This is a genomic window from Enterobacter sp. Tr-810 (assembly GCF_011752765.1).
GTDB classification, from domain to species: domain Bacteria; phylum Pseudomonadota; class Gammaproteobacteria; order Enterobacterales; family Enterobacteriaceae; genus Enterobacter; species Enterobacter soli.
Map to the genome: position 1 here is coordinate 1 of NZ_VWWW01000006.1, position 57,671 is coordinate 57,671.

Below are 57,671 nucleotides of genomic sequence, written 5' to 3' on the forward strand. Positions count from 1 at the left end.
GGTTTTGGTGAACTGATACTGGCCCGGTACGACAGAAGAAATCATCGTATAATCCGGGCCGATTAAGTCAAAAAGTGTTACCTATGTGACCGGTCAGATCTGTAACCCATGTGACCGGTTCATACACGGCGGCTCCCTTATCCCGTTCACGTGTTCTGAACGAATTATTTTCTGCGGCTATTAAGGTGAACGGAACACTCCACCGTGCTTAACTGACAAGCATTAGGCTTTCGCCAGCTCTCTTTTATTTGACGGCGGCTTTTTCTTCGCCGACCAGACCAATCTTCAGGTAACCCGCCTGATGCAGCGTGTCCATTACCCTCATCATGGTTTCGTAATCAACCGTTTTGTCCGCACGGAAGAAGACGGTGGTGTCTTTCTTCCCGCCGGTAAGCTGCTCCAGTGCCGGGATAACTGATTCATCCGTCACCGGGTCATTGCCCAGGAACATGGATTTATCGGCCTTCACCGACAGATAAATAGGCTTTTCCGGGCGCGGCTGCGGCTGGCTGGAAGAGGCTGGCAGATTCACCTTCACGTCAACCGTCGCCAGAGGCGCCGCCACCATGAAGATAATCAACAGAACCAGCATGACGTCGATAAACGGCGTCACGTTGATTTCATGCATTTCGCCGTTATCGTCCAGATTTTCATTAAGACGCATTGCCATAGCTAATCAACCTGCACGCAGTTTCGACGCCGCGTGTACCGGTTTTACGGAGCTGGCGTTAAGGTCAAGATCACGGCTTTGCAGCAGCAGAACCTGCGCTGCCACGTCGCCCAGAGTAGCTTTGTAGCTGCCAATCATACGCGCGAAGACGTTATAGATAACCACCGCAGGAATTGCCGCAACCAGGCCGATTGCCGTTGCCAGCAGCGCTTCTGCGATACCCGGCGCCACAACCGCCAGGTTGGTGGTTTGCGTCTGGGCAATACCGATGAAGCTGTTCATGATGCCCCACACCGTACCAAACAGACCCACGAACGGGGAAATCGCACCGATAGTGGCCAGATAACCATTACCGCGGCCCATATGACGGCCAACTGCGGCAACGCGACGCTCCAGGCGGAAGCCGGTACGTTCTTTAATGCCTTCGTTATCTTCACTGCCTGCGGAGAGTTCAAGCTCGTTCTGAGCTTCGTTTACTAACAGGGTGGTCAGGCTTTTCGTGTGGAAGGAAGAGGTCATATCAGAAGCCTGATCCAGCGAGCGGGCTTCTGCCAGCTGCTGCTGTTCGCGCTTGAGGCGACGCTTCTGCGAAATGAGCTCAACGCTTTTACTGAAGAAAATAGCCCAGGTGACAACGGACGCCAGAATCAGGCCGATCATCACAATCTTAACCACGATGTCAGCATGATGATACATGCCCCAGACGGAGAGATCCGTCTGCATCAAATTATTACCCACTCTGTATCTCCAGGACGCAAATCACAAAATCTGAGCGTAATAATATCAAAACGACGTCGAATTGATAGTAGTTCTCATTAGTATTTACATATTGCCGTAATTTTCGCTCACTTTCCTTGCGCTTACGCAGTAAAAATTTCTTATGCGTATTTTTCATAAAATTTTCTGCTTATTCGATAAGCATCCGGGTGCACATTTTTTCAATCGTGGTAGTCTGGACGTCCAGACGTATAAAAACAGGGTTGGCGAACATGACTAAGAAGCAGCTTGATACCACGCTTGTGCAGGCAGGACGCAGCAAGAAATACACACTGGGATCGGTGAACAGCGTGATTCAGCGGGCCTCCTCACTGGTATTTGATACCGTTGAGGACAAAAAAATCGCAACGCGTAATCGTGCCAAAGGCGGGCTGTTTTACGGTCGTCGCGGGACGCTGACCCATTTTTCACTTCAGGAAGCCATGTGCGAACTGGAGGGTGGCGCGGGCTGCGCACTGTTCCCGTGTGGAGCTGCGGCAGTTGCCAATACCATTCTGGCGTTTGTGGAACAGGGCGACCACATTCTGATGACCAACACCGCCTATGAACCAAGTCAGGACTTCTGCACCAAAATTCTCAGCAAGCTCGGTGTCACCACCGGCTGGTTTGATCCACTGATTGGTGAAGGCATCGCCGAACTTATTCAGCCAAACACGCGCATCGTGTTCCTGGAATCTCCGGGCTCTATCACCATGGAAGTGCATGATGTGCCTGCCATTGTGAAAGCCGTGCGCAGCAAAGCGCCGGACGCCATCATCATGATCGACAACACCTGGGCTGCGGGCGTGCTGTTTAAGGCGCTGGATTTTGACATTGATATCTCCATTCAGGCCGCCACCAAATACCTGATTGGCCACTCGGACGGCATGATTGGCACCGCCGTGTCCAATGCCCGCTGCTGGGATCAGCTACGTGAAAATGCCTACCTGATGGGGCAAATGGTGGATGCCGATACCGCCTACATGACCAGCCGCGGGATCCGTACGCTGGGCGTGCGTCTGCGTCAGCATCACGAAAGCAGCCTGAAAATCGCTGAATGGCTGGCGCAGCATCCGCAGGTTGAACGCGTCAACCACCCTGCGCTGCCGGGCAGCAGAGGCCATGAGTTCTGGCAACGTGACTTTACAGGTAGCAGCGGTTTGTTCTCATTCGTTCTTAAAAAACGGCTGAATAACGATGAGCTGGCAAGCTATCTGGATAATTTTGCCCTCTTCAGCATGGCCTACTCCTGGGGCGGCTTTGAATCTCTGATCCTGCCAAACCAGCCAGAGCAGATAGCAGACCTGCGCCCGGGCGGCGAGGTGGACTTCAGCGGCACCCTGATCCGCCTGCATATCGGTTTAGAAAATGTGGACGATTTAATTGCGGATTTAGCGGCAGGGTTTGAGCGTATCGTGTAGAGTGCTGGCTGAAAATGTACTCCTGGACTCTTTTGTGAACACCACCACCAGAAAAGTCTGCATTAGTTGCGCCCGCGATCAAACCCAGCGGGCAAATCAGGGTGTACAATAGCGCTATATCTGCTGTACCACAGGAAAGTCCATGGCTGTTATTCAAGATATTATCGCGGCACTCTGGCAACACGATTTTGCCGCGCTGGCAGACCCACATGTCGTGGGGGTTGTCTATTTCGTGATGTTCGCGACCCTGTTTCTGGAAAATGGATTACTGCCAGCCTCGTTTTTGCCCGGTGACAGCCTGCTTCTGCTGGCCGGCGCGTTAATCGGAAAGGGTGTGATGGACTTCACCCCAACAATGGTCATTCTCACCTCCGCCGCCAGCCTGGGCTGCTGGTTAAGCTATTTGCAGGGCCGCTGGCTCGGCAATACGCGCATGGTGAAGAGCTGGCTGTCGCAGTTACCTCATAAGTATCATCAGCGTGCGACCTGCATGTTTGACCGACACGGCCTGCTGGCGCTGCTCGCCGGGCGCTTCCTGGCGTTTGTCCGCACGCTGTTGCCAACAATGGCCGGTATTTCAGGTCTATCGAATCGCCGCTTCCAGTTCTTTAACTGGTTGAGTGGACTGCTGTGGGTCGGCGTGGTGACCTCACTCGGCTATGCACTGAACATGATCCCGTTTGTGAAACACCATGAAGATCAGGTGATGACCTTCCTGATGATCCTGCCGATGTTCCTGCTGGTCGCGGGCCTGGTGGGTACGTTGATTGTGGTGATTAAAAAGAAGTATTGCAGTGCGTAAATGAATAAAGCCGGGTAGCGCTGCGCTGACCCGGCCTACATTTCCCGTCAGGCTCCCTGCATCATTCTGATGCGTGAGGCATCTTCCCCCGGCGTCACGCCGAAGTAGCGCTTAAACTCCCGACTGAACTGCGACGCACTTTCATAACCCACCCGCATTGCCGCCGCGCTGGCCTTCATGCCGTCGTGGATCATCATCATGCGCGCCTTATGCAGACGGTATGTTTTCAGGTATTGCAGCGGCGAGGTGCTGGTCACTGATTTAAAATTATGATGAAACGCCGAAACGCTCATGTTTGCTTCCGCCGCCAGCTGGTCAACGCTGAGGTTTTCCGTGTACTGGCTTTCTATGCGCTTAAGCACGCGGCTTATCAGGCTAAAGTGCGTCTGGCGGCTCACCAGCGCCAGCAACGCCCCGCCACCGGGCCCCAGCAGCACGTGATACAGAATTTCGCGGATAATCTGTTTGCCCAGGATGCGGGCATCCAGCGGCCTTGCCATCACATCCAGCAAGCGCTCAATAGCACAGAGGATCTCGTCCGATAACGTGGCTGAGTTAATCCCGCTTGCCGCCATCGACGGCTGGAACAGCTCGTCCTCGCCGATCTCCATCAGCAGTTCCTGCAACTGAAGGATATCGACATTTAAACGAATACCGGCCAGCGGAACAGCTTCTGTCGCGAAGGTTTCACATTCAAAGGGTAAAGGTACTGTCAGGAGCAGATATTCATTAGTGTCGTAACGGAACACGCGCTCATTGATATAGCCAATTTTATGGCCAGAGAAGAGAAAAACGATGCCCGGCTGGTACATCACCGGTGTACGCGTACCCGGCTGGGTGCCGTAGAGCAGGCGAATATCCGGCAGCAGTTCACCTGCATTATTTTCTTTTTTTATCAGATGGTTAATCTGAGAGGTTAACTGAAGGCAAATCTCTTCGCGGTTCATTTTGAGTTACTCCGGGTACGGTTTCCGACCTTAACAGTGTGCGCAGTTTTTCGCTGTTTCTCCAGCGCTCTGTAGAAATGGGCAAGACATCGGCAGGAATGTGCATTGAGAGGATGGCGCGTGCCCGCCACAATGTGCAGCATCAGGTAGCCAACGCGCCACCACGATTTTTCACCCACGATAGGGAACGAGCAATGAACAATTTTAATCTCCACACCCCAACCCGCATTCTGTTTGGTAAAGGCGCTATCGCCGACCTGCGTGCACAAATCCCGGCTGACGCCCGCGTACTCATCACTTACGGCGGCGGTAGCGTGAAGAAAACCGGCGTGCTGGATCAGGTTTACAGCGCTCTGGAAGGTCTGGACGTGCGTGAGTTCGGCGGTATTGAGCCAAACCCATCTTATGAAACCCTGATGAACGCGGTCAAAATTGCCCGCGAAGAGAACATCACCTTCCTGCTGGCTGTTGGCGGCGGCTCCGTACTCGACGGCACTAAGTTCATCGCGGCTGCGGCACATTACGCAGACGGCGTTGACCCGTGGCATATCCTGGAAACCCGTGGCAGCGACGTGAAAAGCGCTATCCCAATGGGCTCGGTCCTGACCCTGCCAGCGACCGGCTCTGAATCCAACAAAGGTGCCGTTATCTCCCGTAAAACCACGGGCGACAAACAGGCCTTTATGAACGATCACGTACAGCCTGTGTTCGCGATCCTCGACCCGGTTTACACCTACACCCTGCCTGCGCGTCAGGTGGCTAACGGTGTTGTGGATGCGTTTGTTCACACCGTTGAACAGTACGTGACTTACCCGGTTGACGGCAAAATTCAGGATCGCTTCGCGGAAGGCATTCTGCTGACGCTGGTAGAAGATGGCCCGAAAGCGCTGAAAGAGTCTGAAAACTACAACGTACGTGCCAACGTAATGTGGGCCGCAACTCAGGCACTGAACGGCCTGATCGGTGCAGGCGTTCCGCAGGACTGGGCAACCCACATGCTGGGCCACGAACTGACGGCGATGCACGGCCTGGATCACGCACAGACGCTGGCGGTTGTTCTGCCTGCACTGTGGAACGAAAAACGTGATACCAAGCGCGCCAAACTGCTGCAATACGCTGAGCGCGTGTGGAACATCACCGAAGGCTCAGAAGATGCTCGTATCGATGCCGCAATCGAAGCGACCCGCAACTTCTTTGAAGGGCTGGGCGTTCCGACGCGTCTTTCTGGTTACGGCCTGGACGGCAGCTCTATCCCTGCCCTGCTGGCAAAACTGGAAGAACACGGCATGACGCAACTGGGCGAACATGGCGACATCACGCTGGACGTGAGCCGTCGTATCTACGAAGCGGCGCGCTAAGCGTTTTTATCATCCCGCCTTTCGTTTTTTGACATTTCGTCCAGACTTAATGCACACACGCCATCGGGGGTTCACCCCCGATGGATGAGCAAATGAAGGAGGAAAAATGGCAAACCAAACCGTAATCAAGCTTCAGGACGGCAACGTGATGCCCCAGTTGGGGCTCGGTGTATGGAAAGCCGGTAACGACGAGGTCGTATCCGCCATTCATAAAGCACTGGAAGTCGGCTATCGCTCTATCGATACCGCCGCCGCGTACAAGAATGAAGACGGCGTGGGTAAAGCGCTTGCCACCGCAGGCGTCTCCCGCGACGACCTTTTCATCACCACTAAACTGTGGAACGACGACCAAAAGCGCCCGCGTGAAGCGTTGCAGGAAAGCCTGGATAAGCTACGGCTGGATTTCGTCGATCTGTATTTGATGCACTGGCCCGTCCCGGCTATCGACCACTATGTTGAAGCCTGGGAAGGGATGATTGAGCTGCAAAAAATTGGCCTGGTGAAAAGCATCGGGGTCTGTAATTTCCAGGTTCACCATCTGCAACGTCTTATTGACGAAACGGGAGTGGCGCCGGTCATTAACCAGATTGAGTTGCACCCGCTGATGCAGCAGCGTCAGCTCCACGCCTGGAATGCCACGCACAAAATCCAGACCGAGTCCTGGAGCCCACTGGCTCAGGGCGGCGAAGGGGTTTTCGATCAGAAAATCATCCGTGAGCTGGCGGATAAATATGGCAAGAGCCCTGCGCAAATTGTCATCCGCTGGCATCTGGACAGTGGTCTGGTGGTTATTCCGAAATCGGTCACGCCAGCGCGTATCGCCGAGAACTTCGACGTCTGGGATTTCCGTCTGGACAAAGATGAACTGGGTGAAATTGCAAAGCTGGATCAGGGCAAGCGGCTTGGGCCAGACCCGGATCAGTTTGGCGGGTAGTTTTCCCTCACCCTAACCCTCTCCCACAGGGAGAGGGGACCCTTTCCACCCTCTCCCTGTGGGAGAGGGCCGGGGTGAGGGCATCATCGTTATCCGATCTTACGTTTACCCGTTTTTTTCGTCCCCGCAGCACTACCGTTCGAACGCTGATGCACAATTGGCGTGTGCTTGGTCAGCGCCGGGCGCGTGTTGCGGTTCTGGCGACGAGCTTCACGCATTTCATCCAGCGTGGGGGCAGGCACCAGACAGTCGCGACGCGAGCCGATCAGGTGTTTTTTACCCATATCTTCCAGCGCCTGGCGGATCAGCGGCCAGTTTTTCGGATCGTGGTAACGCAGCAGTGCTTTATGCAGGCGACGCTGTTTATCCCCTCTCGGCACCACCACGTCTTCACTCTTATAGCCAATCTTACTCAGCGGGTTCTTCCCGGTGTAATACATGGTGGTCGAGTTCGCGAGCGGTGACGGGTAGAAGTTCTGCACCTGATCCAGACGGAAGCGGCGTTGTTTCAGCCACAGCGCAAGGTTCACCATGTCTTCATCACGCGTCCCCGGATGCGCAGAGATGAAATATGGGATCAGATACTGCTCTTTCCCTGCCTGCTTTGAGTAGGTGTCAAATAGCTCTTTAAAGCGGTCATAGCTGCCCATGCCCGGCTTCATCATTTTCGACAGCGGGCCTTCTTCGGTGTGCTCCGGGGCAATCTTCAGGTAACCGCCAACGTGGTGCGTTGCCAGCTCTTTGATATAACGCGGATCTTCCACCGCGATGTCGTAGCGCACACCGGAAGCGATCAGGATCTTCTTGATGCCTTTCAGATCACGGGCGCGGCGATAGAGATTGATCGTCGGCTCGTGGTTGGTGTCCATATGTTCGCAAATGCTCGGATAGACGCACGACAAACGGCGGCAGGTTTGCTCCGCACGCGGGGACTTACAGCGCAGCATATACATGTTGGCCGTCGGGCCGCCCAGATCGGAGATAACCCCGGTAAAGCCTGGCACAGTGTCACGAATAGCTTCGATCTCGTTGACTATAGAATCTTCTGAGCGGCTCTGAATAATGCGGCCTTCGTGCTCGGTGATGGAGCAGAAGGAACAGCCACCGAAGCAGCCGCGCATGATGTTGATCGAGAAGCGGATCATCTCATACGCCGGGATACGGCTGTTGCCGTACGCCGGATGCGGAACTCGCTTGTACGGCAGCGCAAAGACGCTGTCCATCTCTTCGGTCGACAACGGGATAGCTGGAGGGTTAACCCAGATGTAACGCTCGCCGTGCTTTTGCATCAGCGCACGGGCACAGCCCGGGTTGGTTTCATGGTGCAGAATACGGGAAGCGTGCGCGTAGAGCACCTTGTCGCTTTTGACCTTCTCAAAGGACGGCAGCAGCACATAGGTCTTTTCCCATGGCTTTGGACGCGGCGGCTGCACCACAACGGCTTTGGCTTCGGCTTTTTTCGGCTCGACCGGTTTGTTATCCGCGCACGGCAGATCGTCGCCGTACGGATGCGGGATAGGGTCGATTTTGCCTGGCATATCGATGATGCGGGAATCCACACCGCTCCAGCCTGGCAGCGCTTCTTTCACCATGATCGCGGTGTTACGCACGTCGCGGATCTCACTGACCGGCTCGCCCTGCGCCAGACGGTGCGCCACTTCGACCAATGGACGTTCACCGTTACCGAAGATAAGCATGTCGGCTTTGGAATCCACCAGCACTGAACGACGCACGGTATCAGACCAGTAGTCGTAGTGTGCGGTACGGCGCAGGCTTGCTTCGATGCCACCCAGGATGACCGGCACGTCTTTCCATGCTTCTTTGCATCGTTGGGTGTACACCATCGTCGCGCGATCCGGGCGTTTGCCCGCCACGTTATCGGCGGTATAGGCGTCGTCATGACGCAGTTTACGGTCGGCGGTATAGCGGTTGATCATCGAGTCCATGTTGCCGGCGGTGACGCCGAAGAACAGGTTCGGTTTGCCGAGCGACATAAACGCGTCTTTGCTGTGCCAGTCAGGCTGGGAGATGATCCCGACACGGAAGCCCTGGGCTTCGAGCATTCGGCCACAGATGGCCATCCCAAAGCTCGGGTGGTCGACGTAGGCATCGCCCGTGACCAGAATGATATCGCAGCTGTCCCAGCCCAGTTGGTCCATCTCTTCGCGGGACATCGGCAGAAATGGCGCCGGTCCAAAACAGGCTGCCCAGTACTGGGGCCAGGAGAAGAGGTCACGATCCGGCTGGATCAGGGATATTGCGCTCATAATGCTTCCGAAGAAAAAATAAACAAAGGGCGGGGATTATACGCTGGAACATTGTGGGAAATGAAGGGGTATTGTGCGGGCTGTTATCCCCTCCCCCTAACCCTCTCCCCAAAGGGGAGAGGGGACTGCTCGATGCGGTCTTTCACCCTCGCCCCTCTGGGGAGAGGGTCGGGGTGAGGGGGAAAATTTACGGTGCCGGATTCACTAGCATCTGCCCCACAGAGCCCCTGTCCATCATCTCCAGCGTCTGGCTGTGGAACAGGAACGGGAAGTGCGGCCAAGAGGGCTGACCGTAATAGACCAACAGTTCAACCTGGCCATCCACCCAGACGGTATCCTTCCAGCCCCTGTCTTCCGGGAACGGCATCGCGCCATTCACGTTGCGGATCAGGAAGTTCACCCCTTCAATATGGAACGACTGTGGCATGTCTGAACGCACGGTCCATCGTTCCCATGTTCCCTGCTGGGCAGTGATATCAATGCGGTTAACATCCCACAGCGCGCCGTTGATGCCCGGATCGCTACCCAGGCTGATATCACGGCTACGAACAGGCGAACCACTCATGATCTCCTGCGGCAGTAAACGCATTGGCAGGGTATCGGTCACCAGCGGCAGCAGGCCGGTAGGACGCAGGGTCAACACCAGGGTCGACACCAGAATGCTGGAAGGTTCAAAGAATCCACGGATGCGATCCACAATGCTCGCCGCTTCACCACAGGTGAGCGACACTTCATCCCCGTTAGTCATATCAACGAGGATTTCACGACGTTCGCCAGGCGACAGCGCCAGCTGCTTGACCGCAACCGGCGCAGGTAAAAAGCCCTGATCGCCCGAAATCACATGCAACGCCCGGCCATCGCTCATTTGCAGCTGATAGCGGCGTGAGTTCGAGGCATTCAGCAAACGCAGGCGCACCCAACCGCGAGACACTTCAACAAACGGACTTTGCGCGCCATTCACCAGCAAGGTATCGCCGACAAAGCCACCGCTGCCCGGCTCGCTGTATTCAGGCGTGCCGAAGTTATCCAGGCGTTTATCCTGGATAATGACCGGGAAATCATCCACACCGTAATGGTTCGGGATCGGCAGCGATTTGCTGATGTCATCTTCCACCAGCCACATCCCGGCCAGGCCGTTGTAGACCTGCTGCGCGGTGCGGTTAGGGGTGTTGGCGTGATACCACAGCGTTGCCGCGCTTTGACGGATCGGCAGCACCGGTGCCCAGTCAGCGTTAGGCGACATCATACGTGCCGCACCGCCAATCAGGGGCCCTGGCACCTGCAATCCGCTGATGGTCATCGCCACCTTTTCAGTCGTGCGGTTGCTGTAGATCAGCTTAACGTCATCACCATTCCACACGCGAATGGTTGGCCCAAGATAGCGCCCGTTGATCCCCCAGACCGGCGCGCGCGTGCCCTGGGTGAAAGACCAGTGGCTACGCTGTAGCGTCAGGAATAGCGGTTGCCCGCGACGGGATTCCAGTAACGGGGGAATGGGCAGCGGTGGTTGCTGCCCGGCGGCGTTGGCTGTCAGCGGAATCGCACCCGCACAAAGGGCGATCCCCGAAGCCTGAATAAACTGACGCCGACTGAGTGACATATAAGCTCCATCTGAAACGACTAACAACGCGGGAATTCGTTTTCCCTTTCACGCCGGATTAAATTTTACCGGCGGCTTCTCTCTCTGCGACTTCTTTGTCGAGCTGCGCAATATGCTGAGCCATCAGTTCGCGGCAGTGTGCCGCCAGCTCGCGTACCTGATCTTTACCGTATTTGCTGGTATCGACTGGCGGCAGCATTTCGACAATCACCAGCCCATTATTCAGGCGGTTAAGATTAATCTTATTCGATGTATTGGAAACACACACAGGAATAATTGGAACGCCTGCCGCAATTGCAGCATGAAACGCACCCGTTTTAAACGGCAGCAGGCCGCGACCACGGCTACGCGTCCCTTCCGGGAACATCCAGATAGAGATTTTGCGTTTTTTAAAGTGGTTTACCACTTCCGCAATGGTGCTGTGCGCTTTCGCACGGTTGTTGCGGTCGATGAGTAGGTTACCGGTCAGCCAGTACAGCTGGCCGAAAAACGGGATCCACAGCAGGCTCTTTTTACCCACTGTCACCGTCGGCGGCAGAACGATGTTAGCAGCCGTCACCATATCGTAGTTGTTCTGATGGTTAGCGATATAAATGGCGTTACCGAAGTTTTCTGCGCCTTCCGGCAGGCGTTTTTCCACTTTCAGGCCAAACAGCGGCGCAAGGCGACCGAACATGTGACCAAAGGTCGCAACATGCTTCGGGTTACGCGGGCTGAACAGGCAGTAAATAGAGCCGAAAATACAGACCAGAATGCAGTAGATAACGGTAAGAATTAAACGAACAATGAATAGCATAGCGACCTCTGAAGCCCCAACAGCTGACAATTATACTTCACCTGTGGCCAGGTAAGGACTTTATTACGAGCGCGTATTGTTAATCGCAACGCACGAATTAACAACGTTTTTACTGGAAATTTTAATGAAATACCCCCTCCGGAACGGAGGGGGATGAGTACGGGTTACTCTTCGCTGTCGCCCGCGTGGCTTCGCGTCGGAGAGTCAATCTCCACGCGATCGATACGCTGTAGTCCGCGCATCAGCGAGCCGCGGCGACCGCGCTCACCCACCACTTTCTGCAACTCTTCCGGACGGAGCTTAATTTTACGTTTGCCCACATGGATGGTGAGCGTGCTCTGCGGCGGCAGAATGAACAGGTGCGCCAGGCCATCTTCGCCTTTTGCCGCTTCCGCCGACGGGATGTTAATGATCTTATTGCCCTTCCCTTTCGACAACTCCGGCAGGTCGCTGACCGGGAACATCAGCATTCGGCCCGCGGTAGTAATTGCCAGCAGCATGTCGCTTTCGTTTTCAATCACCAGCGGCGGCATAACGTGGGCGTTATCCGGCAAACTGATGAGCGCTTTACCGGCACGGTTGCGCGCCACAAGGTCGTTAAAGGTACAGATAAAACCGTAACCCGCGTCAGAGGCCATCAGCAATTTCTGCTCGTCGGCTTCCATCAGCATATGGTCAACCGTGGCACCCGGCGGCAGCGTCAGCTTGCCGGTTAACGGTTCGCCCTGCCCGCGCGCAGACGGCAGCGTAATCGGGTCGATAGCGTAGCTGCGGCCCGTGGAGTCGATAAAGGCGACCGGCTGGTTGCTCTTACCTTTCACGGCCGCTTTAAAGCTGTCGCCCGCTTTGTAGCTCAGCCCCGGCGCATCAATATCGTGACCTTTGGCGCTACGCACCCAGCCACTCTGAGAGAGAACAATGGTGACAGGCTCGGACGGCTGCATGTCATGCTCGTTCATGGCCTTCGCTTCTTCACGCTCGTGCAGCGGAGAACGACGATCATCGCCAAAAGCCTCGGCATCGGCCTGAAGCTCTTTCTTCAGCAGGTTGTTCATCTTGCGTTCGGACGCCAGGATCGCCTGCAACTGATCGCGCTCTTTTTCCAGCTCGTTCTGCTCGCCGCGAATTTTCATCTCTTCCAGTTTGGCGAGATGGCGCAGTTTCAGTTCGAGAATGGCTTCGGCCTGGGTTTCGCTGATCCCAAAGCGCGACATCAGCGCAGATTTCGGTTCGTCCTCAGTACGAATGATCTCAATCACTTCGTCGATGTTGAGGAACGCCACCAGCAAACCTTCGAGGATGTGCAGGCGCTTGAGCACTTTCTCCAGACGATGATTCAGACGGCGGCGTACCGTATCGCGGCGGAATGTCAGCCATTCGGTGAGGATCTCCAGCAGGTTTTTCACCGCCGGACGCCCGTCCAGGCCAATCATGTTCAGGTTGATACGGTAGCTTTTTTCCAGATCGGTGGTGGCGAACAGGTGGTGCATGACCTGCTCCATGTCCACGCGGTTAGAACGCGGTACGATCACCAGACGGGTCGGGTTTTCGTGGTCGGATTCATCGCGCAGGTCGTCCACCATCGGCAGCTTTTTATTGCGCATCTGAGCCGCAATCTGCTCCAGCACTTTCGCCCCGGACACCTGGTGAGGCAGCGCGGTAATCACCACCGCGCCATCTTCTTTCGTCCACACCGCACGCATACGCACGGAGCCGCGGCCGTTCTGATAGATTTTGCGGATTTCCGCACGTGAGGTGATGATTTCGGCTTCGGTCGGGTAGTCCGGCCCCTGCACGATATCCAGCACCTCATCCAGCGTGGTTTTCGGTTGTTCAATCAGGGTGATGGCGGCTTTTGCCACTTCGCGCAGGTTATGCGGCGGGATGTCCGTCGCCATACCCACGGCGATACCGGTGGTGCCGTTCAGCAGGATGTTCGGCAGGCGCGCAGGCAGCATTTTCGGCTCCTGCATCGTACCGTCAAAGTTTGGCACCCAGTCAACGGTTCCCTGACCCAGCTCACCCAACAGCACTTCAGCGTATTTAGACAGGCGGGATTCGGTATAACGCATCGCAGCGAATGACTTCGGATCGTCCGGTGCACCCCAGTTCCCCTGGCCGTCTACCAGCGGGTAGCGGTAAGAGAACGGCTGCGCCATCAGCACCATCGCTTCGTAACAGGCGCTGTCGCCGTGCGGATGGTATTTACCGAGTACGTCACCCACGGTACGGGCGGATTTTTTGAACTTAGCGCTGGCACTCAGGCCCAGTTCAGACATTGCATAGACGATGCGGCGCTGAACGGGTTTCAGGCCATCACCGATAAACGGCAACGCCCTGTCCATGATGACGTACATGGAGTAGTTCAGGTAGGCGTTTTCCGTGAATTCATGTAGCGCGAGGCGCTCTGCCATATCGCTCATTAAATGTGATTCCTCAACTCAGAAACCTGCCGGTTTCAGGCAATATTGCCGCAGATACTACCCTATCTGGCGTGTTGAGTCACAAAGAAAAAGGGCCAGGTATGTGGCCCTTTTTGGGTTATTTATTCAGTCTGGTCACCTGCTTCACGTCGATTTCGAAATCGTTCCACTCTTTATCGACCTTACCCTGGATCTCCACTTTATCCTGCGGGCTGACCGTCACGCCGTTCCAGCGTTTGTGGTCTATTTCCACATTTACGGTGCCGGTTTCATCGCGGAAGGTATAGCGGTCATCCGACAGGCGTTGCGTGATATTGCCGCGCAGTTTCACCCAGCTATCGTCTTTCATCTCTTTGACTTTCAGCGCAGTGGTGAGGTTGGCGTCGTTATCAATAAAACCGCCCTGCTGAGTTTGCGTCTTCGCGGTGGTAGCCGTTGGGCCAGTAAAGCCCCCTTCTGCCGCAAAGAGCGGAGCTGTGGTCATCATCATGATGGCAGCAATAGCAGCGAATTTTTTCATTTTATCTCTCCCTTTAATGTCGGTTCGCAGTCCATTAAACAGGGTAATCCTTAACAACTTCTTAAGGGAAAAATTTATTTATTATTGCTGTACAGCAGGCTTGTCCAGAGGGTTTACTGGCGTTATCAAGGAGGGAATATGCGCATTTTACTGGTAGAAGACGACAGGCTGATTGGCGATGGACTTAAAGCCGGGCTGACGAAAATGGGCTTTAGCGTGGACTGGTTTACCGAGGGTAAAACGGGCAAAGCCGCGCTGTACGCAGCCCCGTACGATGCCGTGGTGCTCGACCTGACGCTGCCGGAAATCGACGGTCTTGATATCCTGCGTGAATGGCGTGAAAACGGCCGCAGCGATCCGGTGCTGATTTTAACGGCGCGGGATGCGCTCAACCAGCGGGTTGAAGGCCTGCGTCTTGGCGCAGATGACTATCTCTGCAAACCCTTCGCCCTGATTGAAGTGGCTGCACGACTTGAAGCGCTGGTGCGCCGCAGCCACGGCCAGGCGCGCAGTGAACTGCGCCACGGTAGCGTGGTGCTTGACCCTACAAGCCTGATTGCCACACGCAACGGCGAAAACCTGGCGCTCAAACCCAAAGAGTTCGCGCTGCTGGAACTGCTGATGCGCAACGCCGGGCGCGTGCTGCCGCGCAAACTTATCGAAGAGAAGCTCTACAACTGGGACGATGATGTCTCCAGCAATGCCATCGAAGTTCACGTTCATCATCTGCGCCGCAAGCTCGGCACTGATTTTATCCGCACGGTGCACGGCATCGGTTACACCCTGGGTGACGCATGAAACTGACTCAACGCCTGAGCCTGAAACTGCGCCTGACGCTCCTCTTTTTAGTGCTGTCGCTGACGGCATGGTTTGCCGCCAGCGTGGTGGCCTGGCAGCAGACCTCGCACAAGCTCGATAAACTGTTCGATACGCAACAAATGCTGTTTGCCAAACGGCTGTTAACCATGGATCTGGACGAGATCCATGCGCCACAACGGATGCGCGAGATCCCGAAAAAGGCCAAACATGGCCGCCTGGACGATGACGCTCTGGCTTTTGCTATCTACTCCCCCGACGGAAAAATGCTGCTGAATGACGGTGAAAACGGCCGTGATATCCCGTATCACTATCGCCGCGAGGGGTTCGACAACGGGCAACTGAAAGACGACAACGACGAGTGGCGTTTTTTATGGCTCACCGCGCCAGACGGTAAATACCGGGTGGTGGTCGGCCAGGAGCGGGAGTACCGTCAGGAGATGGCACTGGATATTGTCAGCTCGCAACTTATGCCGTGGATGGTGGCGCTACCCGTCATGCTGCTGTTGCTTATTGTGTTGCTTAGCCGGGAACTGAAGCCGCTGAAAAATCTGGCGCAAACCCTGCGCTCGCGATCGCCAGACGCCACCGACAAGCTGCCGACCGGCGGCGTGCCGACGGAAGTGCGTCCTCTGCTGGATGCGCTCAATCATCTGTTCACGCGTACCCAGGAGATGATGAGCCGTGAACGTCGTTTTACATCGGATGCCGCTCACGAGCTGCGTAGCCCGCTCACCGCGCTGAAAGTCCACACCGATGTGGCCCAGCTTTCCCAGGATGACCCGCAGTTGCAGGCCAATGCCCTGGCACAACTGCACGCGGGAATCGACCGGGCATCTCGCCTGGTGGATCAGCTTCTGACGCTGTCGCGTCTGGATTCGCTGGAAAACCTGGATGACGTTGAACCCCTGCCGATGGCCGATGTGCTGCAATCAGCCGTGATGGATTGTTATCACCCTGCGCAGCAGGCAGGTATCGACGTGCGCCTTCACATCAATGCCCCGCAAACCACCCACACCGGGCAGCAGCTTCTGCTCAGCCTGCTGGTACGTAATCTGCTGGACAACGCCGTGCGTTACAGCCCGCGCGGCAGTGTGGTGGACGTTACGCTCGACGCCCATAGTTTTACCGTACGTGATAACGGGCCAGGGATTGCACCCGATGCGCTGGCACGGCTCGGCGAGCGTTTTTACCGCCCGCCAGGGCAGACAGAAACGGGCAGCGGTCTGGGATTATCTATCGTGAAGCGCATTGCTGCACTGCACGGGATGCACGTTACTCTGGGTAATGCGCCGGAAGGTGGATGTGAGGTAAAAGTCAGCTGGTAACCGCATTATTGCTTCTCAGGCAAAAGACTTTGCACATTTTGCTCATTTTATCGTTTCGCTCTCGCGCGTAGAATTGTTGCCAAAATCGCATTAACGAGGACACATAATGAGCAACATCCTGATTATCAACGGCGCGAAAGAGTTCGCGCACTCTAAAGGCCAGCTGAATGACACCCTGACCGAGGTCGCGGACGGTTTCCTGCGCGACGCCGGGCATGATGTTAAAGTTGTGCGCGCGGATAGCGACTATGACATCAAAGCAGAAGTACAGAATTTCCTGTGGGCAGATGTGATTGTCTGGCAGATGCCAGGCTGGTGGATGGGCGCGCCGTGGACGGTGAAAAAGTACATTGATGATGTGTTCACCGAAGGACACGGTTCACTGTACGCCAGCGACGGTCGTACCCGTTCAGATGCGTCCAAAAAATACGGTTCTGGCGGCCTGATTCAGGGCAAAAAATACATGCTGTCGCTGACCTGGAATGCACCAATCGAAGCCTTCACCGAACAAGACCAGTTCTTTGAAGGCGTGGGCGTAGACGGTGCATATCTGCCATTCCACAAAGCCAACCAGTTCCTGGGGATGGAGCCACTGCCGACCTTTATCGTCAATGACGTGATTAAAATGCCGGACGTCCCGCGCTATATCGCAGAATATCGCAAGCATCTCGGCGAGATTTTTGCTTAACTGGTAGCCTGGAATTAGAAGGAGTTAACCATGCTTACCGTTATTGCTGAAATCCGTACTCGTCCAGGTCAACATCACCGCCAGGCGGTGCTGGATCAGTTCGCGAAGATTATCCCGACCGTACTGAAAGAAGAAGGCTGCCACGGCTACGCGCCGATGATTGATGCCGCGACAAACGCCAGCTTCCAGGCCACTGCGCCCGATTCAATCATTATGGTTGAACTGTGGGAAACAGTAGCGCACCTTGAAGCACACCTGCAAACAGCGCACATGAAAGCGTGGAGCGATGCGGTGAAAGGTGACGTACTGGAAACCCATATCCGTATTCTGGAGCAAGGGGTTTAAGTTCAGCTGACCCTGAACCGTAGGCCCGGTAAGCGTTAGCGCCACCGGGCTTTGTTTTATCCGCTACCAGTACAGCTTCCAGCTCTGGGTAAACCGCACCAGCGCCTCAACGTAGAAGTAATCCCCCCAGCTTGCGCACTCATCCACCCCTTTGTTGCTCGCCAGATGATAGACCGAGTGCTTCAGCAGCCCGTTGCCCTTCTCGTCTTTGCCCATCAGGTAGTGCTTCGTCAGCGACGACATGATGCCTTTCGCCCACGCCAGATAATGTTCTCTGTCCGGATCGGTTACCGGCAGATGCTTCACCAGTTCCAGCAACCCGCACACCGCAATGGCCGCCGATGACGAATCGCGCAGCGCATCGGTTCCCACCAGCGCCAGATCCCAGTGGCAGACGTAATCTTCCGGCAGGCGGTTAAGGAAATAATTCGCCAGCCGTTTGGACAGGGCGATCATCGTCTCATCGCCGGTATAGATGTAGCTCAGCAGAAAACCGTAAATTCCCCACGCCTGCCCGCGCGACCAGCAGGAGTCATCGGCGTAGCCCTGCTGAGTGTTGCCATAACGCGGCGCGCCGGTGACCACATCCATATAGTAAGTGTGGAACGTCGAGGCATCTTCGCGGATAAGATAGGTTGCCGCCTGCATTACGTGGGCTTTCGCCGCATCGGCAAAACGGGGATCGCCCGTCTGTTCAGTTGCCCAGTAGAGCAGCGGCAGATTCATGTTGCAGTCGATTATCATCCGCCCGGCCTGTTCCGGATCGGCCAGATCGCCCCACGCCTGGATAATTTTCGCCTTCTCGTGGAAGCGCTCCAGCAGTGCTTCTGCCGCCAGCAGAGAGAAACCACGCGCTTCACGGTTGCCGGTCAGTCGCCAGGCCGCCACACAGGAAAGCGTATACAAAAAACCTAAATCGTGGGTGTTGGTGTCGTTACGCCCGGCGATGCGCAGGCCAAAGGAACGCACATGCTTTTCCGCCATCGCGCGGAATTTCTCGTCCCCGCTCATCTCCCACGCCAGCCAAAGCTGCCCGGTCCAGAAGCTGGTCGTCCACTCCACGTTGTCCGTCAGTGGATAAAACCCCTTCTGGCAGGTTTCCGCCGGGAAGCGTTCACCGAACGCCGTTAAGTGACGGCCAATCAGGTCGAGGATATGGCTGCGCGCCGAACTCAGTTCATCACCAAACGCACGCGGATCAACGGGTGCAGGAATAGCGGGCAGGCGCTCCTCAGTGATACGACTTAACATATTTCGGTTCCTTCTTTGACGGCTTCATTAGCGAGTTGGATGTTGTTCTGCAACGTTCAGCGCTTGTGCGCTGCGCCATTTGCTCTGGCAGGCAGATAACGTAAAAGCAGAAATAAGAGTAAAGGTCAGCGCCGTAGCGCCCATGATGATATAGGTCTGTTCAAAACCGATGCGGTCATACAGTAAGCCTGCCGGTGAAGAGACCACCACATTGCCGACATACAGCATCGCCTGATACCCCAGTAAATACATGGTGGCATTAACGCGTTTATCGAAATGCTCGGCGATATATTTAAATACTGAAACCAGCAACAGACAGATTTCCAGACCGTAGAGCGGCTTCAGGACGGAAATTAATAAATGGGAATCGCACAGGCCGGAAATAATCAGTCGCGCGCCAACAATCAGCCCGACAATTAATAACCCGCGCTTGGCACCGATGAAATTCACAAACAGCGGGATCACCATATACATGATGAACTCCATCCCTGACTGCACCGTCCCCAGATAGCCAAACACCGCGTTACCCTGATGAATATCATCAAAGAAGGTGACGAAATAGCGCGAGAATTGCTGCTCGGCAATAAACATCATCCACGCCACGCCTGCCACATACAGGCAGAAGGCCCAGAATTTACGGTTACGCAGCAAGGCGTAGACATCCGCCGGGGCGATTTTTTCTTTGGTTAACACCTCGCCAGCATGAACGGAGTTAGTGTTCACTTTCAGGCTAAGCAACACCACCAGCATAATGACCGAGGCCACGCTGCCCATGATAAAGTTATAGGCCGGAGAGAGGTTAAACAGCAGGCCAGAGAAAGAGGACGCCACCGCCCAGCCAAGCGAACCCCACATCCGAATTTGCCCAAACTCCATACCGTTTAAGCGGCTGAAACGGTCAGAATAGGATTCGCACGCCGCCACCCCTGCATACCAGGCAAAGCTTAAATAGAGCGCACCGAGAATAATCCCCAGCAGGGTGTTGGACATTAACAGCGGCTGGTAAACATAAATAAAGAACGGCGCCATCAGGGCAGACATCGCCACCACAAAATAGAGCAGGTATTTGCTCATCCCTATCTTATCGAGAATATAACCGTAGATGGGCTTCAGAATAACGGAGAACACACCGTTAACCGCAAATACCGTCCCGATAACCGTACCGCTGAGATTGGCTTTTTGTCCGAGCCAGATAGCCAGCAGGCCAATACTGGCCGACCAGGTAAAAAAGTAGAGAAAGATAAAACTGCTTATTTTGTAATATTCGGTTCTGTTATTCGTAGATGTATTTTTCATATCATCCTCGCCGACATGTAGGGCCAGAGTTTTTATAATGTGAACGACAGCTGACGTTCGCCTCCAGGTTCGCGGATCACGACCTGGTGATGAGTCATATTCAGTTGCGGCACTGCCGCGTAGTGTTGTTGTTTTTCACTGGCGATGACGGCACAGCACAGCCAGCTCTCCCCTTGCGGGATATCGGTTTTCAGCAGCGGGACAGAGGCGCACTCCGGGAACATAATGCTGCTGTTCGGCGGCGTCACGATGCTGTCCGGCTGGCGCATCAGTTCTGGCGACAAACAAACAATAGCGCTACTGCCGTTTTGCGCGTCCAGGTAACAACCGTGCTCGCGGAGCTGGTGTTCGGTTTTCATCACGGCAAAGCCCCCTTCCACTGTTTGCAGGACGCGGGCGCTGTTAATACGGTGCAGGCGCAAATGCCACTCCCCGAACGGGACCTGCCAGGTTTCGATATGGACGTCGTGCCACGGCGACCAGCGTGAATAGAGGTAATTTTCATCCACCCTCACCTCGTCACACTCGCGACGACCGCGGAAGTAATTATCCCCGTCGGCCAGCAACAGCATGGAGTCACAGGCGGCGTGTTTCAGGCCATAACGCCCGCGTTCAATGGTGAAACCAAAACGGCTGGAGTAGGCAAATTTAGTGTATTTGGCTTCGGTATTGACGTAGTTATTCAGCTCAAGCTGCCCGGCGGTGAGCAACGTGACATGCTGCGACGCCTCCGCGTGCATCAGGATCTGTTGGGCATGGGGGATCACCTGTTTTTCAGCAAGCGCGGGCAACGGCTGCTCTTCGGCCTGCCAGAACGGGTGAGTCTCTGGCAGAGCCAGGATCAGGTACGTTTTCAGTGCCCAGTAGGGTGAGCCAGGCGAATTGTAGTCTTCACACATCGCCAGGTTGGGATAGGCAAAACCGAGTGTCAGAATGCCGTCACGATCAGTAATGGGCTGCTGTTGCCACCAGCGCAGATGGCGCAGAATAATCCCTTTGACGATACCCGGCGTGAACACCTCCAGCCCGGAAAAGGCTACCGCGCTCCAGAAGGCAACCATCGCAAAGCGGTAGGTCAGGCTGCGGCCAAACGGTACCGATGCGCCATCAGCGGCAGACATATAGATAAAGTCTGCGGCAAACAGACGCGAGCGTTCGCGCAGAATGGTCGCCCTCGGTTCATCACCACTCAGGGTGGCGTAAATCAGACCGTAGAAGTGGAACGCCATAGAGATGTAATAATCTTTCGGGCGGCCCGGGCCGTCGGAATACCAGCCATCGCCCAGGTAGTAGGCTTCCATCATCGCAAAGCGGTCGTCGATGGCGCGCTGGTTGTACGGCAGCCCGGCGCGTTTAAACCCAAGCTGAACCATAATGGCAAAGTAGTTCCAGTTGCTGTCCGGCATCTGCGCGTCTGTTATCTGGTTCAGCCAGGTGTGCAGGTTCATCAGCTCGCGCTCGGTGAACTGCGACGTGAGTGAGTCCTGCAACAGCGACAGCCCCAACCCGTACGCCGCCATTTCTACCAGACGCTGATCGTAAGGCGCAGTTTCCCCCCAGTAACCTTCGCTGTGCGGATCGGTGCCAGCCCGGATAGCTGCGATGTACTTGTCGCTAAACGCGGTGGTTTCACCGGATGCCATCAGTGGAAATAGCCCCCACAACGCGCGGGAAAGCCCCTCCATCTGCGCGATATCCGTGGCGTAATGCGCACAGGTATCCCCCAGAGAAAAGCGCGAATAGCCTGCCGGAAACTGCGTATCCAGCGCACCCAGCAGGGTATTTAACGCCGCCACGACATCCTTGCGGGAAGACAATGGATTTGATTTTTCTTTATTTACCGCAGACATAGGCTTGTCCTCGTCATCAACTGCGGCAAAGCATAGTGAATCCTCACCGTGCAGAAATGTTAGCCATGTCACAGGAGAGCGCGATGAATAAACTCGCAGTTGAGAAAATTTAAAAAGGTGGTTTATAAAGACAATCAGACGGGGAAAAGTTGAGTTTTATTGCACTATGCGCGACACACTAAAATCCGATCATCTGGAGCTGATCACCTTAAACGATGCCATTGCGTCGTTTAGCCGGCTCTTTGCCAATACCGTGCGTTATCACCACTGGCATCAGTGTCTGGAAATTCTGTATGTGGAGGAAGGATTCGGCGTGGCGATTGTTGATAACCGCCACTACACCATGCGCCCCGGGCGGCTGTTTTTCTTCCCACCCTTTACTCTGCATAAAGTGATGGTGGATGAGCAGGCAGAGGCCATTTATCGGCGCACCATCATTCATCTCGATCCCCATGCGGTGCTGAAGGTGCTGCGTGATTTCCCGCAGACCCTGCAACGATTACAAAAGCTCTCACGCCGTGGCGGGGAAGCCTGGGTGGCGGATGTTTCAGCCAGCCACGCGCACATTGATCACCTGCTGGGGTGCTATGCAAAGCGCGCCAGCGTCCAGCCCCTTAACAGCGAAAATATCGCCAGCCTGCTGATTAGCCTGTTTGCCATGTTACCCGGTGACGATGACGGCGCGCCCGGCAGCAGCCACGGGATCGCAAGCCAGGTGATGTTCTGGCTCGATGAACACTATCGGGATAAATTCAGGCTGGATGCGCTGGCTGAAGAACTGGGGAAATCACGCAGCTATGTGTCGCGAAAATTCCATGCCGAAACGGGCGAGAAGATCCACGACTATCTGAACACCATCAGGCTGCGGAAAGCGTGCGAATGCCTGCTGCACACGGATGCCAGCGTGCGTGAAATAGCCGAACAGGTGGGCTTTTCCGACGTGACCTGGTTTATCAGCGCATTCAGAAAAGGGATTGGCGAGACGCCGTTGCAGTACCGCAAGAACCATGCTGACCGCTGAGCGGGGTTATTGCCGGGTGGCGGCTACGCCTTACCCGGCCTACAAAACAACAAAACCGTACCTATCAGCTGCTCTTCTTCCCCGGCTTTAACCCGCGATGAAATTCGTTGATGCGCTTCATCGACTTAATGGTGCGCTGCGGCTCGGTGGATGCCACGGACAAAATAATCATCTCCAGACACAACAGTACGGTGCCATGCAGCGGAATTTTGCCTTTCTCGCCGCCACGTGGCACATGGATGACCACGCTGGCCTCTTTGCTGAAGCGCGACTCCAGCGCGTTAGTCAGCAAGATGGTTGGGATGCCCAGGCGTTTAGCTTCACGAAGCGTGGTTTGTCCTTCCCGATGGGCAGATTTTTGCGCCATCATCACCAGCACGTCACCGCGCTGGAGCGCAATCAGCTGTTCGGCCAGGCCAATGCCGGTGCGGTTAAGCGGTGTGGCAGGTAAACCAATACGGCTGAACAGCCGGGCTGTATACTCGGCCAGAATGCCCGATGCACCAATACCAAAAATAGCGACCTGTCGCGCCTGCGCCAGCAGCGATACTGCCTGCGCCATTGCATAACGGTTACCCGGTTCAGACAACACATCGCAGGTGTGCTGATGCCCTTCGAGTACAAAATCGATGCTCGCGTTAACATCGCTGGTGAGGGTATTCACCGTGGTGGACATCTTTTCGCTGGAGCTCACCACCGGGCCGAACCACTGCTCCAGCGTCTGTTTCAAATCACGCAGCCCGGCAAAGCCCAACGCCTGAATGGCACGGACCACGGTCGCATCGGAGGTTTTTAGCAACGTAGCGATTTCCATTGCCGTCTGTTCCATTACCGCTTCACGGTTCTCATTGATATACCGCGCCACCAGCAGCAGGCGCGGCGTCAACTGATGCCCGCGGGATCGAAAGCGTTCACCATAAACATCCACCCGCGCTTTATCTTTTCTGATCACCTGGAGGCCTCCGGCAGCGGCCGCCCCGCTATCTGAGACTGCACCTGCGCGGCCATCAGCCCCAGTGAAGCAAATGAGTTTGAAATCGCCTCTTCACGGGAGATCAGGATGTAATGCCCGGTACGACAGGCATTCAGGAACTGGCACCAGCCGGGCATTACCGCGTCCATCGCCGCCAGCTCATCCTGCGGTTTTCCCCCCGTATCGCCACGCCAGGTGGCAAATACAAAATCGGCGTCCAGTTCTGGCAGACGCTCGGCACTGACGTCAATACGCCCGCCATCCGGGATATTCTCGATAAGCGGCGGGAAGGTGAATCCGGCATCACGCAGCACGCGTCCCAGGGAGTGATAGCTGTGCATGGCGGTGATTTTGCCCTGATTAGCCTGAATCACCGACACGGTGACCTTGCGAGTATCGATGGTCGCTTTCAGCGCGTTGATTTGCTCCTGATAGCGACGCTCAAGGATCTTCAGCCGCGCCTGCGTTCCCGTCAGTTGCGCCAGCTTGCGGTAGATTTCCGGCGCACCGCCATCGAGGTGATCGATGCTCACCGTGGGAGCGATTTTTTCCAGTTGCTCCACTGGCGTGTTGCGGGTCGGTTCGGTGATGATCAGATCCGGTTTTGCGGCCGCAATGGCTTCGATATCAATATCCGCGGTGCCGATAAACCGGATGGAGGAGTTATCAAAATCAACGCCCGTTAACATGCCACTGGAGCGAATAAAATGGCTGCCGTCCGGTCGCGTGCGGCCGTGGCTGGCAACCGGAGGCACACCAAGCTCAATTAAGGGGATGGTGATATCCAGATCGTGCAGCGAAACAATCCGCCGCGGATGAACGGGCACAGTAACCTTGCGCCCCAGATCGTCCGTGAACACCTGAGTCGGCTCTGCCGCACTCACCGAAAACCCAACCAGCAACAATATCGAAAAAAGAAAGCGCATCAGTATCCCCATTAAAATCTGTCCCGCCGCTGCCACAGCAGCAACAGGAAAAACGGCCCACCAATCAAAGAAATCACAATGCCTGCGGGGAGTTGCAGCGGTAAAAATGCCAGACGGCCGACGTTATCGGCCATCAGCACCAGCAGTGCGCCCAGCACCGCACTCCCCAAAAGCAATGCAGTTTGCCCGCCGCGTAACAAGGCACGTGCCATATGCGGAGCAATCAATCCGACAAACCCGATACTGCCCACGCAGGAAACGCAGGCTGCGGTCAGCACCACCGGGGCGAGAAGGCGCAGCAGCGCCAGCCGTGACGTACGAACCCCCAGCCCCGTGGCGGCCTGATTGCCGAGCAGGGCCACGTCGGCCGCACGAGCGGTGAAAAGCAGTAAGGCACATGCAGGCACAGCCCACCCAGCCGCCACGCCCACCAGCGCCCAGTTTGCCGTATGCAGGCTCCCCGCCAGCCACAGCATCGCGGTCTGCACATCACGCACATTAGCCGTGGTCATAAAGACGCCCATTGCCGCCGCAAAAGCCCAGGAAACGCCAATCCCGGTAAGAATAAAACGTGGCCGCGAAATATCACGCGCCAGTGCCACCACGAGTAATGCCGTCAGCAGTCCACCGACCATACCCACTGCCGGACGCCAGAACAGGCTCAGCGCCGGGAACTGAAAAATCAGCAGCAGCACCGTCGCACTACAGCCCTCTTTCACACCAATCAGCCCCGGGTCGGCCAGGCCATTACGGGTAATGGACTGCATTGCCGCCCCCGCCATCCCCAGCATGGCACCACAGAGGACGGCCATCAGCAGACGCGGCAGACGAATATCCATCACGATGTAACGCGCATCCGCAGGCAGGCTTTCAGGGTAAAACAGCGCCCGACCGATCGCGGAAGTGGGTATAGGCAGTGAACCGTGCGTCAGGCCAAAACTGAGCAGCAGCACCGTCATCAGCAGGAACAGCGACAGGCACGCCAGCGCACGCGGACGCACGAGCGCAGAATATGCGCCGATGCGTAACGGCCGCAGTCCGGCACGCAAAACCACCCGCCTCATTTGAACATCCTCGAGGCCATAACGATAAAGACCGGCGCGCCAACCAGCGCCGTCATCACGCCGGTGGCCAGCTCATAAGGCGTGAATAACGTGCGGGCGGCCAGATCGGCAATCAGTAAGACCAGCGCACCGCACAGGGCAGAAAGCGGTACCATCACGCGTATATCTGCCGACACCAGACGGCGAATAAGCTGTGGAACCACAAGGCCGATAAACCCAATGGGCCCGGCAATGGAGACTGCCGCACCGCACAACAGCGCAATTGCCAGTAGCGCAAACAGGCGGGTTTTCAGCAGCGAAACGCCTAAGCCCTGCGCCATACGGTCGCCCAGCGCCAGCATATTCAGCGATGGCGACAACCACAGCGCCAGCGCAAAACCTGCGCCAGCCACCCAGGAGGCGGTGCGAACTATCTCGCCGTTTAATCCGGCCAAATCCCCTGCCAGCCAGGTTCGCATGGCGAGCAGCGTCTGTTCATCCAGGATCAGCACAGCGGCGGTAATAGACGATGCGAATGCCGACAACGCCACGCCACACAGGGTCACTTTCATCGGGGTTAACCCGCTGCGCCCGGCGGATGAGAACATCAGCACCAGCAGAAACAGCGCCCCTGCACCGGCCGCAGCAATCAGTGGGCGACCAAACGGCAGGCTAAGTCCCAGAGCACTGGTTAACACCACCGCCAGCGCCGCCCCGGCATTCAGCCCCAGAATATGCGGTTCCCCCAGAGGGTTGCGGATAACGGATTGCAGCAACACGCCCGCCACGCCAAGCGCCGCACCGGTGGTCAGCGCGGCGAACAGGCGCAACAACCGCAGCTTAACGATGACGTTATGCTCGAAATTGCGCGGGTCGAAATGAAAGAACGCCTGCACCACCGTTTGCGGGGCGATAAAGCGCGCGCCGATCCCCAGATGGGCAATGCCACCTGCCACCAGCAATAGCGCAAAAAGAATGAATGCCAGGGATGTACGCATCATGGCTTTGCGGTTCCCTGACGAAAAGGCATAAAGAATGGCTTTCCGGTCAATGGGTTCACCGACATATGCACGTCGACATCAAAAACCGCTTTGATCAGTTCAGGCGTACAGACATCACCCTCATGAAGCACTCCCTGCACTTTTCCTTGCCGCAGAAAGACCAGCGAATCGCCATAGTTAACGGCGAAATTGAGATCATGGAGCACCACCACGACGGTACGCCCGTGATGGCGGGTCAGCGTGTGAAGCAGTTCGAGGATCTCGACCTGATAGCGAAGGTCGAGATACGTCGTTGGCTCATCCAGCAGGATATACGGAGTTTGCTGCGCCAGCGCCATAGCTATCCAGCAGCGCTGACGCTGGCCGCCGGACAGGCTTTCGACTGGCAGGTGAGCAAATTCCGTGGTGCCGGTCAGACGCAGGGCCTCTTCAACCGCGAGCTCATCTTCATCGCTCCACTGGCGCATAAAGTTTTGCCAGGGAAAGCGCCCGCGCGACACCAGCTCGAATACAGTTAACCCTTCCGGCAGTATTGGCGATTGCGGAAGAATGCCCAGGCTGCGTGCGACCGCTTTGGTGGGCTGTTCATGGATGGCTTTCCCGTCCAGAAACGCGCTACCGCCAAGCGGCTGAAGCAGGCGCGCAATGGTACTGAGCAGAGTGGATTTTCCGCAGCCGTTTGCCCCAACCAGGACAGTCATTTTCTGCTGGGGGATCGCAAGGGAAATATCATCAACGATGATTTTTTTCTGATAGCCAGCAGAGAGGTTTTCAAGCACCAACCCCTGCTTTTTCGTGTTATGAGCCACGTGAACGCCAACTTAATAAAATGACAAACAAATAAAAATAAAACTCATTCTCTTTTGGGAGTTTGCCGCTGCGCCATGTAGTAGTCAAGCGAATAAACACCCCGAAAAAGCCAGGGGTAATAACAGGCTACTACGCTAACAACACATTTATTAATTCTTTTATTTTCATATTGTTAAACAAGAAAAAATCGGATGCGCATTGGTCTTTTTATTTTGTAGTCGATTTTTTCTATTTTCCATTTACTACTACATTTTTGCATGATTGAATGATTATCAATTACATGTTCGAGGCCTGAACAGGCGAACGGACAGACCGTTAAGGGCAATGAATCACACATTCTTCCGCGAACATTCATGCGCGGGATATTTCGGGAAAACAGATGTAATGGCTAAGTTCACACCTTCACTCTCTGGGGTAAAAGGGCGCGCGCTCTTTTCACTGTTATTCATCACACCGCTGGTGCAGGCCGCTGATACCACAGCGGCTAAAGATGGCGAAACGCTGACCGTGACCGCCGATCCAAATGCCACCACCGATGCCACAAACGGCTATCAGCCGCTGAACACCTCCACCGCTACGCTGACCAACATGCCAATGCTGGACATCCCACAGGTGGTGAATACCGTCAGCGATAAGGTGCTGGAAGATCAGCACGCTACCACGCTCGACGAAGCGCTGTATAACGTCAGCAACGTTGTGCAAACCAACACTCTGGGCGGCACCCAGGACGCGTTTGTGCGCCGGGGCTTTGGCGCCAACCGCGACGGATCGATCATGACCAACGGCCTGCGTACCGTACTGCCGCGCAGCTTTAACGCATCAACCGAGCGCGTGGAAGTGCTGAAAGGCCCGGCCTCGACCTTGTACGGCATCCTCGATCCTGGCGGCCTGATTAACGTGGTCACCAAACGCCCGGAAACGACGTTCGGCGGCTCAATTTCTGCCACCTCTTCCAGCTTTGGCGGTGGCACCGGGCAATTTGATGTGACCGGGCCGATTGAAGGGACGCGTCTGGCATATCGCCTGACGGGTGAATATCAGGACGAAGATTACTGGCGTAACTTTGGGACGGAACGCAGCACCTTTATCGCGCCCTCCCTGACCTGGTTCGGCGATGATGCCACCGTCACGGTGCTCTATTCCCATCGCGACTATAAGACACCGTTCGACCGTGGAACAATCTTCGACCTCAATACCAAGCAGGCCGTAAAGGTTGACCGAAAAACCCGCTTTGATGAGCCGTTCAATATTACTGACGGGCAATCAGACCTGGCACAGCTCAACGCCGAATACCGCCTGAACAGCCAGTGGACCGCGAAGTTCGACTATAGCTACAGCCAGGATAAATACAGCGATAACCAGGCGCGTGTGATGGCGTATGACTCCGCCACCGGCAACCTGACGCGCCGTGTGGATGCAACGCAAGGCTCCACCCAGCGAATGCACACCACCCGTGCCGATTTGCAGGGGAACGTGGATATCGCCGGCTTCTACAACGAGATCCTGACCGGCATCTCCTATGAGAATTACGATCTGCTGCGCACGGATATGATCCGCTGTAAGAACGTGAAAGATTTCAATATCTATAATCCGTCCTACGGCAATCTCGGCAAATGTACGACCGTTTCGGCATCCGATAGCGACCAGACGATCAAGCAGGAGAGTTACTCCGCCTATGCGCAGGACGCGTTGTACCTGACCGATAAATGGATCGCCGTCGCCGGGCTGCGTTATCAATACTACACCCAGTATGCGGGTAAAGGCCGTCCGTTTAACGTTAACACCGACAGTAGCGACGATCAGTGGACGCCGAAGCTGGGTCTGGTTTACAAGCTGACGCCGAACGTGTCGCTGTTTGCCAACTACTCGCAGACGTTTATGCCGCAATCCTCTATTGCGAGCTATATCGGCGACCTGCCACCAGAAACGTCAAATGCCTACGAAGTGGGTGCGAAGTTTGACCTGTTCAACGGTATTACCGCCAATATCGCGCTGTTTGATATTCATAAGCGCAACGTGCTGTATACCGAAAGCGTGGGGGATGAAACCATTGCCAAAACCGCGGGTCGCGTGCGCTCGCAGGGTGTGGAAGTGGATCTCGCCGGATCGCTTACCGAGAACACCAACATCATCGCCAGCTACGGTTATACCGATGCGAAAGTGCTGGAAGATCCTGATTACGCGGGCAAGCCGCTGCCAAACGTGCCACGTCACACCGGCTCGCTGTTCCTGACCTACGATATTCATAACGTGATTGGCGGGAATACCCTGACGCTCGGCGGCGGCGGGCACGGTGTAAGCCGTCGTTCAGCCACCAACGGTGCGGATTACTATCTGCCGGGCTACGTCGTTGCAGATGCGTTTGCGGCGTATAAAATGAAGCTGCAATACCCGGTGACGTTGCAGGTGAACGTGAAGAACCTGTTTGATAAGACCTACTACACCTCCTCTATCGCGACCAATAACCTGGGCAACCAGATTGGCGACCCGCGTGAAGTGCAGTTCACGGTGAAGATGGAGTTTTGATGTAAAAAAGCCCGGTGGCGCTAACGCTTACCGGGCCTACTATCCCATTCCCTCTCCCTGTGGGAGAGGGTCAGGGTGAGGGCATCAGGCCTCAATATCCGCCATATCGCCTTTCTCCTGTAACCAGTTACGTCGGTCTTCCGAACGCTTCTTGGCAAGGAGCATATCCATCATGGCATTGGTTTGCTGCTCGTCTTCATCGCTGATCGTCAGCTGCACCAGACGGCGCGTGTTCGGATCAAGCGTGGTTTCACGCAGCTGCATCGGGTTCATCTCGCCCAGCCCTTTAAAGCGCTGAACGTTTGGTTTGCCCTTCTTGCGCTTGAGCTGTTCCAGAACGCCCGCTTTCTCTTCTTCCGTCAGCGCGTAGTACACCTCTTTGCCGAGGTCGATACGGTACAGCGGCGGCAGCGCCACGTGGACGTGACCGTTTTTCACCAGCGTTCTGAAGTGCTTCACAAACAGCGCGCAGAGCAGCGTGGCGATGTGCAGACCATCGGAGTCCGCATCCGCAAGGATACAGATCTTACCGTAACGCAGCTGGCTCAGATCGTCGCTGTCAGGATCGATGCCGATCGCCACAGAGATATCGTGCACTTCCTGCGAGGCCAGCACTTCATCGGAAGAAACCTCCCAGGTATTCAGGATCTTACCCTTGAGCGGCATGATCGCCTGATATTCACGATCGCGCGCCTGTTTGGCGGATCCGCCTGCCGAATCCCCTTCCACAAGGAACAGTTCGGTGCGGTTGAGGTCCTGTGCGGTGCAGTCGGCCAGTTTGCCCGGCAGCGCAGGGCCACTGGTCAGCTTTTTACGCACCACTTTCTTCGCCGCACGCAGACGACGCTGCGCGCTGGAAATGGCCATTTCGGCCAGCATCTCTGCCGCCTGAACGTTCTGGTTCAGCCACAGGGTAAAGGCATCTTTGACCACGCCAGAAACGAAGGCCGCGCACTGGCGCGATGACAGGCGTTCTTTGGTCTGACCGGCAAACTGCGGGTCTTGCATCTTCACGGACAGAACGTATGCGCAGCGATCCCAGATATCTTCCGCCGACAACTTCACGCCACGTGGCAGAATGTTGCGGTATTCGCAGAACTCGCGCATCGCGTCCAGCAAGCCCTGACGCAGGCCGTTGACGTGCGTACCGCCAAGCATGGTTGGGATCAGGTTGACGTAGCTTTCCGTCAGCAGCTCGCCGCCTTCCGGCAGCCACAGCAGCGCCCAATCCACGGCTTCGGTGTCACCGTTAAAATTACCGACAAACGGTTTTTCCGGCAGCGTAGGCAGGCCGTTTACCGCTTCGCACAGATAGTCGTTCAGACCATCGGCGTAGCACCAGGTTTGCTCGGTATTGTTAACGTGGTCTTTAAAGGTGATTTCCACGCCCGGGCACAGCACGGCTTTGGCTTTCAGCAGGTGCGTCAGGCGAGAAACGGAAAAACGTGGGCTGTCGAAGAAGCTTTCGTCCGGCCAGAAGTGGACGCTGGTGCCGGTATTGCGTTTACCGCATGTGCCAACAACCTGGAGTTCCTGCACCTTCTCGCCGTTTTCGAACGCGATGTTGTACACCTGACCGTCACGGCGAACGTTCACTTCGACGCGCTTAGACAGGGCGTTAACCACGGAGATCCCCACGCCGTGCAAGCCGCCCGAGAACTGGTAGTTCTTGTTAGAGAACTTACCGCCCGCGTGCAGACGACAGAGGATCAGCTCAACAGCAGGAACACCCTCTTCCGGGTGGATGTCGACCGGCATCCCGCGACCATCGTCGATAACTTCCAGCGACTGATCGGCGTGCAGGATCACGTCTACGCGTTTGGCATGGCCTGCCAGCGCTTCGTCCACACTGTTATCAATAACTTCCTGGCCCAGGTGGTTTGGGCGCGTCGTATCGGTGTACATCCCCGGGCGGCGGCGAACCGGCTCAAGCCCGGTGAGTACCTCAATGGCATCAGCGTTATAGGTTTGCGTCATGATTTAAACTAGCAATTCGCATTGATTGTCAGAGGCTGTGCAGTCCAAGAAAATCGACAATCTGGGTGAAATGATCTTCAAAGCCCGTGAAAGCATGGTTTCCGCCCTCTTCTATAGTCTGGCGGCAGGATGCGTAATACGCCACTGCCTGGCGGTAATCCAGCACTTCATCTCCCGTTTGTTGCAGCAGCCAGATAAGATCGGGCGCTTCAAGCGGGTCTACCTGCATAACTTTGAGATCGTAAATATGGCGAGACTCTAGCACATATTGCTGTCCGGTGTAGGGGTTCTCGTTTTGACCAAGAAAGTCCCGTAACAGCTCAAATGGCCGCACCGCCGGGTTGACCACTACCGCTGGCAGCATGAAGCATTGCGATAGCCAGGTGGCGTAATAACCGCCCAGTGAGGAGCCGACGACACCCAGGGATTCACCACCGTGCTCCAGCACGATAGATTCCAGCATTTCTGCGGCGTCAGCCGGGTATGGCGGCAACTGCGGGATAATCATCTCAACATGCGGATGATGTTCGCTCAACCACGCGCGAAACTGTGTCGCTTTCGCGGAACGCGGCGAACTGTTAAATCCATGCAGGTAAAGGAGCGTAGACATCAATAGCCTTCTGAAGCGGTATCTGGACGGAATTTTAACCCTGACAGACGGCACACTTCAGTGGTCAGCACGCCATCGGCGTGGAGTTCCAGCCAGCGCCAGCCCGGAGCTATGGTATCCAGGGTAAAGTTGGCGCAATGCGGTTTAAACTGCACGCAGGTAGAAGGTGTAGCCAGCATCCGGCGGCCGTTCCAGTCGAGATCCTGTTCCTGATGGATGTGTCCGCAAAGCAGATTTTTCACCCGTGGGAATTTGACCAGAACACGGTCCAGCGCCGCAGAGTTGCGTAAGCTGTGCTGATCAAGCCAGCTACAGCCAGCCGGTAACGGATGATGATGGAGCAACAGTAACGTATGGCGTTCTGGCTCGGCGGCAAGTTTTTTCTCCAGCCATTCGAGCTGGAACTCGCTTAGCTCGCCGTGCGGCACACCAAATACCTGGCTGTCGAGCAGCAGAATTTGCCACTGGTCGCCCACGATGACGGTTTTGGCCGGAGAGATACCTGCTTCCTGAAGCGCGCTGTACATAGCAGGCTGGAAGTCATGGTTGCCCGGCAACCAGACGCAAGGCACGTTAAAACTCGCGATACCCTCAGCAAAATGCTGATAGGCCGCGGAGGATTGATCCTGCGCGAGGTCGCCTGTCGCGACAATTAAATCGCAAGGACGGTTTTCCGCGTGAATCGCGCCAAGTACTGCCTGATAACTCTCCCAGGTGTTCACTCCCAGCAGAGTCTCATGCTTTTCGGCAAACAGGTGAGTATCGGTAATTTGTAATATCCTGACTGGCGCCCCACCAGCAACAGTCAGGTTCAACAGGCTTTCCAAATGGTGTCCTTAGGTAGGTTTATGACGCTAACAAACCGGAATCGCCATTGCTCCATGTGCTAAACAATATCTTAGCCAGTCAGCTAAAAACTGGTTAATTTGATGCTTTTCGTCGCGTTGATGCAACTTTTTATTCGGATAATCATACCGCGCCTTGAAGCGAAAGATCTGCTGGCTTGAACACACTTCAGCGACCATCGCGTCGTGATACAGGCGCACTGTCATTGACGGCAGGCTCCAGTAACTAATGCTGGGGGCCGTTTGCTCGATTTCCACAAGCGTAGTGTAGCGCGTTGATTCTGTAATCGTTAACCGATACTGCGCGTTGCTCACCTGATAGCTCACCGTTTCGCCGGGTGCGTCGTTTCGCGGCAGCAGGCGGCGCAATTGTGCAAAATTGGTTTCGCACAAGCGCATCATTTCTGGGAAGTCAGGTGTATAACGCTTCATTTTTTCCACTCGTTTCGTAATGTCTGATAATGCAGTTGCAGCCATTGCAGAGCGATGACAGACGCTGCGTTGTCGATTTTCCCCTCTTCAACCCACTGGTAAGCCTGCTCCCGACTCACCACATGAACCCGAATATCTTCGTTTTCATCTGCCAGACCGTGAATCCCTTCCGCCGTCGTGGCGTCCACTTCGCCGACCATAATAGACAAGCGCTCGCTGGTGCCGCCAGGGCTTGCCAGGTAGCTGAGCACCGGTTTGGTGCGGCCAACGATCAGCCCTGCTTCTTCCTGCGCTTCGCGGCGGGCAACATCTTCAACCGTCTCACCCTCTTCTATCATCCCGGCGACCATCTCCAGCAACCACGGACTTGGGCTAACGTCATACGCCGCAATTCGGATCTGCTCAATCAGTACCACTTCATCACGCACTGGGTCAAAGGGTAGCAAGACTGCCGCATGACCGCGCTCAAAAATTTCACGTCTGATCTCGCCGCTCATCTGCCCGTTAAACAGGCGATGCCTGAAACGGTAAAGATCCATCGAAAAAAAACCGCTATATAGCGTTTCTCGTGCAATAATTTCTACATCGTTTTTGGCGAATGTCACTGGCAACTTATCTGGTTTTTGCATGAGTCATACCCTTGTAGCAATAGTGTTGAAATCATTAATTTCAAGGCTGTTTATAAGGCTATATGATAGATTGGTGCAAATTACAGCCGGATGGCACGTAACGCCAACCTTTAGGTGTGGAAGATTCTGTTAGAATCGACAATTATTTTTTAATTAGATCAGCGCTAATACTGCTTCACAACAAGGAATGCAAATGAAGAAATTGCTCCCCATCCTTATCGGCCTGAGCCTGACGGGCTTCAGCGCAATGAGCCAGGCAGAGAATCTGTTACAGGTTTATCAGCAGGCACGTCTGGGCAACCCTGATCTGCGTAAGTCAGCGGCCGACCGTGATGCTGCGTTTGAGAAAATTAACGAAGCGCGTAGCCCGCTGCTGCCACAACTGGGCTTAGGTGCAGATTACACCTACAGCAACGGTTTCCGCGATTCTAACGGCGTTAACTCCAATGCGACCAGCGCATCACTGCAATTAACGCAAACTCTGTTTGATATGTCCAAATGGCGTGCGTTGACCTTGCAGGAAAAAAGCGCGGGCATCCAGGACGTCACCTATCAGACCGACCAGCAGACGCTGATACTGAATACCGCAACGGCGTACTTCAACGTGCTGAGCGCGATTGACTCGCTCTCCTACACCGAAGCGCAAAAACAGGCAATTTATCGCCAGTTAGACCAAACGACCCAGCGTTTCAACGTGGGCCTGGTTGCCATCACTGACGTACAAAACGCCCGTTCACAATACGATAGCGTACTGGCAAACGAAGTGACCGCGCGTAATAACCTTGATAATGCGCTGGAATCACTGCGTCAGGTCACCGGTAACTACTACCCTGAACTGGCCTCGCTGAACGTGGACCATTTCAAAACGGACAAACCACAGACGGTAAATGCGCTGCTGAAAGAAGCAGAAAACCGCAACCTGACCTTGCTTCAGGCACGCCTGAGCCAGGATCTGGCGCGTGAACAGATTCGTCAGGCACAGGATGGCCATCTGCCAACCCTGAGTCTGAGCGCGTCGACTGGCGTGTCTGACACCACCTACAGTGGTTCTAAGACTAACAACACCCAGTATGATGACAGCAACATCGGCCAGAACAAAGTCGGCCTGAGCTTCTCTCTGCCGCTGTATCAGGGCGGGATGGTGAACTCGCAGGTGAAACAAGCGCAGTACAACTTTGTGGGTGCCAGCGAGCAGCTGGAAAGTGCACACCGCAACGTTGTTCAGACCGTGCGTTCCTCCTTCAACAACGTCAACGCCTCTATCAGCAGCATCAACGCCTATAAACAAGCCGTTGTTTCTGCACAAAGCTCCCTGGATGCGATGGAAGCAGGCTACTCGGTGGGTACTCGTACCATCGTTGACGTGCTGGACGCGACCACCACGCTGTATAACGCAAAACAACAGCTCTCCAGTGCACGTTACACTTACCTGATTAACCAGCTGAACATCAAATCAGCGCTGGGTACGTTGAATGAGCAGGATCTGCAAGGGCTGAACGCTGCACTCGGCAAACCAGTTTCGACATCGCCAGATAGCGTTGCGCCTGAAAATCCACAGCAGGTTGCCGCGGTGGATAACTTCAACGCTGAAGGCAGCGCGCCTGCTGCACAGCCAGCGTCAGCACGTACCAACACCGGCAGCAATCCGTTCCGTAACTAAGCATTGCCCGATGGCGCTTCGCTTATCGGGCCTACATAATCGTAGGCCGGGTAAGCGCAGCGCCACCCGGCGCAAAATCACATCCGAACGTAAGTCAACGTAAAGATCTCCCTGTTTCCGCCCCTCTTAGCTTCATTTTCGACCACTCATCCTCTATCCTGAGCCTTATTTACTTCGTTCTACCACTGGGTCCTGGAAGACAAAAATGAAACGGACAAAATCGATTAATCACGCATCGTTCCGCAAAAGCTGGAACGCGCGCCATCTCACTCCTGTCGCGCTGGCGATCACCGCCGTCTTTATGCTGGCGGGCTGTGAGAAAACCGACGAAACGGTATCGCTGTATCAGAACGCGGACGACTGTTCAGCCGCCACCGGCAAAGCCGCAGAATGTACCACTGCGTACAACACCGCGCTGAAAGAAGCAGAGCGTACCGCACCGAAATATGCCTCACGTGAAGACTGCGTTGCTGAATTTGGCGAAGGCCAGTGCCAGCAGGCCCCTGCTCAGGCAGGCACGGCACCTGAAAACCAGGCTCAGGCACAATCCAGCGGCAGCTTCTGGATGCCGCTGATGGCCGGTTACATGATGGGTCGTCTGATGGGCGGCGGTGCTGGCTACCAGCAGCAGCCGCTGTTTAGCTCGAAAAACCCGGCAAGCCCGGCGTACGGCCAATACACCGATGCCAGCGGTAAAGGTTACGGTGCAGCGCAACCCGGCCGCACAATGACCGTGCCGAAAACCGCAATGGCGCCAAAACCTGCGACCACCAGTACCATTACCCGCGGCGGTTTTGGTGAGTCAGTTGCAAAACAAACCTCCATGCAGCGTAGCGCAACCGGTTCTTCTACCCGTTCAATGGGCGGCTAATCATGGAACGAGTCAGTATCACCGAGCGCCCGGACTGGCGCGAAAAAGCGACCGAATACGGCTTTAACTTTCACACCATGTACGGTGAGCCGTACTGGTGTGAAGACGCCTATTACAAGCTTACCCTCGCCCAGGTAGAGAAACTGGAAGAGGTAACCGCTGAGCTGCACCAGATGTGCCTGAAAGTGGTTGATAAAGTCATCGACAGCGACGAGCTGATGGCTAAATTCCGCATTCCAAAACACACCTGGAGCTTCGTTCGCCAGTCATGGAAAACCAGCCAGCCATCGCTTTACTCGCGCCTCGACCTGGCCTGGGATGGTGTAGGCGAACCTAAGCTTTTAGAAAACAACGCCGACACGCCAACCTCTTTGTATGAGGCTGCGTTCTTCCAGTGGATTTGGCTCGAAGACCAGGTGAACGCCGGAAACCTGCCGGAAGGCAGTGACCAGTTCAACAGCCTTCAGGAAAAGCTGATTGAACGCTTTGGCGAACTGCGTGAGCAGCATGGCTTTAACCTGCTGCATCTCGCCTGCTGTCGCGATACAGAAGAAGATCGCGGCACAGTGCAGTATTTACAGGACTGCGCGGCCGAAGCCGAAGTGGCTACCGAGTTCCTTTATATTGAAGACATCGGCCTGGGAGAAAAAGGTCAGTTCACGGATTTGCAGGATCAGGTGATCAGTAACCTGTTTAAGCTCTACCCGTGGGAATATATGCTGCGCGAGATGTTCTCTACCAAGCTGGAAGATGCCGGTGTCCGCTGGCTGGAGCCTGCCTGGAAGAGCATTATCTCCAACAAGGCACTGCTGCCGATGCTATGGGAGATGTTCCCGAACCACCCGAACCTGCTGCCCGCTTACTTCGCTGAAGATGATTTCCCGCCGATGGATAAATACGTCGTGAAGCCCATTTTCTCTCGCGAAGGGGCGAACGTGTCCATCATCGAAAACGGCAAAACGCTGGAAGCGGTTGAAGGGCCTTACGGCGAAGAAGGGATGATCGTCCAGGCATTTTATCAACTGCCGAAGTTTGGCGACAGCTATACGCTGATTGGGAGCTGGCTCATCAACGATCAGCCAGCCGGGATCGGTATCCGCGAAGATCGCGCGCTGATCACTCAGGATCTGTCACGGTTCTATCCGCATGTTTTCGTAGAGTAAATTGCGGCCTGATGCCCTCACCCCATCCCTCTCCCACGGGGAGAGGGTGCAAACACTAAAAACGGCAACCAGGGTTGCCGTTTTGCGTTTATTACCCCACCTGCACCGACAACATACTCAGGCTACCCATCTCAATACCATCAACCGGGATCGTAATCGGCTCCTGGCCATCCCACGCGCCTAATACATACAGCAGCGGCAGGAAGTGATCCGGCGTTGGGTTAGAGAGCGAACCGCCTTCGTGTTCCAGATAGTTCACCAGAGGGTGCTGCTCAACCGGGCCTTGCCAGGTCAGGTTCGCTTTTACAAAATCGTTGAAAGATGTTGCCCATGGGTACGGCGTATTCTCCCCGTGCCAGCGTGCAGTACGCAGGTTATGCACCACGTTACCGCTCGCCACCAGCATGATGCCCTCATCACGCAGTGAGGCCAGCTTACGGCCAATCTCCAGATGCCAGGCCGCTGGTTTGGTGCTGTCGATACTCAGCTGCACCATTGGGATATCCGCATCAGGATACATTTTAATGAGCACGCCCCATGAGCCATGGTCAAAACCCCAGGCTTCTTTATCCAGGGCGACCGGGACAGGTGCCAGCAGATCCACCAGCTGTTGTGCCAGCGCAGGCGAGCCAGGCGCCGGATAATGCGTGTCATAAAGTGCCTGAGGGAAGCCACCAAAATCATGGATGGTTTTCGGTGCTTCCATCGCAGTCACGCCTGTGCCACGAGTAAACCAGTGCGCAGAAACCACCACAATTGCTTTCGGGCGTGGCAACGTCTCTCCCAGATGACGCCAGGCGCGGGTGTAGACGTTATCTTCCAGAACGTTCATTGGGCTGCCGTGGCCTAAAAACAGTGCTGGCATACGAGAAGAAGTCATGGTGATATCCTTACAGAAGGTGTCAATTTGATGGTTCTACATTACGCGTAATCTGGCAAAGATGAACGCAGATAAGCGTGAAGATCATCATCAGGAAATTTGAATGTAAGGAATGTGTAAAGCAGAGGCCGCCCTCTCGCTTTGCCAACAATGAATCATTAATATTAATGAGAATCATTATCATAAGGAGCAGTGCATGTCAGTACCTTTGATCCTGACCATACTTGCGGGCGCAGCCACCTTTATTGGTGCAATTCTCGGCGTTCTCGGCCAAAAGCCGTCTAATCGTGTGCTGGCCTTTTCATTAGGTTTTGCCGCAGGGATCATGCTGCTTATCTCCCTGATGGAGATGCTACCCGCTGCACTTGGCACGGAAGGTATGTCGCCAGTGCTGGGCTATGGCATGTTTGTGCTGGGATTGCTGGGTTACTTTGCCCTCGACCGCATGTTGCCTCATGCGCATCCGCAGGACTTAATGCAGAAAAACGTAACGCCCATCCCACGCAATATCAAGCGTACCGCTATTTTACTGACGCTCGGGATCAGCCTGCATAACTTCCCGGAAGGTGTTGCCACCTATGTGACGGCCAGCAGCAACCTGGAGATGGGGTTGGGCATTGCACTGGCCGTTGCATTGCACAATATTCCTGAAGGACTGGCGGTTGCCGGGCCGGTGTATGCGGCAACCGGATCAAAACGAACCGCCATTTTTTGGGCCGGGATTTCAGGGATGGCCGAAATTTTGGGTGGCGTGCTGGCATGGCTGATTCTCGGTAGCCTGGTTTCACCGGTGGTAATGGCGGCCATCATGGCAGCCGTTGCGGGCATTATGGTTGCCTTGTCTGTTGACGAACTGATGCCGCTGGCGAAAGAGATCGACCCGAACAACAACCCCAGTTATGGCGTACTGTGCGGGATGTCAGTGATGGGGCTGAGCCTGGTATTATTGCAGGCAGCAGGTATTGGTTAATACGTTATACGCCTTCGTAAAACGGAGGCGTATATTAATATAATAAATACCATTTAACATATAATGTCACATGCTCTTGATTATTTGAATAATCAACTCCTTTTCAAGACATTTCGATCACTATTTTTGCATAAATAAGCGCCATTCATTCACCGCAAACAACAACCCTGAGTTGGGATTAGGCATCACGTTTGCCGTGGACGATCTGATGCCGTTTGCCAAAGCGACCCCAACCATAACCCAAACTATGGCGTGTTATGCGTCATGTCGATAAGGGGAATGAGTCTGATGGCATGACAACCCGTGTGTATCGGCTAAAACAGAGTGCACCTTCAGACACGAAGGTGTAAATTTTTATGTCAATTTTCTTCACGCCTCGCATTGATTGATAACCCCAAACTATAATGCAACTTGCAACCACTTGTTTCATACAATTGCATTCAGTGAAAATATAATTATTTATTCAATAATTCATGTTACAAAAAAAAGTATAAGTAATTTTAGTAGTTATAATATCTTGACGGACATCATATTGCGGCACTTCTCTTATAACAGTCTTAAGGAAGCTTTCTTCCCCTTGCCCCACTGACACGTTCACCCCAGAACCAATCATCACCATGATGAATATAAAAAATTCACCTAAATGTTCTATTTAAATTTTCTAAAAGTGAAATCACAAATACTAGTGATATATTTATCCCCGTTGTACAAAATTAATTAAAATTGATAATCATACTGCTTGTTTCTAAAGCAAGCTTCACTATAAAGGAATATATTAAATGTTGAACAAAACACTGTTAGCCGTTGTTACTGCTTCCCTGCTGTCTGGTGTTGCTTTCAATGCATCTGCTGCTGATGCAGGTCATGGTAAAGTGACGTTTAAAGGTGAAGTTATCTCTGCACCTTGCTCAATCGCGCCTGGCGATGAAGACCTGCAGGTTAACCTGGGTGAAGTTGCAGATTCAGCGCTGAACGGTGGCAAGTTCTCTCTGCCAGTTGATTTTACTATCCATCTGCAGGACTGTACGCTGACCGGCGGAACCACTGAAGCCCCAACCACTATCAGCAAAGCGAAAGTAACCTTCAACTCTGCAAACGAAGATGCGACCACTAAACTGCTGAAAAATACCTATGAAGGTAACTACGGTGCTGCATCAAACGTTGGCGTACGTATCCTGACCGAAGGTAAAGCTAACGTAGACATGGGTGTAGCGCAGGTATTCAACCTGGTTGCAGATAATGCGTATCAGGAACTGAACTTCAAAGCACGCATGGAATCACCAACCAAAACTGCAACTGCGGGTGATGTTTATACCCAGGCTAACTATATTCTTGCTTACGAGTAATCGTTAACGAATAGCGTTAGGACAATATAAGTCGGTGAAGGAATCACCGACTTTTTTAGTCTATTTTATTAAAAGAAAAGGATTTTATGCGCAACATTAAAAACCCAGCCATATCTGTATTATCTCTTTTAATAAAACAGATTATTCACCCTATTATTGTCGCAGGTGTAATCGTATCCCCTGCCTGGTCGGTAGAGTTCAACACCGACATGATTGACACTGAAGATAAAAGCAATATTGACCTCAGCCAGTTTGAAAAGAAAGGTTACATCCCTGTAGGGCAGTACATCGCTCGCGTTGAGATCAACAAAAAAAGTCTCCCCAACTTATGGTCATTTGACTGGATTAAAGCCGGCAATGAAAGCGGCTCTCAGGTCTGCCTTACACAGAGCGATTTACGCTCATTTGGTTTTGCTGATGAGTTTATTCAACAACTTCAACCTGTTAATACGCAGGGTTGTCTCGATCTCAGCGCAAAACCTGAATTAATCATCGGTCTGAATAAAGCGGATATGGTTGTGTCCATTACTGCGCCCCAGGCATGGATGAAGTATCAGGCAAAAAACTGGACGCCTCCAGAATTCTGGGACGATGGTGTGGCGGGTGCCTTACTCGATTACAACGTCTATGCAAGTCAGTACGATCCTGACGGTGGGGAAAAAAACCAAAACATCAGCTCTTACGGCACACTCGGGTTCAACCTGGGCGCGTGGCGTTTGCGCTCAGATTACCAGTACGATAAATCATATACTAATGGGCATACCAACAGCAGTGACAGTGGTCTGGATCGCACCTATTTGTTCCGCCCTATACCATCAATGTCTGCCAAATTAACCTTGGGTCAGTACGATCTTAACTCCGATATTTTCGACACGTTTCACTTCACGGGCCTCTCTCTGGAGAGTGATGAAAATATGCTGCCCCCGGATTTGCAAGGGTATGCCCCTCAGATTACCGGTATCGCGCAGACCAATGCCAAAGTAACCGTGACCCAAAATGGGCGAATGGTTTACCAGACCACCGTCGCGCCTGGTCCATTTAACATCACCGACCTGGGCGACACTTTCCAGGGTCAACTCGATGTTACCGTTGAAGAAGAAGATGGGCGTAAAAACACCTTCCAGGTAGGCTCGTCTTCAATCCCCTTCCTGACTCGTAAAGGTCAGGTACGATATAAAACCTCGACAGGTAAGCCTACAAGCGTTGGCCAAAGCGACGTTAACAATCCTTACTTCTGGACTGGGGAATTTTCGTGGGGATGGAAGAGTGACATTTCGCTTTACAGCGGAGCATTGCTGACGGCCGATGATTACCAGGCAGTAACAACGGGTATCGGTTATAACATGAACAGCTTTGGCGCACTGTCGTTTGATGTCACACGTGCTGAAGCAACGTTGCACAATGAGGATAGCGGCAAACAGCGAGGCTACAGCTATCGAGCAAACTATTCTAAACGCTTTGAAGAAACCGGCAGCCAGGTAACGTTTGCTGGCTATCGTTTTTCTGACAAAGAATACGTCACCATGAACGAGTATTTAATGTCGCGAAGCGGTGATGATTCGCTCAGTAATGAAAAAGAGAGCTATGTGCTCTCTTTAAACCAGTTTTTCTCTTCGCTGGGAATGAACGCCTATCTCAACCTGACGCGCAATACCTATTGGGATGACACCGCCAGTACAAACTACACGGTATCGGTCAACCGTAACTTTGATATCGGCAACCTTCAGGGTATTTCGGCGTCGCTCTCCGTTAGCCGCTCCAGGTGGGACGGAGAAGATGAGACACAATATTATCTTTCCTTCTCTATACCGCTAGAGCAGAGTCGCAGCGCCTCATGGAGTATGCAAAAAACGGGCGATAGCAGCCTCACACAAACAGCCTCGTACTACGATTCTTCAGACCGGAGCAATACCTGGAATATTTCCGCATCCGGCAAGGATAGTGATTTTAGTCACGCTGAGCCGACCGTTCGTGGTGGCTACCAGCATTATTCTCCTTACGGCCGTCTGAATGTGACGGGGAGTATTCAGCCCAACTATTACAACTCTTTCACGGCAGGCTGGAATGGCTCCTTAACCGCAACGCGTCACGGTATGGCCCTGCATGATTACAGCAACGGCAACAATGCACGCATGATGGTTGATACCGACGGCATTGCAGATATCCCGTTAAGCGATAACCGCACTGTCACCAACAGATACGGTATTGCGGTTACCAACGCCGTCAGCGACTACATCACCTCTACAGTTCGCGTGAAAAGTACCGATCTCCCGGAAGGTGTAGATGTGAATAATTCAGTGATCAGTACCACGCTCACTGAAGGTGCAATTGGTTACGCCAAAATGAATGCCACTAAAGGTTATCAAATTTGGGGTGTTATCCGTCTGCAAGACGGTCATTTCCCGCCGTTAGGCGTCAACGTTGTGGATAAAACAACAGGCAGAGATGCGGGCCTGGTGGCTGAAGACGGCTATGTCTACCTCAGCGGTCTTCAGGACGACAGTGAACTCACACTTACGTGGGGTAGCAACAGCTGCGAAATTTCAGCGCCTAATAAAAGTAATGCCGATGGAAAAGCCATTATTTTACCTTGTAAATCAGTAAACTAATTCAGGATGAATGAAATGAAATTAACGTTAATTGCAAAAGGATTTTTGTGTTTACTCAGTCTCAGCACGCTCGCCCATGCCACCGTTTCACCGGACAGAACGAGGATAATTTTTAATGAGACGGACAAGAGCGCCACGGTCAAACTGACTAACCAGAGTAAAACCATGCCTTACCTGGCTCAGTCATGGATTGAAGACAAAAACAGCGTCAAGACGCGTGAATACATTACGCCCCTACCTCCGTTACTTCGCCTGGAGGCTGGCGAGCAGAGCCAAATCCGTCTGATGGGACAACCCACGCTTGCTCAGTTGCCTAAAGACAGAGAGAGCCTGTTCTATTACAACATGCGCGAAATCCCCCCTCGTTCAGACGCGAAAAATGTCATGCAGCTGGCGATGCAAAGCCGCCTGAAGCTTTTCTGGCGTCCTAAGGCGATTGTGCTTAAAGAAGGGCAAGCCGTGCCTATGGATAAAGTGGATATCATCCGAACCGCAGCAGGCATAACGATCAAAAACAGAACACCTTATCATGTCTCGGTGGGTTACATCGGTACAGACGGTAAAACCCTCTTACCCGGCGCAAGTGGGTTTATGGTAGCCCCTTTCAGTGAAAATACGTCTGACATTAAAAACCTTCCGTCCAAATTCCAGATTGGCTATATCGGCGATTACGGCGGTTTGAATATGTTCAGTATTAGCTGCACTTCCGTGCAGCCAGTGTGCCATAGCGAAATAGTGAAAAAGGGCTAAATATGAAAAATATCGCTTCGCTGCTGGGCTTATTGCTGCTACTTTTTTCATCGTCGTCATGGGCGGTAGACTGCTACCAAAATCAGAAAGGTGGTGCCACGGTTTACACCGCTAACCTTCCAAGCTTTACCGTCCCTTCAAATGCGGTCATCGGAAGCAAAATATGGGAAAGCTCTGACGTTAACGTGACCGTTTATTGTGATAATGCATCAGGCTGGAGCAAAACCAACCAGACCGAAGACCTCTTCGCATGGATAAAACTATCTGCAAAGAACAGTGCGGATGTATTAAATAACCCCTATTTCACTTTTGGCGTTACCTATAACGGCGCAGACCATGAGATGAATGATGAAGGTATTGATACCGGGGCCTGTCTTGATAAATTCGAACCATACTATGATGGTATCTGGCATAACCCGGTATGTAATGGCGTCACGTTGCAGAAAAGCATCACGTTTCCTGCACGTTTCCGCTTATATGTAAAACTGAAGGCATTCCCTGACGAGCCGGATACCGTTTATAACTTTGGCAGCGTCAACGTCCTTCAATTTGACGGCGAGGGTGGGGCGAACCTCAGTCCTAATGCAAAAAACCTGAAATATAATATTGATGGTCTCGATCATGTTCACTTTCTGGACTGTGGTGTTGATATACAGATATTCCCTGAAAACCAAATTGTCGATTTTGGCCAGGTCAATAACATCGACGTGAAGACACAAAAAGCCCCATTTAGCGTTTCAACAATACGCGACGCCACTGCGGCATGCTCACAACAGTTTGATGTCACACTGAGTTTCAATACCGACGATCTGTATGACACCAGCCATGTTGATATGGGTAACGGCTTATTAATGCAGTTACGCGACGAGACGTTAGGACAGGATATTTTAATGAATACCTATTATCCCTTCGCCACCTACTATCCAGATAGAGGTGCCTCGACGATCACCCATAATTACATGGCGAAGTTAACCAAAAATCCGAACAGAGGGATTGAGATAGGCCCCTTCAGTAAAGATCTTATCCTTAAGATAAACTATCAATAAAGAGATACAAAAAAGCCGGGATTATCCCGGCTTTTTTCATTTCAGAAATTTTCAGCTGGCTTTACGCTCGTGCGCCTGGCGATATTCCACCAAATCTTCGATGGTCACAACCGGCATGTTGTGCAGACGCGCAAAGGTGATGCATTCTGGCGCACGCGCCATGGTGCCGTCATCGTTGGTCAGTTCACACAGAACGCCTGCTGGTTTGAAGCCAGCCAGAGTTACCAGATCGATAGTCGCTTCGGTGTGACCGCCACGAGTCAGCACGCCACCAGCCTGAGCACGCAGCGGGAACACATGGCCCGGACGGTTCAGGTCAGATGGTTTTGCGCCATCAGCAATGGCCGCACGTACCGTAGTCAGACGGTCGGCAGCAGACACACCGGTGGTGACGCCATGCGCCGCTTCAATGGTCACAGTAAAACCGGTACCAAACGCGCTGGTGTTGTTTTCGACCATCATCGGCAGCTCAAGCTGCTTACGACGATCTTCGGTGATACACAGGCAAACGATGCCACTACCGTGACGGATGGTCAGCGCCATCTGTTCAACGGACATGTTTTCGGCGGCGAAAATCATGTCGCCTTCGTTTTCACGGTTTTCATCGTCAAGCACCATCACACCGCGGCCTTCGCGCAGTGCATCCAGTGCATGTTCAACACGCTGAGTTGAAGTGCCAAAAGAGGAAAGTAGCGTCTGATTCATGGTAAAAAAACCTCATTAAAATTATGGTTACCAGAATCAGGGCAGTCTTAGGAGCGCCACATAAGTGGCAAAAAAATAACGTGAGCGGGCCCATGCCCGACTTGATCGTTACTCTCTCCCATCCGGACTCTAACCGTCGGCCCCGGAATTACACCGGATCTGCTGACCTTTGAGTTTTCACCCAAAGCGCTCGCGGGCTTTCAGCGTCACGCTGATTTACCGCCGGTGGGGAATTTCGCCCCGCCCTGAGAATAAGCGAAGTAACTATAACGCTATTGATTAACCTGGGCAATGCATAAGCTTCAAACAATATTGGTTTATCCTGGAGCATGACGCGCTACAATGGTCATCAACACCGTTTCATCAAGGGAAGCCACAATGATTGACCCGAAAAAAATTGAGCAAATTGCGCGCCAGGTCCATGAGTCCATGCCGAAAGGCATTCGTGAATTTGGTGATGACGTTGAGAAGAAAATCCGCCAGACGTTGCAGGCGCAGCTGGTTCGCCTTGATTTGGTCAGCCGTGAAGAGTTTGACGTGCAGACACAGGTACTGTTGCGCACCCGCGAAAAACTGGCGTTGCTGGAACAGCGTTTAACCGAGCTGGAAAACCGTAATGCACCGGAAGAAGTGAAGCCAGCCCCGGCTATTCCGCCGGTGAAGGACCAGGAGTAAGGTAAATGCAAAACGGCAACCTCGGTTGCCGTTTTTAGTGTTTGCGCCCTCTCCCCGTGGGAGAGGGTTGGGGTGAGGGCACCAGCCCGCACAGATTACTGACTGTCTTTCTGGATCTTCTTAATGATATTGGTGGTTGAACACCCGTCCTCAAAGTTGAGCACCATCACTTCACCGCCGTTCGCCCAGACCTCTTCGCTACCTGCGATTTGCTCTGGCTTGTAATCACCGCCTTTTACCAGCAGATCCGGCAAAATGCCTGCGATCAGGCGCTGCGGGGTATCTTCTTCAAAGGAGACAACCCAGTCCACCGCTTCCAGCGCACCAAGTACAATCATTCGTTGTTCCAGTGGGTTCACCGGACGTGTTTCGCCTTTCAGGCGTTTCGTTGACGCATCGCTGTTCACCGCCACAATCAGGCGATCGCCCAGCTTACGCGCATTCGCCAGATACGAGACATGCCCGGCGTGCAGAATATCGAACACACCGTTAGTCATAACCACTTTCTCGCCGCGTTTACGCGCTGCGGCAACAGCGGCTTTCAGTTCGTCTTCGCTCATCACACCGAAACCGGTATCTGCACGGCCACGCACGGCGTTTTCCAGCTCGATAGGCGAAACGGTTGATGTCCCCAGCTTGCCGACAACCACTCCCGCCGCCGCGTTGGCAAAATAGCAGGCTTCTTCAAGCGAGTTACCCGCCGCAAGCGTTGCCGCCAGTACGCCAATCACCGTATCGCCAGCACCGGTCACGTCATACACTTCCTGCGCCTGGGTTGGCATATGCAGGGGCGCTTTGCCCGGCTGAATCAGGGTCATGCCTTGTTCTGAACGGGTCACCAGCAGTGCAGACAGCTCAAAATCAGCAATGATCTTCATGCCGCGTTCGACAATTTCAGCTTCCGTTTTGCACTTACCCGCCACCGCTTCAAACTCAGAGAGGTTTGGCGTCAGAAGCGTTGCACCGCGATAGCGTTCAAAATCGGTCCCTTTCGGGTCGATAAGCACAGGAACATTCGCTTTACGCGCCAGCTGGATCATCTTCTGGACGCTTGCCAGCGCGCCTTTGGCGTAGTCGGAAAGTACCAGCGCACCGATATTCCCCAGCGCCTGATTGATGCGCTCGTGCAGCGGCTCCGGATCAACACCTTCAAAACCTTCTTCAAAGTCGAGGCGGATCAGCTGCTGGTTACGGGAAAGCACACGCAGTTTGGTAATCGTCGGGTGTGTCGGAACAGAAACGAAGTCACACTTCACGTTCACGTCCGCCAGCGACTTGCTCAGCGCACGCGCCGCATCGTCGATACCGGTCAGCCCTACCAGACGCGAATGCGCGCCCAGAGAAGCAATGTTCATCGCCACGTTTGCCGCGCCGCCAGGACGCTCTTCAATGGTGTCGACCTTGACCACCGGAACAGGTGCTTCCGGGGAGATGCGGCTGGTTGGCCCATACCAGTAGCGATCCAGCATCACATCACCGACAACCATAACCCCAGCACGTTCAAACTCTGGCAGTGTTACTTTCATTCCTGACTCCAGAAAGATTCACAATTTGCGCGCGATAATATCACACTTGTTTTGTTACGCACGGTTCCACCAACCACTTCTGCCAGCTGGCGGTGACCTGCGCGCGTTCCTGCGTAAAACAGTCCAGCGCCACATTGCCGGGCTGTTCCTGTAATGCCAGATGATGCAGCTCATCCCGCAGCGTAGTGTAGGCGCGCGTTAACGCCTGCGCTTCCTGCTCATCCATAATGTCGTTTTGCGCCAGCAGTTCCAGAATGCGCACATTGTCCGACCAGCGGATAAGCTTCGGCTTCTCGTTTGCATGGCGCAGCACCAGATACTGCGTAATAAACTCGATATCCGTAATACCGCCTTCATCGGCTTTAATATCAAAGCGATCGCGATGTTTATTGCCTAAGTGGGCGCGCATTTTTTCACGCATTTCACGCACTTCGGTTTGCAGCGTGCTGCCGTCACGCGTTTTGGTCATCACGTCACGGCGGATGCTATCAAATTGGGTTTTAAGCTGCGGATCGCCATAGACGACGCGCGCGCGCACCAGCGCCTGATGCTCCCACGTCCAGGCTTCGTTTTGCTGATAATCGGCGAACGACTCCGTGGATGTCACCAGCATCCCCGCAGCACCCGATGGGCGCAGACGCGCATCCACTTCATACAAAATGCCCGATGAGGTGCGGGTACTGAACAGGTGCATAATGCGCTGCGCCAGACGCAGATAGAACTGACGCCCGTCGATCTCACGTTCGCCGTCGGTCATCACATCCACCGGACAGTCATGCAGGAAGATCAAATCAAGGTCAGAGCTATAGCCCAACTCCCAGCCGCCAAGCTTCCCGTAACCCACCACGGCAAAACCGCGGCCCTCACGGTCGGCCAGATGTTTCGGTTGCCCGTAACGCGCCACCATTTGCATCCACGCCTGTTGTACCACCGCATCGATGATGGCTTCGGCAAGCCAGGTTAAGTGATCGCTCACTTTCATTACCGGCAGCGTTCCGGCGATATCAGCCGCGGCCACACGCAGCATCTGCGCCTGTTTAAACTGACGCAGTGCCTCCAGCTGTTGCTCTTCATCCTCTTCCGGCACGCGCAGCAAATACTGACGCAGTTCATCCCGGTAAGCATCGGTTGCCGTCGGCTGATAAAGCGTGTTCGGGTCGAGCAACTCGTCAAGCAGCAACGGGTAGCGTGCAAGCTTATTGGCGACCATCGGCGATGCGGCACACAGCGTAATCAGGTGTTTCAGCGCGCCAGGGAACTCGCTCAACAGCTCAAGGTAGGTTGTTCGCGTGATGATCCCGCTCAGCAGCGGCATCATACGCGACAATGGCACAGGGGCATCCGCACGGGAGCAGACATCACTCAGCAGATGCGGCATCAGATGATCCAGCACCTGGCGGCCACGCGGGCCGATTGCGCGCTTGTTCAGCTCGCCACGGAAATCGGCAATCAGCACCACCACGCGGTGACGGTCATCGTCACTTAAGTGCGCCAGTACCGGCGTAGTGTCGTCTTCCTGCAACGCATCCTGCCACAGCTCGCGCCAGTGCTCAGAGAGCGTATCGTCCTGCGATTCGCTTTCATCATCACCGATAAGGTCGTTAAAGATCCGGCGTACGCCCGCCATGTGGGCTTCCAGCTTTTCGGTCAGTGCCGCCCAGTCGTCCACACGCATTCCCCAGGCCAGACGCGCACGATTAAGGTCATCGCCCGGCAGGGTTTGCGTTTGCTCATCGTTGATGCTTTGCAGCAGGTTTTCCAGACGGCGCAGGAACAAATAGGCGTCGTGAAGCGTGCTGGCATCCCCTTCCGGCAGAAGGTGAAGCTGCTCAATAGCGGTCAGGGTCGGTAACAGCGAACGGGATTGCAGTGAAGGCTCACGCCCGCCGCGAATAAGCTGGAAGACCTGCACGATAAACTCGATTTCACGAATACCGCCCGCGCCGAGTTTGATGTTGTCTTTCAGGCCACGACGACGCACTTCGCGGGCAATCATCCCTTTCATGTTACGCAGAGACTGGATCACGCTGAAATCGATATAGCGGCGGAACACAAACGGGCGCAACATGGCGCGCAGCTCGTTGGCGTAGACATCGCCGTTATCGCCCATGATCCGCGCTTTGACCATCGCATAACGTTCCCAGTCGCGCCCTTGCTCCTGGTAATAATCTTCCAGCGCTGCAAAGCTCAACACCAGCGGGCCGCTGTCGCCAAACGGACGCAAACGCATATCCACGCGATAGACGAAGCCATCCTGAGTGGGTTGATCCAGCGCTTTGATCAGACGTTGCCCCAGGCGGGTAAAGAATTGCGCGTTGTCCAGCTCACGCCGACCGCCGCGCGTCGTCCCTTTCTCCGGCCAGGCAAAGATCAGATCGATATCAGAAGAGAAATTCAGCTCTCCACCGCCGAGCTTGCCCATACCCAGGATCAGCAACGGCTGAGGAACCCCCTCTTCGCTGCACGGCGTGCCCCACTCTTTGCAGCAGGCGTCGTACAGCCAGTCTCTTGCCGCCACAATCAGCGTCTGCGCCAGCTCGCTCAGCTGTTGTAACGTGCTCTCTTCGCTGACCAGCTCCAGTGCCTGCGCCCAGGCGATACGCACCATCACCCGACGGCGGAACAGACGCAGCTCGCGCATCAGCGTTGCTTCATCTGTCACGCCACTGAGCGCGGTTTGTAGCCAGCCGGCATACTGTTGCCACTCGTCAGCCTGCGGCGGCGAGCTCTCAAGCTCAGCCAGCCAGTCAGGGTTAGCGGTTACGCTTGCCTGCACAAAATCACTGAAGGTGAGCACGCTTTTAGCCTGCTCGCTTAATGATGACGCCGGTAATGACTCAGGCAGACGTTCGCAAACGGTCTGCCACTGCTGCTGTAATTGCGAAGAGAGCGGCATTATTGGGGGTTCCTTGCCAGAGTTAACGTTTTCCGCTGTGCAGCCAGAATGGCTCCTGCGAAATGGCCTCGTTGCGGAAATGCTCTATTTCTATGTGCTGCCGGGTTTCAATCGCGTGCTTCAGCCCCTGCCAGTAATCCAGCCAGCCCTGCGCTTTGGCATCATCGTACGCACCCGCCAGCAGCAGAATGCTGTCGATGTTGCGCGCCAGACGGGGAAGCTGATCGCCATACTGATCGCCCAGCGGGTACGCAAAGGTGGTTTTCAGTTCAGCGGCATGGCGAGAAAGGTGGATATCGGCAAAACGTTTGAACGATTCGGCGATTTTAGCCTGCGCCTTCGCGTCCAGGAATGTGCGCCAGCCGTGCGACAGCAGGAACTCTGTCAGCGCCAGTTTGGCCGTTGCGGTTTGCGGGCTGTAGATGGCCGTCTGCGCCGACACATCCGAGAGCATCACCGCTTCGGTTTGCGTCAGTAAATCACGTAAGTGAGCGCTCGCTTTACGAGGAACAATACCGCCAAAAAGCGCTAAGGTATGGCGCACCAGGCCAATCGCCGCCAGCACATGAACTTTTGCCCCTTTAACACCGCGTGACCACAGCTCTTCATGGTATTGCCATTGCGAAAGCGCCAGCTCCAGAGACGCTTCCAGCCCTTGCTCTACAGAGGCTTTCGGCGCGACGCGCAAAATAGTGGTCGGCTTCAGTGCGCGTGGCGCATTGCCGGCCGCCAGATGGTATCCGCGCGCAGCTTTGCTCAGGCTGCCCTGACGTAAACCGGACTGATTCACCAGTTTGCGCGCCAGCTTCAGCACGTCGTCGGCATCGCCTTCGAGCAGCTCAAGCTCCAGTTCGCAGATTGGCTCCTGGAATTCACCCGCTTTGACCTCACCCAAATCCAGAGCGATTTCGATACGACTTTTACCTTCGTTCACCAGCCATTTTTCGCGCCAGAAATCGGTGCTGAACAACGGTTGCACCTGCTGTGCGAGTGTTGACGGCAGTTCACCTTCTGGCCAGACTTCGGCCGGGAAACGATCCAGTTCAAGTTCGGGCTTGCTGATGTCGATATTATATTCAGGACGCTGATGTAAACCGCCCACCACACGGCCGGCGATTTTCATCGTCATTTCGTAGCGCCCGCTGGCACCACGAATACGCAGCCCCATGTCATGACGGCGCAGCCAGTTGTCCGGCGTTTCGTAATAGATGTTGAGCAGTTGAACCGGTTCATGATGCTCGCCAGTCAGCTGATGCAGGTGCTGACGGATTGCGTCAACGCTATCTTTTTCTACTATAAATTTTAATTCGATCTCTTGAGCCATAGCCTTGTACTTACGGTTGTGTCACAGCTGAATCAATTAAGGCGAACTTACTCGCCAGTTTCTTGTCAGTACATAGTATTTTGCGCCAAATTGCCACGCAATGAGCAATTTGACGGGCGTAAAAGTTTGAAGCAGTGGTTAACAGGACACAGATGATTCTGATTGATGATGAATCCTTTGCGTAGAGACACTGATGCCACTACTATCGTTCCACTTTTTATGAAAATAACGACTGATATGCTTAAATTACGCCTGATTGGACTCACTTTACTTGCTTTTAGCGCCGCGACAGCGGTACACGCTGAAGAGAAACGTTACGTTTCTGACGAACTGAACACCTGGGTGCGCAGCGGCCCTGGGGATAATTATCGCCTCGTGGGCACAGTTAATGCCGGCGAGGAAGTGTCGCTTTTACAGACCAATACTGACACCAACTATGGTCAGGTTCGCGACAGCACCGGTCGTACTTCCTGGATCCCACTGAAAGAGCTGAGCAATGTGCCAAGCCTGCGCACCCGAGTGCCCGATCTGGAAAATCAGGTAAAAACCCTGACCGACAAGCTGAACAATATTGACGGCACCTGGAACCAGCGCACCGCAGAAATGCAGCAGAAAGTAGCGCAAAGCGACAGTGTGATAAGCGGTCTGAAGGACGAAAACCAGAAGCTGAAAAACGAGCTGATTGTCGCGCAGAAGAAAGTCAATGCCGCCAACCTCCAGCTCGATGACAAACAACGCACCATCATCATGCAGTGGTTTATGTATGGCGGCGGAGTACTGGGCGTCGGTCTGGTGCTGGGTCTGGTTCTGCCACTCCTTATCCCTAGCCGTAAGCGTAAAGACCGCTGGATGAATTAATTCGTCTTCGATGCCAGACTTACGTACTATCTTGCGAAAAGAGAAAACGGGAGTGTTGGGCGTGAAGAGTTATCTGGTCGGTGGTGCGGTTCGTGATGCGTTGTTAGGTCTGCCGGTCAAAGATAAAGACTGGGTGGTGGTCGGCGCCACACCAGAAGAGATGCTCAGCGCGGGCTACCAGCAGGTAGGCCGCGATTTTCCTGTTTTTCTGCATCCACAAAGCCGCGAAGAGTACGCCCTGGCGCGCACGGAACGAAAATCGGGTTCTGGTTATACCGGCTTTACCTGCTATGCCGCGCCGGACGTGACCCTGGAGCAAGATTTACTGCGCCGCGATCTCACGATTAACGCTCTGGCGCAGGACGACCAGGGCAACATCATTGACGCCTACGGCGGCAAGGACGATCTGCGTAATCGCATTCTGCGCCACGTCTCCCCTGCCTTTTCTGAAGATCCGCTGCGCGTGCTGCGTGTGGCGCGTTTTGCTGCCCGTTACGCCCACCTGAGCTTCCGTATCGCAGATGAAACGATGGCGCTGATGACCGCCATGACGGATGCGGGTGAACTGGAACACCTTACGCCAGAGCGCGTCTGGAAAGAGACGGAAAACGCCCTGACGACCCGCAACCCGCAGGTCTTTTTCCAGGTGCTGCGCGATTGCGGCGCGCTGAAAGTGCTCTTCCCGGAAGTGGATAATCTGTTTGGCGTCCCGGCTCCGGCAAAATGGCATCCGGAAATTGACACCGGCGTTCACACGCTGATGACGCTGAGTATGGCTGCGATGCTGAGCCCGGAAGTGGACGTACGTTTTTCCACACTGTGCCACGATCTGGGTAAGGGGTTAACGCCAAAAGAGTTCTGGCCGCGCCACCACGGGCACGGTCCGGCAGGCGTGAAGCTGGTTGAAGGAATTTGCCAGCGCCTGCGCGTGCCTAACGATATCCGTGACCTGGCAAAACTGGTGGCAGAGTTCCATGACCTGATCCACACCTTCCCGATCCTGAAACCGGCCACCATCGTGAAGCTATTCGATAACATCGACGCCTGGCGCAAACCGCAGCGCGTGGAGCAAATCGCCTTAACCAGCGAAGCCGACGTGCGCGGGCGCACCGGGTTTGAAGCCTGTGATTACCCGCAAGGGCGTTTGCTGCGTGAAGCGTGGGATGTCGCCAGAGCAGTGCCGACAAAAGATGTCGTCGACGCCGGATTCAGAGGCCCGGACATTCGTGCAGAGCTGACAAAGCGCCGGATTGACGCGGTAACCGCGTGGAAGGAACAACGTTGCCCTCAGCCCAAAGACTGAGGGCAATGGGTCAGAAGAAGACCACGTAGACGGCAGCCGCCACGATAAAGCGGTAGATAGCGAACGGAATAAACGAAATACGCTTAATCAGTTGCAGGAAGGTTTTGATCGCAATCAGCGCCACGATAAAGGCTGTGATAAAGCCCACCGCGAACATCGGAATATCACCTGCGGTCAGGAAGTGGTAGCTCTTATAGACGTCGAGCACGGTCGCACCCATCATCATTGGTACCGCCAGCAGGAACGAAAACTCCGATGCCGCATAGCGGCTAACGCCCATCAGCATCCCGCCGGAAATGGTCGCCCCTGAACGGGAAAAGCCCGGCCACAGCGCCAGACACTGGAAGCAACCGATCATAAACGCCTGGCGATAGGTCATATCGTCCAGACCTTCTGCACGTGGCGTTTTCGGCTTCAGCACTTCTGCTGCAATCAACAGGAAGCCGCCGACCACCAGCGCGTACATCACATTAATAGGGTTGAAGAGCGATTTGATCGCATCGTGGAACACCAGCCCCAGAATCACCGCCGGGATCATCCCCAACAGGATATGGATAAGTGTCAGACGGCCTTTACCTACACCTTCGTGCTCCGGCGGACGGCCGAAGTGAATACCAATCAAACCAAACAGACGACGCCAGAACATCACGACCACGGCCAGAATGGAGCCGAGCTGAATAACCACTTCAAATGTCTTTGCGGTATCGCCTTCAAAGCCCAGCAGATGGCCAACGATAATCATGTGACCGGTACTGGAAACAGGCAAAAACTCCGTCAATCCTTCGACCACACCCAGTATTGCCGCCACCAGCAGCGAGTGTATATCGCTCATCTATAAACCCCTAAAAAGATATAAAAAAACGGTTCACCCATCAGGCAACCGTGAAAGTTACAGCGTTAAGACCGATATAACAGAAAAAGGTTTAGCAATTATGACGTTAATGACGTCCTTTCAGATTATGGCCACGCTCAATAATAACGCCAACATTTGTCGCGCGAGCAACCGCACCAGGCTTACTCAGTTTGATGCGCACCCAGGGAGAGTTGAATTTGTTCAGCAGCAGTTCAGCGACCTCTTCCGCCACGCGTTCTACCAGCGCAAAACGTTGTCCTTCAACGTGGTTAATGACCGTTTCACTGATATCGGCATAGCTGAGGCAGTCATTGACGTCATCACTTTTTGCCGACTTGCGGTTATCCCAGCCCATTTCGATATCGAACACCAGTTTCTGCTCAATGGTCTGTTCCCAGTCGTAAACACCAATAGTGGTGATTACCGAAAGTTGCTCTATAAATACAATATCCATCACGACCTGCCTGCTTTTTGGCTAAACCGGATACCACTTCCGGCGAATTATGCGTATTATCCACAGATGTTGAGAATACAGATACATTTTCAAAACGGAACAGCGTTATGAGTGCAATCGCGCCTGGAATGATCCTCCTCGCCTACCTTTGCGGCTCAATCTCCAGCGCCATTCTGGTCTGCCGAATCGCCGGGTTACCTGACCCTCGCGTCAGTGGTTCCGGGAACCCCGGGGCGACCAATGTACTACGAATTGGCGGCAAGGGAGCAGCCGTAGCGGTTTTGGTTTTTGATGTACTGAAAGGAATGCTACCCGTCTGGGGCGCGTATGCTCTGGGCATCACCCCGTTTTGGCTTGGCCTCATCGCCATCGCCGCCTGTGTTGGTCATATCTGGCCCGTATTCTTCGGCTTTAAAGGTGGCAAAGGCGTCGCAACCGCCTTTGGTGCTATTGCGCCCATCGGCTGGGATTTAACCGGCGTCATGGCCGGTACCTGGTTGCTGACGATTTTACTGAGCGGCTATTCATCGCTAGGTGCCATTGTCAGCGCACTGATCGCGCCATTCTATGTCTGGTGGTTCAAGCCGCAATTTACCTTCCCGGTATCGATGCTCTCGTGTCTGATCCTGCTGCGTCATCACGATAATATTCAGCGTCTGTGGCGGCGTCAGGAAACAAAAATCTGGACGAAGCTGAAGCGGAAAAAGAAAGAATCTGAGTAATCGTCATGCCCGGCATCACTTCGCTTGCGCGGGCCTACAGCGACATTGTCCCCTTCAGGTTATGTCTTATAACCAAATGTGATTTAGGTCACCTTCTGCCTGTGGTAACTGTTAGAGACACAACACAACCACACAAAAAGAAAATGGCAGAAATCACAGAAACAACTCCCCTTTCCACGGCAGGAAACGCCCCTGATGG

At 54.3% G+C, this 57,671-nt stretch carries 50 protein-coding genes, 1 pseudogene and 1 riboswitch (1 of these 52 running past the window's edge); of the genes and pseudogenes, 23 read left to right on the top strand and 28 right to left on the bottom strand.

What is annotated here, in order from left to right; translation table 11 throughout:
* Window positions 1-244 precede the first annotated feature (244 nt).
* Both exbD and exbB read right to left on the bottom strand, forming a co-directional pair.
* Complete coding sequence (gene exbD, locus F3J30_RS16585) at window positions 245-670, bottom strand: TonB system transport protein ExbD (RefSeq protein WP_014071754.1); 426 nt, start codon at window positions 668-670, stop codon at window positions 245-247.
* 6 nt (window positions 671-676) lie between these two features.
* Window positions 677-1,408 carry a tol-pal system-associated acyl-CoA thioesterase gene (exbB, locus tag F3J30_RS16590; protein ID WP_014071755.1) on the bottom strand — a complete coding sequence of 244 codons (732 nt, stop codon included), beginning with the start codon at window positions 1,406-1,408 and terminating at the stop codon, window positions 677-679.
* A 251-nt stretch (window positions 1,409-1,659) separates the two neighbouring features.
* Here exbB and metC point away from each other — a divergent pair, with 251 nt between their 5' ends.
* A complete protein-coding gene (gene metC / locus F3J30_RS16595) occupies window positions 1,660-2,847 on the top strand; it encodes a cystathionine beta-lyase (protein WP_166717939.1) in 1,188 nt (395 codons plus the stop codon).
* 142 nt (window positions 2,848-2,989) lie between these two features.
* Window positions 2,990-3,649, top strand: coding sequence for a DedA family general envelope maintenance protein YghB (gene yghB / locus F3J30_RS16600; RefSeq protein WP_166717940.1), 660 nt, complete (start codon window positions 2,990-2,992; stop codon window positions 3,647-3,649).
* Between the two features lie 47 nt (window positions 3,650-3,696).
* Here the strand turns inward: yghB and F3J30_RS16605 are convergent, their stop codons facing one another.
* Window positions 3,697-4,596 carry an AraC family transcriptional regulator gene (locus F3J30_RS16605; protein ID WP_014071758.1) on the bottom strand — a complete coding sequence of 300 codons (900 nt, stop codon included), beginning with the start codon at window positions 4,594-4,596 and terminating at the stop codon, window positions 3,697-3,699.
* Between the two features lie 194 nt (window positions 4,597-4,790).
* Here F3J30_RS16605 and yqhD point away from each other — a divergent pair, with 194 nt between their 5' ends.
* Both yqhD and dkgA read left to right on the top strand, forming a co-directional pair.
* On the top strand, window positions 4,791-5,954 hold the full coding sequence (gene yqhD, locus F3J30_RS16610; protein ID WP_166717941.1) for an alcohol dehydrogenase: 1,164 nt from the start codon (window positions 4,791-4,793) through the stop codon (window positions 5,952-5,954).
* A 106-nt stretch (window positions 5,955-6,060) separates the two neighbouring features.
* A complete protein-coding gene (gene dkgA, locus F3J30_RS16615; protein ID WP_166717942.1) occupies window positions 6,061-6,888 on the top strand; it encodes a 2,5-didehydrogluconate reductase DkgA in 828 nt (275 codons plus the stop codon).
* Between the two features lie 89 nt (window positions 6,889-6,977).
* Here the strand turns inward: dkgA and F3J30_RS16620 are convergent.
* The 5 genes and pseudogenes from F3J30_RS16620 to F3J30_RS16640 form a co-directional block, all read right to left on the bottom strand.
* A pseudogene (locus F3J30_RS16620) lies at window positions 6,978-9,217 on the bottom strand (YgiQ family radical SAM protein).
* Window positions 9,218-9,342: 125 nt separating this feature from the next.
* Complete coding sequence (gene ftsP / locus F3J30_RS16625; RefSeq protein ID WP_014071762.1) at window positions 9,343-10,755, bottom strand: cell division protein FtsP; 1,413 nt, start codon at window positions 10,753-10,755, stop codon at window positions 9,343-9,345.
* Window positions 10,756-10,813: 58 nt separating this feature from the next.
* A complete protein-coding gene (gene plsC, locus F3J30_RS16630) occupies window positions 10,814-11,551 on the bottom strand; it encodes a 1-acylglycerol-3-phosphate O-acyltransferase (RefSeq protein WP_166717943.1) in 738 nt (245 codons plus the stop codon).
* 164 nt (window positions 11,552-11,715) lie between these two features.
* Window positions 11,716-13,974 (bottom strand): DNA topoisomerase IV subunit A, encoded by a 2,259-nt coding sequence (parC, locus tag F3J30_RS16635; protein ID WP_166717944.1) that lies wholly within the window; start codon window positions 13,972-13,974, stop codon window positions 11,716-11,718.
* Window positions 13,975-14,092: 118 nt separating this feature from the next.
* Window positions 14,093-14,494, bottom strand: a complete 402-nt coding sequence (locus F3J30_RS16640) for a NirD/YgiW/YdeI family stress tolerance protein (protein WP_014071765.1) — start codon at window positions 14,492-14,494, stop codon at window positions 14,093-14,095.
* A 138-nt stretch (window positions 14,495-14,632) separates the two neighbouring features.
* Between F3J30_RS16640 and qseB the strand changes: the two genes are divergently transcribed.
* The 4 genes from qseB (at window position 14,633) to F3J30_RS16660 (ending at window position 17,671) form a co-directional block, all read left to right on the top strand.
* The gene (qseB, locus tag F3J30_RS16645; RefSeq protein ID WP_166717945.1) at window positions 14,633-15,292 is read left to right on the top strand and encodes a quorum sensing response regulator transcription factor QseB; all 660 of its coding nucleotides are present in this window, start codon (window positions 14,633-14,635) and stop codon (window positions 15,290-15,292) included.
* Window positions 15,289-16,638 carry a quorum sensing histidine kinase QseC gene (gene qseC / locus F3J30_RS16650; RefSeq protein WP_166717946.1) on the top strand — a complete coding sequence of 450 codons (1,350 nt, stop codon included), beginning with the start codon at window positions 15,289-15,291 and terminating at the stop codon, window positions 16,636-16,638. Before qseB ends, qseC begins: the two co-directional genes overlap by 4 nt.
* A gap of 106 nt (window positions 16,639-16,744) precedes the next feature.
* A complete protein-coding gene (locus F3J30_RS16655; protein ID WP_166717947.1) occupies window positions 16,745-17,326 on the top strand; it encodes an NAD(P)H-dependent oxidoreductase in 582 nt (193 codons plus the stop codon).
* A gap of 30 nt (window positions 17,327-17,356) precedes the next feature.
* Window positions 17,357-17,671 (top strand): putative quinol monooxygenase, encoded by a 315-nt coding sequence (locus tag F3J30_RS16660; RefSeq protein WP_166717948.1) that lies wholly within the window; start codon window positions 17,357-17,359, stop codon window positions 17,669-17,671.
* A 63-nt stretch (window positions 17,672-17,734) separates the two neighbouring features.
* Here F3J30_RS16660 and F3J30_RS16665 read toward each other — a convergent pair whose 3' ends face one another.
* From F3J30_RS16665 to F3J30_RS16675, 3 genes are read right to left on the bottom strand one after another with little or no spacing between them, the layout of a single operon-like run.
* Window positions 17,735-18,922 (bottom strand): glycoside hydrolase family 88 protein, encoded by a 1,188-nt coding sequence (locus F3J30_RS16665; protein WP_166717949.1) that lies wholly within the window; start codon window positions 18,920-18,922, stop codon window positions 17,735-17,737.
* 27 nt (window positions 18,923-18,949) lie between these two features.
* Window positions 18,950-20,218 carry an oligosaccharide MFS transporter gene (locus F3J30_RS16670; RefSeq protein ID WP_166717950.1) on the bottom strand — a complete coding sequence of 423 codons (1,269 nt, stop codon included), beginning with the start codon at window positions 20,216-20,218 and terminating at the stop codon, window positions 18,950-18,952.
* Window positions 20,219-20,250: 32 nt separating this feature from the next.
* Window positions 20,251-22,068: a DUF2264 domain-containing protein gene (locus tag F3J30_RS16675; protein WP_166717951.1), complete on the bottom strand. Its 1,818-nt coding sequence runs from the start codon at window positions 22,066-22,068 to the stop codon at window positions 20,251-20,253.
* Between the two features lie 166 nt (window positions 22,069-22,234).
* Here F3J30_RS16675 and F3J30_RS16680 point away from each other — a divergent pair, with 166 nt between their 5' ends.
* Window positions 22,235-23,089 (top strand): AraC family transcriptional regulator, encoded by an 855-nt coding sequence (locus F3J30_RS16680; RefSeq protein WP_166717952.1) that lies wholly within the window; start codon window positions 22,235-22,237, stop codon window positions 23,087-23,089.
* Between the two features lie 64 nt (window positions 23,090-23,153).
* On the opposite strand, the gene F3J30_RS16685 is transcribed toward F3J30_RS16680, so the two are convergent.
* Genes F3J30_RS16685 through F3J30_RS16705 form a run of 5 tightly spaced genes read right to left on the bottom strand, consistent with a single transcriptional unit; the run spans window position 23,154 to window position 27,841 of the window.
* Window positions 23,154-24,041: a MurR/RpiR family transcriptional regulator gene (locus F3J30_RS16685; protein ID WP_014071773.1), complete on the bottom strand. Its 888-nt coding sequence runs from the start codon at window positions 24,039-24,041 to the stop codon at window positions 23,154-23,156.
* Window positions 24,038-24,988: an iron-siderophore ABC transporter substrate-binding protein gene (locus F3J30_RS16690; protein WP_166717953.1), complete on the bottom strand. Its 951-nt coding sequence runs from the start codon at window positions 24,986-24,988 to the stop codon at window positions 24,038-24,040. The genes F3J30_RS16685 and F3J30_RS16690 overlap by 4 nt, the downstream gene beginning before the upstream one ends.
* 11 nt (window positions 24,989-24,999) lie before the next feature.
* Window positions 25,000-26,052, bottom strand: a complete 1,053-nt coding sequence (locus F3J30_RS16695; protein WP_166717954.1) for an iron ABC transporter permease — start codon at window positions 26,050-26,052, stop codon at window positions 25,000-25,002.
* Window positions 26,049-27,032, bottom strand: a complete 984-nt coding sequence (locus F3J30_RS16700) for an iron ABC transporter permease (RefSeq protein ID WP_166717955.1) — start codon at window positions 27,030-27,032, stop codon at window positions 26,049-26,051. The genes F3J30_RS16695 and F3J30_RS16700 overlap by 4 nt, the downstream gene beginning before the upstream one ends.
* Window positions 27,029-27,841, bottom strand: a complete 813-nt coding sequence (locus F3J30_RS16705; RefSeq protein ID WP_166717956.1) for an ABC transporter ATP-binding protein — start codon at window positions 27,839-27,841, stop codon at window positions 27,029-27,031. Before F3J30_RS16705 ends, F3J30_RS16700 begins: the two co-directional genes overlap by 4 nt.
* A gap of 385 nt (window positions 27,842-28,226) precedes the next feature.
* Between F3J30_RS16705 and F3J30_RS16710 the strand changes: the two genes are divergently transcribed.
* A complete protein-coding gene (locus F3J30_RS16710; RefSeq protein ID WP_166717957.1) occupies window positions 28,227-30,368 on the top strand; it encodes a TonB-dependent siderophore receptor in 2,142 nt (713 codons plus the stop codon).
* A gap of 84 nt (window positions 30,369-30,452) precedes the next feature.
* On the opposite strand, the gene parE is transcribed toward F3J30_RS16710, so the two are convergent.
* Genes parE through nudF form a run of 5 tightly spaced genes read right to left on the bottom strand, consistent with a single transcriptional unit; the run spans window position 30,453 to window position 34,861 of the window.
* Window positions 30,453-32,345 carry a DNA topoisomerase IV subunit B gene (gene parE, locus F3J30_RS16715; RefSeq protein ID WP_014071782.1) on the bottom strand — a complete coding sequence of 631 codons (1,893 nt, stop codon included), beginning with the start codon at window positions 32,343-32,345 and terminating at the stop codon, window positions 30,453-30,455.
* 28 nt (window positions 32,346-32,373) lie between these two features.
* Window positions 32,374-32,955: an esterase YqiA gene (gene yqiA / locus F3J30_RS16720; protein ID WP_166717958.1), complete on the bottom strand. Its 582-nt coding sequence runs from the start codon at window positions 32,953-32,955 to the stop codon at window positions 32,374-32,376.
* Window positions 32,955-33,782 (bottom strand): 3',5'-cyclic-AMP phosphodiesterase, encoded by an 828-nt coding sequence (cpdA, locus tag F3J30_RS16725; protein WP_014071784.1) that lies wholly within the window; start codon window positions 33,780-33,782, stop codon window positions 32,955-32,957. Before cpdA ends, yqiA begins: the two co-directional genes overlap by 1 nt.
* A gap of 27 nt (window positions 33,783-33,809) precedes the next feature.
* Window positions 33,810-34,232, bottom strand: coding sequence for a DUF1249 family protein (locus tag F3J30_RS16730; RefSeq protein WP_003862516.1), 423 nt, complete (start codon window positions 34,230-34,232; stop codon window positions 33,810-33,812).
* Window positions 34,229-34,861, bottom strand: coding sequence for an ADP-ribose diphosphatase (gene nudF / locus F3J30_RS16735; RefSeq protein ID WP_166717959.1), 633 nt, complete (start codon window positions 34,859-34,861; stop codon window positions 34,229-34,231). The genes F3J30_RS16730 and nudF overlap by 4 nt, the downstream gene beginning before the upstream one ends.
* 193 nt (window positions 34,862-35,054) lie before the next feature.
* Here nudF and tolC point away from each other — a divergent pair, with 193 nt between their 5' ends.
* The 3 genes from tolC (at window position 35,055) to F3J30_RS16750 (ending at window position 38,555) form a co-directional block, all read left to right on the top strand.
* Window positions 35,055-36,521, top strand: a complete 1,467-nt coding sequence (tolC, locus tag F3J30_RS16740) for an outer membrane channel protein TolC (RefSeq protein WP_166717960.1) — start codon at window positions 35,055-35,057, stop codon at window positions 36,519-36,521.
* Between the two features lie 205 nt (window positions 36,522-36,726).
* On the top strand, window positions 36,727-37,392 hold the full coding sequence (locus F3J30_RS16745; protein ID WP_166717961.1) for a DUF1190 family protein: 666 nt from the start codon (window positions 36,727-36,729) through the stop codon (window positions 37,390-37,392).
* Between the two features lie 2 nt (window positions 37,393-37,394).
* The gene (locus F3J30_RS16750; protein WP_014071788.1) at window positions 37,395-38,555 is read left to right on the top strand and encodes a glutathionylspermidine synthase family protein; all 1,161 of its coding nucleotides are present in this window, start codon (window positions 37,395-37,397) and stop codon (window positions 38,553-38,555) included.
* A 91-nt stretch (window positions 38,556-38,646) separates the two neighbouring features.
* On the opposite strand, the gene ygiD is transcribed toward F3J30_RS16750, so the two are convergent.
* The gene (gene ygiD / locus F3J30_RS16755) at window positions 38,647-39,435 is read right to left on the bottom strand and encodes a 4,5-DOPA dioxygenase extradiol (RefSeq protein WP_014071789.1); all 789 of its coding nucleotides are present in this window, start codon (window positions 39,433-39,435) and stop codon (window positions 38,647-38,649) included.
* Between the two features lie 196 nt (window positions 39,436-39,631).
* On the opposite strand from ygiD, the gene zupT reads away from it, so the two are divergent.
* The 5 genes from zupT (at window position 39,632) to F3J30_RS16780 (ending at window position 46,156) form a co-directional block, all read left to right on the top strand.
* The gene (gene zupT, locus F3J30_RS16760; RefSeq protein WP_166717962.1) at window positions 39,632-40,405 is read left to right on the top strand and encodes a zinc transporter ZupT; all 774 of its coding nucleotides are present in this window, start codon (window positions 39,632-39,634) and stop codon (window positions 40,403-40,405) included.
* Between the two features lie 779 nt (window positions 40,406-41,184).
* Window positions 41,185-41,751 carry a fimbrial-like protein gene (locus tag F3J30_RS16765; RefSeq protein ID WP_166717963.1) on the top strand — a complete coding sequence of 189 codons (567 nt, stop codon included), beginning with the start codon at window positions 41,185-41,187 and terminating at the stop codon, window positions 41,749-41,751.
* Between the two features lie 86 nt (window positions 41,752-41,837).
* Window positions 41,838-44,360, top strand: coding sequence for a fimbria/pilus outer membrane usher protein (locus F3J30_RS16770; protein ID WP_166717964.1), 2,523 nt, complete (start codon window positions 41,838-41,840; stop codon window positions 44,358-44,360).
* 6 nt (window positions 44,361-44,366) lie between these two features.
* On the top strand, window positions 44,367-45,110 hold the full coding sequence (locus F3J30_RS16775) for a molecular chaperone (RefSeq protein WP_211053303.1): 744 nt from the start codon (window positions 44,367-44,369) through the stop codon (window positions 45,108-45,110).
* 2 nt (window positions 45,111-45,112) lie between these two features.
* Entirely contained in the window at window positions 45,113-46,156 is a 1,044-nt protein-coding gene (locus F3J30_RS16780; protein WP_166717966.1) for a pilus assembly protein, read from the top strand.
* Between the two features lie 51 nt (window positions 46,157-46,207).
* Here the strand turns inward: F3J30_RS16780 and ribB are convergent, their stop codons facing one another.
* On the bottom strand, window positions 46,208-46,861 hold the full coding sequence (gene ribB, locus F3J30_RS16785) for a 3,4-dihydroxy-2-butanone-4-phosphate synthase (protein WP_014071795.1): 654 nt from the start codon (window positions 46,859-46,861) through the stop codon (window positions 46,208-46,210).
* Window positions 46,862-46,967: 106 nt separating this feature from the next.
* A riboswitch (FMN riboswitch) is annotated at window positions 46,968-47,118 on the bottom strand.
* A gap of 121 nt (window positions 47,119-47,239) precedes the next feature.
* Between ribB and ubiK the strand changes: the two genes are divergently transcribed.
* Window positions 47,240-47,536, top strand: coding sequence for a ubiquinone biosynthesis accessory factor UbiK (gene ubiK / locus F3J30_RS16790; protein ID WP_166717967.1), 297 nt, complete (start codon window positions 47,240-47,242; stop codon window positions 47,534-47,536).
* Window positions 47,537-47,631: 95 nt separating this feature from the next.
* On the opposite strand, the gene hldE is transcribed toward ubiK, so the two are convergent.
* The 3 genes from hldE to F3J30_RS16805 are packed head-to-tail and all read right to left on the bottom strand — an operon-like array spanning window position 47,632 to window position 53,282.
* Entirely contained in the window at window positions 47,632-49,062 is a 1,431-nt protein-coding gene (gene hldE, locus F3J30_RS16795; RefSeq protein WP_014071797.1) for a bifunctional D-glycero-beta-D-manno-heptose-7-phosphate kinase/D-glycero-beta-D-manno-heptose 1-phosphate adenylyltransferase HldE, read from the bottom strand.
* A gap of 40 nt (window positions 49,063-49,102) precedes the next feature.
* Window positions 49,103-51,961, bottom strand: coding sequence for a bifunctional [glutamate--ammonia ligase]-adenylyl-L-tyrosine phosphorylase/[glutamate--ammonia-ligase] adenylyltransferase (gene glnE / locus F3J30_RS16800; protein WP_168714507.1), 2,859 nt, complete (start codon window positions 51,959-51,961; stop codon window positions 49,103-49,105).
* A gap of 19 nt (window positions 51,962-51,980) precedes the next feature.
* On the bottom strand, window positions 51,981-53,282 hold the full coding sequence (locus tag F3J30_RS16805) for an inorganic triphosphatase (RefSeq protein WP_166717969.1): 1,302 nt from the start codon (window positions 53,280-53,282) through the stop codon (window positions 51,981-51,983).
* A gap of 237 nt (window positions 53,283-53,519) precedes the next feature.
* On the opposite strand from F3J30_RS16805, the gene F3J30_RS16810 reads away from it, so the two are divergent.
* A complete protein-coding gene (locus F3J30_RS16810) occupies window positions 53,520-54,140 on the top strand; it encodes a TIGR04211 family SH3 domain-containing protein (protein WP_014071800.1) in 621 nt (206 codons plus the stop codon).
* Between the two features lie 61 nt (window positions 54,141-54,201).
* The gene (locus F3J30_RS16815) at window positions 54,202-55,443 is read left to right on the top strand and encodes a multifunctional CCA addition/repair protein (RefSeq protein WP_166717970.1); all 1,242 of its coding nucleotides are present in this window, start codon (window positions 54,202-54,204) and stop codon (window positions 55,441-55,443) included.
* A 10-nt stretch (window positions 55,444-55,453) separates the two neighbouring features.
* Here F3J30_RS16815 and bacA read toward each other — a convergent pair whose 3' ends face one another.
* Window positions 55,454-56,275, bottom strand: a complete 822-nt coding sequence (gene bacA / locus F3J30_RS16820; RefSeq protein WP_166717971.1) for an undecaprenyl-diphosphate phosphatase — start codon at window positions 56,273-56,275, stop codon at window positions 55,454-55,456.
* 106 nt (window positions 56,276-56,381) lie between these two features.
* Window positions 56,382-56,750: a bifunctional dihydroneopterin aldolase/7,8-dihydroneopterin epimerase gene (gene folB, locus F3J30_RS16825; protein ID WP_166717972.1), complete on the bottom strand. Its 369-nt coding sequence runs from the start codon at window positions 56,748-56,750 to the stop codon at window positions 56,382-56,384.
* A 107-nt stretch (window positions 56,751-56,857) separates the two neighbouring features.
* On the opposite strand from folB, the gene plsY reads away from it, so the two are divergent.
* Window positions 56,858-57,472: a glycerol-3-phosphate 1-O-acyltransferase PlsY gene (plsY, locus tag F3J30_RS16830; protein WP_166717973.1), complete on the top strand. Its 615-nt coding sequence runs from the start codon at window positions 56,858-56,860 to the stop codon at window positions 57,470-57,472.
* Window positions 57,473-57,615: 143 nt separating this feature from the next.
* Window positions 57,616-57,671, top strand: the 5' portion of a protein-coding gene (locus F3J30_RS16835) for an MFS transporter (protein WP_166717974.1). Its footprint extends 1,411 nt past the window's final position; the window shows 56 of its 1,467 coding nt (coding positions 1-56); its start codon is at window positions 57,616-57,618; the stop codon falls past the right edge of the window.

Bases quoted from the DNA above. Each gene is read 5' to 3' on its own strand.
- F3J30_RS16605 (WP_014071758.1), bottom strand. From the start codon at position 4,596: ATGAACCGCGAAGAGATTTGCCTTCAGTTAACCTCTCAGATTAACCAT.
- parC (WP_166717944.1), bottom strand. From the start codon at position 13,974: ATGAGCGATATGGCAGAGCGCCTCGCGCTACATGAATTCACGGAAAAC.
- F3J30_RS16675 (WP_166717951.1), bottom strand. From the start codon at position 22,068: ATGTCTGCGGTAAATAAAGAAAAATCAAATCCATTGTCTTCCCGCAAG.
- F3J30_RS16780 (WP_166717966.1), top strand. From the start codon at position 45,113: ATGAAAAATATCGCTTCGCTGCTGGGCTTATTGCTGCTACTTTTTTCA.
- F3J30_RS16810 (WP_014071800.1), top strand. From the start codon at position 53,520: ATGCTTAAATTACGCCTGATTGGACTCACTTTACTTGCTTTTAGCGCC.
- exbD (WP_014071754.1), bottom strand. From the start codon at position 670: ATGGCAATGCGTCTTAATGAAAATCTGGACGATAACGGCGAAATGCAT.
- folB (WP_166717972.1), bottom strand. From the start codon at position 56,750: ATGGATATTGTATTTATAGAGCAACTTTCGGTAATCACCACTATTGGT.
- F3J30_RS16775 (WP_211053303.1), top strand. From the start codon at position 44,367: ATGAATGAAATGAAATTAACGTTAATTGCAAAAGGATTTTTGTGTTTA.
- F3J30_RS16730 (WP_003862516.1), bottom strand. From the start codon at position 34,232: ATGAAGCGTTATACACCTGACTTCCCAGAAATGATGCGCTTGTGCGAA.
- plsY (WP_166717973.1), top strand. From the start codon at position 56,858: ATGAGTGCAATCGCGCCTGGAATGATCCTCCTCGCCTACCTTTGCGGC.
- tolC (WP_166717960.1), top strand. From the start codon at position 35,055: ATGAAGAAATTGCTCCCCATCCTTATCGGCCTGAGCCTGACGGGCTTC.
- F3J30_RS16765 (WP_166717963.1), top strand. From the start codon at position 41,185: ATGTTGAACAAAACACTGTTAGCCGTTGTTACTGCTTCCCTGCTGTCT.
- F3J30_RS16700 (WP_166717955.1), bottom strand. From the start codon at position 27,032: ATGATGCGTACATCCCTGGCATTCATTCTTTTTGCGCTATTGCTGGTG.
- yqhD (WP_166717941.1), top strand. From the start codon at position 4,791: ATGAACAATTTTAATCTCCACACCCCAACCCGCATTCTGTTTGGTAAA.
- ftsP (WP_014071762.1), bottom strand. From the start codon at position 10,755: ATGTCACTCAGTCGGCGTCAGTTTATTCAGGCTTCGGGGATCGCCCTT.
- F3J30_RS16690 (WP_166717953.1), bottom strand. From the start codon at position 24,988: ATGCGCTTTCTTTTTTCGATATTGTTGCTGGTTGGGTTTTCGGTGAGT.
- qseC (WP_166717946.1), top strand. From the start codon at position 15,289: ATGAAACTGACTCAACGCCTGAGCCTGAAACTGCGCCTGACGCTCCTC.
- qseB (WP_166717945.1), top strand. From the start codon at position 14,633: ATGCGCATTTTACTGGTAGAAGACGACAGGCTGATTGGCGATGGACTT.
- F3J30_RS16665 (WP_166717949.1), bottom strand. From the start codon at position 18,922: ATGTTAAGTCGTATCACTGAGGAGCGCCTGCCCGCTATTCCTGCACCC.
- parE (WP_014071782.1), bottom strand. From the start codon at position 32,345: ATGACGCAAACCTATAACGCTGATGCCATTGAGGTACTCACCGGGCTT.
- plsC (WP_166717943.1), bottom strand. From the start codon at position 11,551: ATGCTATTCATTGTTCGTTTAATTCTTACCGTTATCTACTGCATTCTG.
- F3J30_RS16680 (WP_166717952.1), top strand. From the start codon at position 22,235: ATGCGCGACACACTAAAATCCGATCATCTGGAGCTGATCACCTTAAAC.
- F3J30_RS16660 (WP_166717948.1), top strand. From the start codon at position 17,357: ATGCTTACCGTTATTGCTGAAATCCGTACTCGTCCAGGTCAACATCAC.
- F3J30_RS16670 (WP_166717950.1), bottom strand. From the start codon at position 20,218: ATGAAAAATACATCTACGAATAACAGAACCGAATATTACAAAATAAGC.
- ygiD (WP_014071789.1), bottom strand. From the start codon at position 39,435: ATGACTTCTTCTCGTATGCCAGCACTGTTTTTAGGCCACGGCAGCCCA.
- zupT (WP_166717962.1), top strand. From the start codon at position 39,632: ATGTCAGTACCTTTGATCCTGACCATACTTGCGGGCGCAGCCACCTTT.
- hldE (WP_014071797.1), bottom strand. From the start codon at position 49,062: ATGAAAGTAACACTGCCAGAGTTTGAACGTGCTGGGGTTATGGTTGTC.
- F3J30_RS16805 (WP_166717969.1), bottom strand. From the start codon at position 53,282: ATGGCTCAAGAGATCGAATTAAAATTTATAGTAGAAAAAGATAGCGTT.
- ribB (WP_014071795.1), bottom strand. From the start codon at position 46,861: ATGAATCAGACGCTACTTTCCTCTTTTGGCACTTCAACTCAGCGTGTT.
- yqiA (WP_166717958.1), bottom strand. From the start codon at position 32,955: ATGTCTACGCTCCTTTACCTGCATGGATTTAACAGTTCGCCGCGTTCC.
- ubiK (WP_166717967.1), top strand. From the start codon at position 47,240: ATGATTGACCCGAAAAAAATTGAGCAAATTGCGCGCCAGGTCCATGAG.
- F3J30_RS16770 (WP_166717964.1), top strand. From the start codon at position 41,838: ATGCGCAACATTAAAAACCCAGCCATATCTGTATTATCTCTTTTAATA.
- F3J30_RS16750 (WP_014071788.1), top strand. From the start codon at position 37,395: ATGGAACGAGTCAGTATCACCGAGCGCCCGGACTGGCGCGAAAAAGCG.
- F3J30_RS16745 (WP_166717961.1), top strand. From the start codon at position 36,727: ATGAAACGGACAAAATCGATTAATCACGCATCGTTCCGCAAAAGCTGG.
- F3J30_RS16640 (WP_014071765.1), bottom strand. From the start codon at position 14,494: ATGAAAAAATTCGCTGCTATTGCTGCCATCATGATGATGACCACAGCT.
- metC (WP_166717939.1), top strand. From the start codon at position 1,660: ATGACTAAGAAGCAGCTTGATACCACGCTTGTGCAGGCAGGACGCAGC.
- F3J30_RS16710 (WP_166717957.1), top strand. From the start codon at position 28,227: ATGGCTAAGTTCACACCTTCACTCTCTGGGGTAAAAGGGCGCGCGCTC.
- nudF (WP_166717959.1), bottom strand. From the start codon at position 34,861: ATGCAAAAACCAGATAAGTTGCCAGTGACATTCGCCAAAAACGATGTA.
- F3J30_RS16655 (WP_166717947.1), top strand. From the start codon at position 16,745: ATGAGCAACATCCTGATTATCAACGGCGCGAAAGAGTTCGCGCACTCT.
- yghB (WP_166717940.1), top strand. From the start codon at position 2,990: ATGGCTGTTATTCAAGATATTATCGCGGCACTCTGGCAACACGATTTT.
- bacA (WP_166717971.1), bottom strand. From the start codon at position 56,275: ATGAGCGATATACACTCGCTGCTGGTGGCGGCAATACTGGGTGTGGTC.
- F3J30_RS16695 (WP_166717954.1), bottom strand. From the start codon at position 26,052: ATGAGGCGGGTGGTTTTGCGTGCCGGACTGCGGCCGTTACGCATCGGC.
- dkgA (WP_166717942.1), top strand. From the start codon at position 6,061: ATGGCAAACCAAACCGTAATCAAGCTTCAGGACGGCAACGTGATGCCC.